Genomic DNA, 55,651 nt, shown 5'->3' on the forward strand with positions numbered 1-55,651 from the left:
CGCGATCTTGCCGAATTCCAGCACCACGATCCGGTCCGCCAGCGTCATGGCCTCGACCTGATCGTGCGTCACATAGATCATCGTCGATTTCAGCGACTGGTGCAGCTTGGCAATCTCGTAGCGCATCTCCACCCGCAAAGCGGCGTCCAGATTGGACAAAGGCTCGTCGAACAAAAACGCCGTCGGATCGCGCACGATGCAGCGCCCGATGGCGACGCGTTGTCTTTGCCCGCCGGAGAGGTCCTTCGGACGGCGGTCCATGTAGGGCCCGAGCTTGAGCACCTCCGCCGCCGCGTCGACCTTCCGCGCAATCTCCTCTTTCGGCACACCTGATGTTTTCAAGGAAAACCCGACGTTGTCGCGCACGGACATATGCGGGTAAAGCGCATAGCTCTGGAAGACCATCGCCAGCCCGCGCTTCGACGGCGGCTCCGCCGTGGCGTCCCGCCCGTCGATGCGCAGCACACCCCGGCTGATGTCTTCCAGACCGCCGATCATCCGCAGCAGCGTGGACTTGCCGCAGCCCGACGGCCCGACGAAGACGATGAACTCGCCGTCCCGGATCTCCAGATCGACACCCTTGATGACCTGCGCGTTGCCGTACCACTTCTCGACGGCTTCGAGCTTGATGGACCCCATCAGGACGCCTCCGCGCTCGGCGAGGCCCAGGCCAGCCAGACCGCAGCGGTCCATGTAAACGTGCCGCCCCCGGCGGGATCGCCGGTCATCGGGTCGAAATACTCCGCAAACCCGTGTTTCGCGATCAATTCGGCGGTGAGTTTGCGCAGCCTGTCGGCCTCGGCCTCATGCCCCATCTCGCGCAAACCCAGCGCAATCAGCGCATTGAGGATGGCCCAGGTCGGCCCGCGCCAGTAGCGTTTGGGGTTGAAGATTTCCGTCCCGGCCTTGTGGCTCGGCACCGGATAGGTGCAGTCGCGGAAGGCGGTCTCCAGTTCGCGCATCATCGTCTCGCTCTCGACCCCTGCATACCAGCACAGGAAGGAGGCGCAGGAGACATGGCCCGTGTGGTTGCCGGTGTTCAGGTTGATCGCGTCATACCCCCCGGCGTCCGGATTGTGCAGCCGCGCCGCGCCGTTCTCCAGCGTCTGCGTCCAGCCGTCGATTTCGCCGCGGTCCTCGCCCAGCACGTCGGCAATGGCCGCAAGGTCGCGGTTCGCGCGCAGCAAAATGAAGGTCATCGTCGGATCGGCGACCTTGAACGGGTTCTCCACCGCCATCGTCGCATCGTCCCAGTCGAGCCTGCGCCCGCGCTGCACCAGCCAGATGTAACGGTCGTAATCCGCCTTCGTCGGGCGCATCGCCGGGTCCACATGGGAGGTGTCGCGGCGGGTGTATTCACCCACGCCGACCGGGTCGATCGCCGCCATGGCCTCGTCCCAGTCCGGGGCATTGTCCCGCCCCGCTTCCCAAGGGTGGGTGATGAAGATCGCGCCGCCATCGGAGCGCCAGTCCATGAACCAGCGGTGCCAGTCGACCATCTTCGGGAACAGCGCCCGCAGCCTCTCCAGCCCGGCTTCGGGGTCTTTCTTGTAAACCTCCAGAGCGAAACTCGCCGCAACCGGCGGCTGGCTGATGCCGGAACTCGGCACCGGCCCCTTGTGCCCGGCTCCCCAGACATCCGGCCCGGGGAAATACCCCGGATCGGGCTTGTGGAACTGGATATGCGGGACCATGCCGCTCGGCCACTGGCCCGCGAACAAAGTCTCCAATTCGGCCCATGCTCTAGGAATATCGAACTGCGCAAAACCCCAGGCGGCAAAGGCGCTGTCCCAATTCCATTGGTAGGGATAGAGCCCGGCGGTCGGCACGGTATAGCCCCCCCGGTCATTGCCGCGCAGGATCGCCCGCGCCTGTTCGTCGATGCTGATGTTGTCCTTGCTCATCGGTTTCATCCTTTGACGGACCCGGCCGTGAGGCCCTTGGTCATGAAGCGTTCAAGTCCGAGGAAGAGCACCATGATGGGCACGGTCGCGACGACCGATCCCGCCATGAGATGCTGTCTCGGGATTTCTGAGGAATTGAGGCTGGCGATGCCGCGCGTCAGCGTGAACTTGCCCGGATCGTCGAGCAGCATGAAGGCGAGGAGGAACTCGTTCCAGGCGATCATGAAGACATAGAGGCTGACGGAGGCCAGCGCGGGCAGCGACAGCGGCAGGGTGATCTTCCAGATCACCGCGAGCCGGCTGAGACCATCCATCAGGCCCGCCTCCTCGATTTCCGCCGGCAGACCCCGGAAATAGCCTTGCAGCATGTAAAGCGCGACGGGGATTGTCGTGACCGGGTAGATCAGCAGGATGCCGAGGATGGTATTGCGCAGCCCCGTCATTGAGAAGGCGATGTAGATCGGCAGGGCCAGCACGATGATCGGCACCATGTAGATCAGCAGGATCGACCGCGACAGCAGAGCCCGCCCCCTGAAGCGCAGCCGCGCCACCGCATAGGCCCCCGGTACGCTGAACAGCAGCGTGATGAAGACGGTCAGGAGCGAGATCAGGATCGAGTTGAACAGATAGGTGCCGAAGTTGAAATCGGCGAAAAGCTCGACATAGGAGCGGAAGAGCCCCCAACCCTGCGAGAGGTCCAAAGAGAAATCCAGCGGGTTCTGGATCAGCTCCGACTGGTTCTTGAAGCTCGTCATCACCATCACGTAGAAGGGGATGAAGACGATGGCGGTGAAGAAGACATAGCCAAAGCCGGTCAGGAACCGGATCACCGCCTCCTCGAAGACATGCCGTGTCATCTCACCCTTGTGGGCGTCCGCGAGGAATGCGGTCAGCGGTGCCATCACCGCGCCCCCGAGCAGCAGACCCGCGATGACCCGGGCGACAACGCCGGCACCATCGGTCAGAACCGGCCCGATCCCGAGCATCATCAGCACCACGAACCCGGCGCACCCCGCCGCGATCATCAATTGCGGATACCGCCCGCCGATACAGGCCGCGCCCAGCGGCGCACCGACGATCAGCGCGTACAGGAAGGAAGGCCGGAAGGCTTCCCCGGTGGCAAAGCTCATTGCGACGGCCACGGTCACGGCCGCCACGAAGACCCAGAGCACCCCGATCACCGGCCCGGTCACATAGCCCTGACGTAGAAAACTCATGCGCAGGCTCCCGTCTTCTTTGGTCCAAAAATACCTCGGGGTGTGGGGCGGAGCCCCGCCCGCGGGCGCGCAGCGCCCGCGCCAGTCGGCTCGCGCAGTGAGACGAAATCCCTCATAGCCCTTCCTCCCGGCTGACGAACTTGAAGAAGAAGACGGAGAAGAGCAGCAGGCAGCAGAAGATCACCACGGCCACCGCCGCCCCCGCGCCGATGTTCGAGACGGCAAAGGCCTGCTCGTAGACATTCACGGTCAGCGTCCGCGTCCCGGCATTGCCCCCGGTCAGCAGGAAGATGTCGTCGAACTTGTTGAAGGTCCAGATGAAGCGCAGGAGGAACAGCACGCTCAGGATGCCGAGGAGCTGCGGCAGCGAGAGATACCAGAACTGCTGGAAGGGCGAGGCCCCGTCCATGTCCGCCGCCTCGTACATGTCCGTGTCGATGGACTGCATCCGGGCGAGGATGAACAGGAAGGACAGCGGGAAATAGCGCCAGATCTCGAAGACCGTGACCATGATGAGGGCGAGGGGTTTCTCGCCGAAGAAGTTGATCGCGCCCTCGGTCACGCCCATCTGCACGAGCAGCGCATTGGCGGAGCCGGAGAAGGGATCGAAGAGGATCAGCCAGCTGAAGGCCACGGCGATTACCGGCGCGACGTAGGGAAAGAGGTAGAGCCCGCGCAGGATGCCCTGACCTTTGAAGCTCTTGTCGAGCAGCAGGGCGGCAAACAGCCCGACGGTCAGCGCCCCCACCGTGCCGACGATGGTATAGAAGAGCGTGACCCCAAGCACGCCCCAGAATTCGTCCCCGTCGAAAATGCGGGCAAAATTCTCGAAGGAAAACTCGAAGTTGGTCAGAATGCTGTCGGAGCTGCCGGTGATGCCTGGCTCGCTGCCCTCTGCCACCGTCTCAATCGCATCCGCGTCCGCTGCCGTGGCAGGAATGTTCAGCCGCTCGTTGTAGCCCGGCTCCAAGGTGCCGATCTCACAGCGCAGGGCAGCGCCGTCCAGCGCACAGCCTTCCGGCAGGTCGCCAAGAACAAGCCCCTCCGGAATCACATCCGTCAGCACCACGCCGGTCACCTCCGTGTCCTGCGAGGAGTTGCGCACCCGGTACTCGATGCGCAGATCGTCCCCGGAACCGCGCAGGCTCTCGCGCACGACTGGTGCGGCGGGGCGCAGGTCCGAAAGGCCGATGGGCTTGAAGGAAATCCAGAAGATCGCGAGCAACGGCAGGATCACCACCAGCGCCACGCTGATCAGCGTCGGAGCGAGAAGGCCCCAGGCCAGCCGCGCCTCGCGTCTCGCAAGCGGAGTGGTTCCGGTCGGGGGGGTGATGTCGGTCATGGGCATGACTCCGGTGCCGCGCAAAAGCCCTCGAAGGCTTTTGCAAATTTCTCCGCGTTTCGCGGACTTTCGGGATCGAAAAAGCGCTGCCAAGCTGTTGCTTTCTCGCGCTTTTCCGATGCATCTTCCGTTTGATCCGCGAAGCGCGGGAGACGAAATTTGTCCAGGGTGAACAGAGCGGGCCGCGCGTCCTCACGCGGCCCGCAGCGCGATCACTCGATCTTGCTCAGTTCGTCGTTCATCGCTGCCACGGCAGCAGGCGCGTCGATCTCGCCGTCGATGTACTGGCGCACCACGCGGTTGATCGCCTGGCTGTTGATCATCTTGGAAGCCAGCGCCAGCTGCCCTTCCTCGACACCCCAGCGCTGCGCCACGTCGAGACCCCCGACGATCTCGTCGATCATCGCCTTGTCATAGAGCTCGCCCAGCGGCTTCTTGCGGTCGACGCCGACCGGCAGCGTGGCCCAGAGATCCTTGAACTTGTTCGGCTCCTCCGCCGTGCCCGCGCGCACCGGGAACTTGCCTTCCGGCGCGATGGAGAGCGTGTCGCCATAGCCGTCGCCGACCGAGAACTTGACGAACTCCATCGCTGCGTCGGTGTCCGCATCCGTGGTGATGCCAAAGTAGCGGATGTCCCCCCAGGCCGCGCCGTCCGGGTTCGAGGGCCCGGAGAAGTTGGTCACGATGCCGGTCCTGGACGCCAGTTCCGGGCTGGTCGGATCATCGTTGATCGTGGGCGGGGCACTGTCACGCAGCCCGGCCAGTTCGTCGAGGATGAAGGGCGACCAGATGATCATCGCCGCGTTGCCGCTGAAATAGAGGCTGCGCGACTGGTCCCAGTAGAGGTCCCCCGGCGGGGAGGCTTCGGCGATGGCCTTGTAGAACTCCAGCACCTCGGTGGTCTTCTTCTCGTCGAGCGGCTGGAAGCCGTCCGGGCCGACCGGCGAGACGCCGTTGGCGAGGAAGACGTGCTCCAGCACCTGGCTCATGAAGTTCTCGTCCACTTTCGTCGCCGCGACGAAGCCGTACATCTCTGGCGGGTTGTGCAGCTTGGCCAGCGCCGCCTCGACGTTGGCATAGCTGGTCGGCGGCTCCAGGCCTGCCTCGTCGAACAGGTCCTTGCGGTAGACGATCATCTGCGTCCAGCCGTCCACCGGAACGGAGGCCGTCTCGCCCTCGTAAGCCGCCATCGCCAGCGCGCCCGGCGCGAAGGTATCCGTGCCAAGCGCGTCGATCACCTCGGTTGCCGCCTCGGTGTCGAGGATGCCCGCCTCGGCCCAGGGCAGGGCATATTGCAGGGTGTGGTAAATCACGTCCGGAAGGTCACCGGCGGCAAAGGCGGCGGTGGCGCGGGTGCCGAGATCGCTCTCCGTCACCGGGATCACCTCGACGGCGGTGCCGGTCATCTTCTCGAAGGCCGCCGCCATCTCCTCCTGCTTGGCCAGCCGCTCGGGCTGCTCCTCGGTGGTCCAGAAGCGGATGGTGTCCGCCTGCACGGCCCCGGCGAGGAAGGCCAGCGCCATGGCGGTGCCGGTCAGCAATGTCTTGTGCTTGGTCATTTGGTCTTGTTCTCCCAGTTGGTCGGTTTCTTATCGTTTCAAGTGGTTTTTTACGGTTTCTCATGGCCCGGGGCTGGGCCATGCGAGCCGCGGGCGAGGAAACGCGCCGGGACAAGCTCCCGGCACGCCTCGGGCGGCGCACCGCGGATCAGGTCGATCAGCAATTCCGCCAGCCGCTCCCCGGCCTTGCGGATGTCCACCGCCCAGGTGGTCAGGTCCGGGGTGATCAGCGCACTTTCCGGAATGCCGTCGTAGGAAATCAGCGAGAGGTCCCGCCCGATGGTCAGCCCGCGCGTCCTTGCGGCCTCGTAGGCCCCGAGCGCGGCGCGGTCGACCGAATAGACGATCGCCGTCGCCGGATCGGCCAGCGAGACCAGCATATGCGCCGCCGCCTCGCCCGCCGCCGCATTGACCGCCGGTTCCGAGACCAGCGCCGGATCGAAGCCAAGGCCGGCGGCGTTCAGCCCGGCTTCGTAGCCATCCCGGCGCAATTGCGCATAGGTGTAGCCTGTGCCGCCCGGCACGAAGCCGATTCGGCGGTGCCCGAGCCCGGCGAGGGTCTTCACCGCCTCGCACATGGCGTCTTCGCTGGTGATGTCGTAGCAGGCGCAGCCGGTCATGTCGGCGGTGCGGCCGTAGAGCACGAAGGGAATGCCCTGCTCCCGCAGATAGTCGATTCGGGTGTCCGACAGGCGCGTGCGCGGCAGCACGAAGCCATCCGCCTTGCGCTCGTCCGCAAGCTTGCCCATCAGCCGCAGCGTATCCTGATCGTTCGCCGCCGTGGCGACGGTCAGGGTCCAGTCCTGCCGCGAGGCGGCCTCGGACAGCCCGGCAAGGAACTTGTCCACGAAGGGGCGATGTGCGTCATGCTCCGTCACCTCCAGCACCAGCCCGATGGAGCGCGTGCGCCCGGTGCGGATCGCCTGCGCGTGGCTGAGCGGGCGGTATCCGAGGGTTTCCGCAGCCTTGCGGACGCGGGTGCGCGTGCTTTCGGAAATGTCCGGATAATTGTTCAGGGCTCGGCTGACGGTACCCTTGGTCAGGTCGAGATGACTGGCCAGATCGGCAATCGTCACCCGCTTTGCGCGGCTTGCTGTCCGTGAACTGGTCCCGTCCCGATGCATCGTCGATTCGTCCTCCCACGACTAGGGGAGCGTCCGAAACCGGTTTCGGCAAGCTTCGAAATCGGTTTCGGAACAGGTTTCGGTGCTGCGCATGCGAAAGGAAGCCTGTCACGGGCATACAATTGCGCCGGGTTTGCCAAGCTTTGTTCCGGGTTGGACGGGCTGTGCAGATGCAGAAAAAACGCGTGCCCGAATTTTGGGCACTCCCGCGTTTCGGGACAATCTTGAGACAGAGGATCGCCAGTGCCATGCGCGCGGCAGGCGCGGCCTGGCACTGGCGAGTCAAACCTGTCCGGAACCGTTCAGGCCGCGAGCAGCGCCCGCGCGGTCTCTTCGTCGGTGATCAGCCCGTCGAGCAACGCCCCGGCCAGGGCGGCTCGGATGGCCGCATGCTTGGCGGTGCCATGCGCCGCGCCGATCACCGGGCCGTTCGGCGTGGGGCGCAGGGCGGCGGAGGACACCCGCTCGTTGATCTCGTCCGCGATCAGTTTGCCGGCCGCGTCGAAGACGAAACCGATGATCTCACCCACGGCCCCCTTGGCGAGCAGCCGCGCCTGATCCTGCGCCGTGATGAAGCCGTCCACCACCAGCGGCGGATTGGCCAGCATCGGCCCGATGCCGACGAACCGCACATCAGTCCGGTCCGCCAACATCCGCGTGTTGGCCAGCGTGGCCTGGCCCAGCAGCGCGGTGCGTTCTTCGGCGGTGGCGGCGATGACGGGCAGGGGCATGGGATAGGTCTGGGCAGTCACCTTGTCGGTGATGGTGAACAGCACGTTGTAGTAGGCGGTGGAGCCGTCCGGGGCGATGTTGCCGGTCAGCGAGACGATCTTGTGCTGCTTGCAGTCCAGATGCGGCATGTGCTCGATCGCGCCCCGCAGCGTCCGCCCGGTGCCGAGGCCGATGACCTGCGGCGCCGCGCGCCCGAGCCAGCTTTCGATCATGTCGCCGGTGGCATGCGAGACCGCCACGCCGGTGGCCTTGTCCGAGCCGAGCGCGGGGACGACCTCGCAGATCTGCAGGCCGAACCTGTCCTGCAGCCGCCGGGCCAGCTCCATGCATTCGGCAACGGGATGGTCGATGCGTGTCTTGATCAGCCCGGCCTGCATCGCCTGCGCCACGAGCCGCTGCGCCGATTGCCGCGAGATGCCCATCGCCACCGCGATCTCGTCCTGTTTCATGCCGGCCACGTAGGCTAGCCAAGCCGCCCGCGCGGCGTCGTCGAGTTTTCTGTCTGCTGATTTCATTGGAGTTTCTGGTCCGGACTGCTGCGCCATCGTGAGAGACTCCGCGGAAATAGGCAAGCAAAACGGGATGCGGTCTGTGCCTCCCGGATGATCAAATGAGGTAAAAACAGGCTTAACACCGCGCGCGCAGCGGTTACCATACGGTATTGGCGGGTTTGTTAGGAGTTTTCGGAGTAGGCTGACGCCATCGAACGCGATGGGAGGACGCCCCGGCCTTGACCGGCCAGTTGCAAAGGAGCCGAACCCATGTGCATTTCCGCCGAAGCGCTTGCCGTCTTCCTGAACCTGCTCTCCGCCGAGATCATCACCACCGAACCGGGCCGCATCATCGTCGATGCCACCGAAGGCGCGGTGCATTGGGTCGCGCATGAGGACAAATGGTGCACCATGGGGCCGGAATTCGAGAAGCGCCGCCGGCTCGACCTGTGACCTGTCTCAGCTGATCGGGTCGTACATGAACTCCCGCAGCTCCTGCGCGCAGCGGCAGGCGACGGCGATCTTCCGCGCCCAGTCCACCGCCTCCCTGCGGGTCGGCACCTCCAGCACGGTGAAGCCGCCGTCAAGGTGACTGCCCGGGTAGGTTTCCTCCGAAACGGTGCCATCGCCGGAGATCAGCACCGGGGCGACGCCCTCGTGAATGCCGCCGCCAAAGACATAGACCCCCGCCGCCTTCGCCTCCAGGATCACGGCCCGGGAGTCGATGCCCGCCTGCTCGAACTCCGCCGGGGTGAGTTGCATGGCGCGGGAGGGGAAGGAGATCAGGTATTTGGTCATGGCTACGACGGTGGTGCAGCCCGGCGAGTCTGGCAAGGAAAAAGGGGGCCGCACGGGCCCCCTTCGTCGTCTTATGCCGCGGCCTTCTCGCCGCCGAAGCGGCCATAGAAGCTCTGGTTCTTGTCGGCCATCTCGCGCAGCAGCTCTGGGCATTGGAAGCGGGGCCCATGCGCCGCCTCCAGCGCGTCACAGCGCTCCGCCGCATAAGGCGCGCCGATCATGTCGAGCCAGGACAGCGGCCCGCCCGACCAGGGCGCGAAGCCCCAGCCGAGGATCGCCCCCACGTCGCCCTCGCGGATGTCCATGAGCACGCCTTCCTCCAGCGCCCGCACCGCCTCCAGCGATTGCACGAACAGCAGCCGGTGCTGGACGAGGGTCAGGTCCGGCTGCTCCGCCGCCTCCGGGTACTGCTTTGCCACGGCCTCCGACAGCCCTGTACGCTTGCCCTTGTCGTCGTAGTCGTAGAAACCCGCGTTGGCCTTCCGGCCCAGCCGCCCTTGCTCTTCCATCCAGAAGATCACCTCGTCGACCTCGCCATCCGGGTAGGCATCGCCCATGGCGGCCTTCGTCGCGCGGGCGATCTTGGCCCCGAGGTCGATGGATGTCTCATCCACCAGCTGCAGCGGCCCGAGCGGCATGCCGACCAGTTTCGCGGCATTCTCGATCAGGGCAGGGGAGACGCCCTCCTTCACCATGCGCAGCCCCTCGTTGATATAGGGAATGATGCAGCGGTTGGCGTAGAAGAACCGCGCATCGTTCACCACGATCGGCGTCTTGCGGATCTGCCGCACGTAGTCGAGCGCCTTGGCCACGGCCACATCGCCGGTTTCCTTGCCCTTGATGATCTCCACCAGAAGCATCTTCTCGACCGGCGAGAAGAAGTGGATGCCGATGAACCGCTCCGGGTCCTTCGACGCCTTCGCCAGCTCGGAGATCGGCAGGGTGGAGGTGTTGGTGGCAAAGATGCAGTCCTCGCCGGTCACCGCGTCCACCGCCTTTGTCACCTCCGCCTTGATCTTCGGGTCCTCGAAGACCGCCTCGATGATCAGGTCACAGCCCTTGAGCGCATCGTAATCGGTGGTCGCCGTGATGCGGTCCACCATGGCCTGCGCCTGCTCTTCGCTGACCTTCTTGCGCTGCACGCCTTTCTGGGCATGGGCTTCGGTATAGGCCTTGCCCTTGTCGGCGGCCTCCTGCTTCTGGTCGATCAGCACCACCTCGATCCCGGCCTGCGCAGAAACCAGCGCGATGCCCGCGCCCATCATGCCCGCGCCGAGCACGCCGACCTTCTTCACCTTCTGGTCGGCCACGTCCTTCGGCCGCACCGCGCCTTTCTCCAGCGCCTCCTTGTTGATGAACAGCGAGCGGATCATTGCGGCGGAGGAGGGGTTCATCAGCACGTTGGTGAACCAGCGGGCCTCGATCTTCAACGCCGTCTCGAACGGGACCAGCGCCCCTTCATAAACCGCCGACAGCAGCGCCTTGGCCGCCGGATAGACGCCCTTGGTCTTGCCGTTGACCATGGCGGAAGCGCCGACGAAGGTCATGAAGCCCGCCGGGTGATAGGGCGCACCGCCGGGCATCTTGTAGCCCTTGGCGTCCCAGGGCTTCACGAGGTCCGCATCCGTCGCGGACAGCACCCAGGCCTTCGCCGCCGCCAGCGGGTCCTCGACCACCTCGTCGACGACACCGGCCCGCATCGCGCCCTTGGGATCGTTCAGCTTGCCTTCGAGCAGCAGCGGCGAGGCCGCCATCGCGCCCATCTTGCGCACGAGGCGCGTGGTGCCGCCCATGCCCGGGAAGATGCCGACCATGATCTCCGGCAGGCCGATCTTCGCCTTCGGATTGTCGGCGGCAAAGATCCGGTGGCAGGCCAGCGGGATTTCCAGCCCGATGCCCAGGGCCGTCCCCGGCAGCGCCGCCGCCACCGGCTTGCCGCCCTTGTTGGTCTTCGGGTCCATGCCCGCCCGCTCCAGCTTCCGCAGGATGCCATGGGCGTTCATGATGCCTTCGAACAGGCCCCGCGCCGGATCGTCGCCCGCGCTTTCCTTCATCTTCGCGATGACGTTGAGGTCCATGCCGCCGGCAAAGCTGTCCTTGCCGGAGGTGATGACGATGCCCTTGACCGCCTCGTCCGCCAAGGCGTCGTCGATCAGGCCGTCGAGCAGGGGCCAGGCCTCCATGCTCATGACATTCATGGACTTGCCGGGCACGTCCCAGGTGATCACCGCGACGCCGTCGTCGCCCTTGGTCATGGTAAAGTCGCTCATCATTCTCTCCGTCTGTCGTCTTGGGTCCGGCCGGTGGCGATGCCGCAGGCCCTTGTGGTTCGGTTTCCCGGGCTGGCCTTGCCGTCAGCGTCCGAGGGTCCAGTCGATGTGTTCGCTGGACGACTGGATGGCCGATATCCGCCAGTCGTCCCCGTCCTTTTGCAGTTCGAACCGCATGTGCACCGGGTCCATGATCAGCGTGGTCCGGCTCAGCAGGCGCACCCGCGTGTGCACCACCCGGGACTTGCCGTCCGGGCTGATGTCCTTGGCCAAGATTTCCCGGAAGATGTCGGTCACGTTCTGTTTGCGGATGCCGTCCCGGTAGAGCTCGAAATCCTTCTCCAGCTCGTCCAGCGAGTTGATTGCATAACCCAGACCGTCCCGCACCTCGATCCGCAGGGGCAGGGCGAACAGCGATTGGTAGAGCGCGAAGTTGTTCTCGATCAGTGCTTTGGTCAGAAGCTCGCTGACCTGCGGAAACGCGGGATCGGGCGGCGCGAAGGCTCTGCCGTCCTTGTGGGTGAAGGTGAAGACGCCGTCCTGCGCCGTCACTTTCATGTCGACATCGGAGTACCAGGCGGTCTCCGTCTTCGTATGCGTGCCGATCACCACGAAAGCCCCCGGCGCGTCGCTCAGGTTCTGCATGTGATGGCCGTTCCGGTCTCCCGCCGGGAAGGCCGCGCAGTCGCCAACGCGCATCTCCACCGGGCCGTCGTCGTCGACCAGCGTCAGCACGCCTTCCGTCACGACGAGGAATTCGTCCTGCTCCTCGTGCCAGTGCCGCAGCGAGGACATCGCTCCGGGGGCCAGACGCACGAGGTTCGCCCCGAACTGGGTGATCCCCGAGGCCGCGCCGAGCTTCTGGCTCGTGCGCCCGCGAACCGCGCGGTCATGCGGTTCGGGATAGGCCGATCCGGATTTCGACGGGATCGAGGACAGGTCGATCTTCGGCATGGTCCGTCAACTCCCCTTGCGTGCGGGTCTCATTGCGCCGCCGTCCTGTGCCAGTTCAAATGCCCGAGGCCATGCCGGATGGCCTGCATGCGCCAGCTGCCATCCGCGTGTTTCACCAGGGTCATTTCGCTCTCGTAAGGGTCCACGATCATCCGGTCCCGGTTCAGAACGAAGGTCTTGTATCGCCCCTTGATCGTTGTCGGGGTAATGTAGCGGGCGGCCTTCACGTTGCGCACCACATCGGTCACGCCGTGGATCTTGAACTCGTTCATGTAGAGCTCGAAATCCGCCTTCATCTCCTCGAAGCTGGAAAACTGGCTCTCGCCCTTCCGGGAATGCATGGTGATCGGATAGTCGATCACCGCGTGCAGCCCGAGGACATCCCCGGTCAGGTAGTGCTGCGTCACCGTGTTCACCAGCCCCTGGAAGATCCCGAAGGCTTCGAAATCCTGCGCGTCGATGCCCATCGGCGGGGTGCTGCGCGCCTCCTCCGGCAGGACCGGCCAGGCCTGTGTGGTCATGCTGGTCTCCGACAGGAAGTTGAGCCAGCGCCCGTCCGCCTGTTGCTCGAAGCGCATCTGGGTGGTGTAGGGCTCCCGGGCCAGCATGTCTCCCCGGAACAGCCGGGTGATGTGATGGCCGTCGAGCACGCCGAGGATGTCGATCCGCGCGGCGATGCAGCGTCGCTCGATCCGGTCCACGCCGCGGGACGCCAGCTCGCGCATGTAGCGCAGGAAACTCTCGGTCAGCGCCTCCGCCGTGGAAAAGGTCATGCTGCCGTCCACCGTCGTCATGGTCTGGGGCAGGCGGATGTACCGCAGGAAGGCGGGGCTATCACGGTCGTGCATCGCCTGCGTCATGCCGTCGAGCGCAGCCTGATAGATATCCCTCGCCTTCAGCATGCCCCTTACACCCGCTCGATGATCGTGGCGGCGCCCATGCCCGAGGCGATGCAGAGCGTGGCAAGGCCGGTGCCCTTGCCGGTGCGCTCCAGCTCGTCCAGCAGCGTGCCGATGATGATCGCGCCCGTCGCGCCCAAGGGGTGCCCCATGGCAATGGAGCCGCCGTTGACGTTGACCTTGTCATGATCCACGTCAAAGGCCTGCATGAAGCGCAGCACGACGGAGGCGAAGGCCTCGTTGACCTCGAACAGGTCGATGTCGGAAATGCTCATGCCGCTGTCCTTGAGGATCTTCTCCGTCACCGGCACCGGCCCGGTCAGCATGATGGTCGGATCGGTGCCGATCTTGGCCGTGGCGCGGATGCGGGCGCGCGGTTTCAGCCCGTATTTCTCGCCGAACGCCTTGTTGCCGATCAGCACCGCGGCGGCCCCGTCCACGATCCCGGACGAGTTGCCGGCATGGTGGATGTGGTTGATCCGCTCCAGATGCGGGTACTTCATCAAGGCGACCTTGTCGAAACCCGGCATGACCTCGCCCATGTCCTTGAAACTCGCCTTCAACGCGCCAAGGCTCTGCATGTCGGTGCCGGGGCGCATGTACTCGTCCCGGTCGAGGATGGTCAGACCGTTCACGTCCGTGACCGGCACGATGGACTTCGCAAAGCGATTGTCGGCCCAGGCCGCCGCCGCGCGGTTCTGGCTCTCCACCGCCAGCGCGTCCGCGTCATCGCGGGAGAAGCCGTATTCCGTGGCGATGATGTCGGCGCTGATGCCCTGCGGTACGAAATAGGTTTCCATGGCAAGGCTCGGGTCCACGGCAATCGCCGCCCCGTCGCTGCCCATGGCCACGCGGCCCATCATCTCGACGCCGCCGGCGATATAGGCCTCACCGGCCCCGCCGCGCACCTGGTTGGCGGCGAGGTTCACCGCCTCCATGCCGGAGGCGCAGAAACGGTTGATCGCAAGGCCCGGAATGCGCTCGTCGAGGTCCGAGGCCAGCACCGCAGACCGCGCCAGGCAGCCGCCCTGTTCGCCGACCTGCGTGACGTTGCCCCAGATCACGTCCTCGACCGCGTGTCCTTCGAGGTTGTTGCGCGCCTTCACGGCGTTCAGCACCCCCGCCGAGAGACGCAGCGAGGTCACCTCATGCAGGCTGCCATCGGCACGGCCCTTGCCGCGCGGGGTGCGGAGCGCGTCGTAGATATAGGCTTCGGTCATCGGAGAGTCTCCCGTCGGAATGTTCGTCTTGCCCCTCAGGTGGGGGCAATGGGGGGCGCGTTGCAAGAGTGACGTGGCGGAGGATTGCGTAAACCATCCGTCACGTCAATTTGGCCGGAGGGCGCCCGGGCCTCAGGCCCGGTCCGCCGGGCTGCCCGGCATCAGGTCATAGGGATGCTTCCAGCCGTCGAGCCCTTCGATGTTCGACAGCCAGCGGTCGATCTCCGGCCACTCCGCCCGGTCGAAGCCGAAAGGTTCGGGGTAGAACAGGTAGCCGCAGCAGCTCAGATCGGCATTGGTGACGCCCTGGCCGACCATCCAGTCCCGCCCGGCGAGATGGTTGTTCAGCACCTTGTAGGCCGCCTTGAGACGGCCCTGCATGAAGTCGATCACCGGGGCAGGGCGCTTGTCCTCCGGCAGGAAGTTCATCAGGAACCGCGTCATGCCGGCTTGGCTGGACATCTTGTGATTGTCCCAGAACATCCAGCGCATGACCTCGCGTTCCTCATGCGGCGTCGCTCCTCCAAAGCGGCCGCTCTTCTCGGTGACGTACATCTGGATCACGCCGGATTGCGTCAGCTTGGTGCCGCCGTCCTCCAGGACCGGCACCTCGCCCATGGCGTTCACGTCCCGCAGGTACTCGGGCGTGCGCGTCGCGCCGTTGAAGAAATCGACGTAGACCGGCTCCCAGTCCAGCCCCGACAACTCCAGCGCCAGCGCCGCCTTGTAGGCGTTGCCGCTTTCCCCGAAGCAATGAAGTTTGATCGTCATGCGCCCTGTCCTCCTGTCGCGCCTGTCCCAAGGTCGGACGTGGGGGTTTCACACCCCCACACCCCCGTGGGGGTATTTAGACCAAGAAGAAACACAAAAAGAGTCTTCCGGTAACTGCGTTTTAACCGTGATGGGGCCAGACTTTCCCTGCGGTACAGGCTGGGGAGCCGATGACCGCCCAAGGAGAAGCCCCGAGGCCGTTGAACGCCGAAGGCATGTCAGGAAGGTCGACTGCTGCCCGAACGCCGGGCCCGACGCGCGACCTTCCTGTTTCTTCTTGGTGCAAATACCCCCCTCTGCGCCAACCGCCCGCGCACCGCTCAGAAACCGCGCGCAATCAGCTCCTTCATGATCTCGTTGGTGCCGCCGTAGATCCGCTGCACCCGTGCGTCCGTCCACATCTCCGCCACCGCGTATTCCTGCATGAAGCCGTATCCGCCGTGCAGCTGCACGCATTCGTCCAGCACCTCGCCCTGCGTGTCGGTCAGCCAGTATTTCGCCATGGCCGCCTTCTCGACGCTGAGTTCCCCGCGCAGGTGCTCGGCGATGCAGGCGTCGAGGAAGGCCCGCGCCACGGTGGTCTTCGTCTGGCATTCGGCCAGCTTGAACCGGGTGTTCTGGAACTGCGTCAGCGGCCCGCCAAACGCTTCGCGCTCCTTACAATAGGCAATCGTCCGCGACACCGCGCCTTCCATCGCGCCCACCGCACCGCAGCCGATGATCAGCCGCTCCTGCGGCAGTTGCTTCATCATCTGGTAGAAGCCCTGGCCTTCCTCCCCGCCGAGCAGGTTTTCGGGCGGCAGTTCCACGTTGTCGAAGAACAGCTCGGACGTATCCGCCGCATGACAGCCGATCTTTTCGAGGTTGCGCCCGCGCGCAAACCCCTCGGCGCTCCCGGTCTCCACCACCATCAGCGACGTGCCCTTGGACCCCAGTGCCGGATCGGTCTTCGCCGCCACCACGATCAGGTTGGCGTGCTGGCCGTTGGTGATGAAGGTCTTCTGCCCCGTCAGCCGGTACGCATTGCCCTCCTTGACCGCTCGAGTCTTCAGGTTCTGCACGTCCGAGCCGCCGGACGGCTCGGTCATCGCCAGGGCACCGACCAGCTCACCGGTCACCATCTTCGGCAGCCAGCGTTGCTTCTGCTCCTCGGTGCCATAGGCCAGGATGTAATGCGCCACGATGCCGGAATGGATGCCCTGACCCCAGCTCGCGAGGTTCGCCCGCGACGCCTCCATCAGGATCACAGCCTCATGGCCGAAATCCCCGCCCGCGCCGCCGTATTCCTCCGGGATCGACGGGCAGAGCAAGCCAAGCGCCCCTGCCTGCTGCCAGGTCTCCGGGTCCATCTGGCCCTGCCTGCGCCACTTGTCATAAAGCGGCATCCATTCCGTCTCCAGGAACTTCGCGGTCATCTCCGCCAGCATGGCGTGCTCTTCGGTCATCCACGTCATTGCGGGGTCTCCATCCCTGTCAGAACCTTTCCGAGATCCGGGTAGACCTGCGCCAGCACTTGCAAATGCATCGGGCTTTCCACCCGCACCAGATACCACGCCTCGTCCTCGACCAGAGCCACCAGCGGGGCGCTGACCTCCGGGATGCCGAGGCTGGGGAAGGCGCTGTAGGAGGCCAGCACCGCATAGGCGCGGCCGCTGTCCGTCTCGCCGATGGTCAGATCGTCCAGCGGCACCTCGAACTTCGCGCCCCAGAGCGGTTTGCCGTCGATGCTCGCCTGCACCTGCTCACGCATCATCTTTCGCATGCCTTCCGGGTCGGTGCCCGCCTGCTCCGCCACCGTCGCCAGCAGCGACGGTGGCATGTAGTCGAGCGAGGCCGCGACCTGGCCGTCCAGCATCAGCGCCTCATAGGCGCCGACACGGTCCACGAGGTCCGCCTGCGTCGGCTCCGCCAGCGCCTTGGTTGCCAGCAAGGCCAGCAGGGCAGGGGCGATGCGCCATGGTGTCGTAGTCATTGTCATCCTCCCGGCGGGCCGTCCTCCGCCCGCATCCGGACCGGGCAAGGGGCCGGTCCTCTTCAGGTCGAACGATACAGATGTCGTCACGATCTGAAAGCAAGACGTTGGGTGACACCGCGCCGGGGCGATCCGCCGCCTACTGCTTGCGGCTCTCAAGCTCGGCATTGAACAGCCGCAGACGATGCGCGAGGGCCTCCGCGTCCGTCACGCTGTCGAAATGCTCGAAGAGGAAGGAGAGCGCCTCGCCCTCGTCCAGCCCCGCCTCCTGCGCAAAGCGTTTCAGCCTGCGATAGCCGTCCTCGGTCATCGCAACGGGAAAACGCCGGGTCAGGCGGAAACGTTTGGGCATGGCGGGGCCTTCTGGAAAGCGGGGCGGAAGCTCGTGGCAAGGGGCAGTCAAACACAAGCCGCCGGGGTACGAAAGGGGAGCAGGGGACTCCGCCGGCCATCCGTGCCCGCCTCGGAAATGCAGGCGTTGACCTCGATGCAATCCGAGGACGTCCACGCGGGACGAAGCGGCCATTGATGTGTTCCCATCCAATGGCCGCGCTGGTGCACGTCAGGCTGCTGCTGTCGCTTCGATCTCGAACAGCAATCCGGGGATCGCGAGGCGGGTTACACCCAGCAAGGTCATGGGCGGGGCGACCCGATGAGGTCCAAAACGCATGCCCATCAGATCGAAGTTCTGCAGCGCCTCATCGACATCGGTCGCATAGACACCCAGCTTGACGACGTTGCTCAGGGTCATGCCGGCGCCTTTCAGCACCGCTTCCAGATTGTCGAGCGCCAGGCTGATCTGCGCGCGCATGTCTCCGGGATGCTGCGGGTTTCCTTCACCATCCACGGCGGTCTGCCCGGCGCAGAACACCTGCCTCGTTGCGCCGTCGATGACCTCCGCCTGATTGTAGCCCAGCTTGATCGACCAGTCCCAGGGATTCACTGCGGTCCGTTCCATGTACCATTCTCCTCGTTTTCAGTTGCTGGAATCGGTTTAATCCAAAATAGTGCCAAATAATGTCACCATTTGTGCTAGGGTCGTTTCATGAACCTAAGATCGAGACATGACGCCATCGTGCGGAGCCTCCGCCGCAATGGCACATCCACCGTTGATGCTCTGGCCGAAGAGGTCGGTGCGTCCCGCCGCACCGTGCTGCGCGATATTTCTGCCCTGCGTGACGAGGGCTACGTCATCCATTCCGATGTGGGCCGGGGCGGCGGGCTGCAACTCGACCCACAGTCGGTTCAAACGAATGCCAGACTGACGGTGCCCGAGGTCTTTGCCCTTTTGATCAGTGTCGCGGCAATGCGGGCCGCCGGGAACCTGCCGTTCTCCGAACTCGCCGATGCGGGGCTAGCCAAAATCGAACGATCCCTGCCATCCGACAAGGTGAAGGATCTCCGCAACTTTCTGGACTGCCTGCACATCGGCAAGCTGTCGCCGCTGCAGGATTTGTCTGACATGGGCAGGATGGATCCGGAATTGCTCCCGGCGTTTGAAAGGGCGTTTCTGGGGCGGCACCTCATTCAGTTCGACTATCGCGATTCGAAAGGGCGCAAGACCCGGCGCGCAGTCGAGCCGCAAGCCATGTTGATCCTCCCGCCCCTGTGGTATCTGGTAGGATGGGACCCGATGCGCACCGACTTCCGACACTTCCGGATGGACAGGATCAGCCAGCCGGAAGCGATAACCGACACCCAGTTTCGCCGCCGGCATGTCCCCTTCGAAGACGATGTCTGCCCTTACAGCGACTTGCAGAACCGACCGTCGAGCCGGCACTTCGCATGATGCGCGGCATGTGGCGGGTTCGGGCTCGAACTGCGCCTGCGTCACAGCCCGAAGCGGCGATCTGGCGGCGGTGAGCCTGCCAAGTCTCCCGGTGCCGAGAGTCTCCAGCCTCTCTGCCCCTCAAACCCACCTTCCCCAAACAAGAACGCGGGACAGAACCCTGCCCCGCGCCTACCCCGTAGGGCGGGGCTATGCCCCGCACTCCAGACAAGAATGCGCGGGGCTAGGCCCCGCACGCCCTTCCCAAATCAGAACGCCTCCGCGTCCAGCGCCATCACCGTCTCCGCACCGCTTTCGATCCGCGCGAGGTGCGTGCCTGTCAGCGGCAGCTGCCGTGCCATGTAATAGCGGCCCGTGGCGATCTTGGTCTCGTAGAAGGCGGTGTCCGACGCCCCGGCGGCCAGCGCGTCTTCCGCCGCCACCGCCATTTTCGCCCACATCAGGCCAAGGCAGACATGGCCGAAGAGGTGCATGAAGTCATACGAACCCGACAGCGCCGCGTTCGGGTTCTTCATGCCGTTCTGCATGAAGAACATCCCCGCCGACTGAAGATCCTTCGAGGCCTTCTTCAACGGCTCGCGGAAGTCCTTCTCGAACCCCTCCGAACGCCCCTTCGTCTCCTTGATGAAGTCGGTCACCATGGCAAAGAAGGCCATCACATGCTTGCCGCCGTCCTGCGCCAGCTTGCGGCCCACGAGGTCCAGCGCCTGAACGCCGTTCGCGCCTTCGTAGATCATCGCGATCCGGGCATCGCGGGCGAATTGGGACATGCCCCATTCCTCGATGTAGCCGTGCCCGCCATAGACCTGTTGCGCCTGCACCGCCATGTCGAAGCCGCGGTCGGTCAGGAAGCCCTTGATGACCGGCGTCAGCAGCGAAATCAGCCCGTCCGCCGCCTTGTCCTCGCACTTGTGCGCCCGGTCGATCATCGCCGCGCCCCAGTAGGTGAAGGCCCGCGCCCCTTCGACAAAGGACTTCTGATCCATCAGGTTGCGCCGGATGTCCGGATGCACGATCAGCGGATCGGCCGGGCCGTCCGGGTTCTTCGCCCCGGTCACGTCACGCCCCTGCAGCCGGTCCTTCGCGTAGATCACCGCGTTCTGATACGCCGCTTCCGCCTGGGCAAAGCCTTGCAGGCCGACGCCGATGCGCGCCTCGTTCATCATCGTGAACATCGCCCGCATCCCCTTGTGCGCCTCGCCAAGCAGATACCCCGTCGCCTCGTCGTAATTCATCACGCAGGTGGAGTTGCCGTGGATGCCCATCTTCTCCTCGATCTTGCCGACCGACACGCCATTGCGTGCGCCCGGCTGACCATTCTCGACGATGAACTTCGGCACGATGAAGAGGGAGACACCCTTGATGCCCTCCGGCCCGCCCGGGATCTTCGCCAGCACGAGATGAATCACGTTCTCGCTCATGTCGTGGTCGCCAGCGGAGATGAAGATCTTCTGCCCCGAGACCTTGTACGTCCCGTCCTCCTGCGGCACCGCCTTGGTGCGCATCAGGCCGAGGTCCGTGCCGCAATGCGGCTCGGTCAGGTTCATCGTGCCGGTCCACTCGCAGGTCACCATCTTCGGCAGATAGGTCGCCTTCTGCTCGTCCGAGCCATGCGCATGGATCGCCGAATAGGCGCCATGGGTCAGGCCCTGGTACATGTTGAAGGCCATGTTGGCGGCAGAGAACTGCTCGCCCACGGCGGTGCTCACCAGGTAGGGCAATCCTTGCCCGCCGTACTCCGGATCGCAATCCAGAGCCGTCCAGCCGCCCTCGCGCACCTGGTCGAACGCGGCCTTGAACCCCTCCGGCGTGCGCACCACGCCGTTTTCCAGCACGCAGCCCTGCGTGTCGCCCACCGCGTTCAGCGGCGCGAGCACATCGCCCGCCAGCTTGGCGGCCTCGCCGAGAATGGCGTCGAGCGTGTCACGGTCGAGCTCGTCATATCCGGGCACGTCCTGCTCGGAAATCTTCAGCAACTCGTTCAGGACGAACATCTGGTCCTTGACCGGTGCGGTGTAGCTGGGCATTGGGGTCCTCCTCGGGATCTGCGGCCGAGGGCTATTCGGCCGCGCTTTTCTTCTGCGTCATCGTGGCCAGCATGCGCTCGGCCCATTTCATCTGGTCCTGAAGCTCGGAGATCGCGGTGTCGAGATCCTCGCGCTGCTTCTCCAGATCGCCAAGCCGCGCCTGTGCCACCTCGTAGGAGCGCTGCAGCTGGGTCTGCTGCTGGTCGCCCACATGGTACAGGTCCAGCAATTGCCGGATCTCCTCGAGGCTGAAGCCAAAGCGCTTGCCGCGCAGGATCAGCTTGAGGCGGGCGCGGTCGCGCCGGGTAAACAGCCGCTTCTGGCCTTCACGGATGGGAAACAGCAACTCCTTCTGCTCGTAGAAGCGCAAGGTTCGGGGGGTCACCTCGAATGCGTCGCACATCTCCCGGATTGTCATTATCCTGTCGTCGGTCATTTCGTCTCGCGGTCCTCATGTCTGTTGCGATGCGACGTGAGGTGCGCTCTGCCTCACATCCATACAATGGGAAAAAACGTTGACGTAAGTCATACGCTGCGTCACTTCTTGCTTGACGTAACATCAATGCACGTCAGCGCGTAGCCGCTATTAGATTGTTTCATTAACGAAGGTTAACACGGTCGGGTATTCCATACCCGGCAAGCCTCCGCCAGCAGGCCTATACGGATTATCCCACAGCGTTCCGCCTTCAACCTGACTCAATCCGCGACGCGATCATCTCCGGAGCGCCGCAGGCGCGGCAGCGTATGCGTGTCACACGGTCAAGGCGGGGCGCTTTCGCGGAGACCGGCGGGTCAGGTGGCGTCCGGCAGGCTGTCCGCGGTGCGGTCGCGCAGCGCCCGGAGCTCGTCCATGGCCTCTTCGAGCTGCGCCTTCTGCTCGGCCAGTTCCCCGAGCTGCCGGTCCGCCATCTCCACCCAGGCCCGCATCTGCGCTTCGGTGCCCTGCTCCTCGTAGATCATCAGCCACTGGCGGATGTCCTCGAGCTGGAAACCGAACTTGCGGCCACGCAGGATCAGCGTCATGCGGGCAATCTCGCGCGGGCCGTAGAACCGCGCCCGTCCGTCCCGCTCCGGGGCCAGCAGCTCGATATACTCGTAATACCGCAGCGTGCGCGGCGTCACGTCGAACTTCGCGCACATTTCCTTGAAGCTGAGACGGGGTTCGCTGGTCATCGGTATCCTCTTCCGGGCGCGACGATAGGACGGCGTCCTGCCGGTGGCAACTGCAATCAGCCCGCGCTTGCAGCCCCGCGCCCGCCGACCCATAAAGGCACAAGGACCTGCAACCCGGAGCCACCAATGGCCGTCGACAAGGCAACCCTCGCCAAGCAATTCATCGAATACCTGCCGCATTGCAAGGCGCTGGGCATGAAGATCACCGAGATCGGCGACGGCGTGGCGGAGATCCAGCTGCCCTATGACGCGCGCTTCATCGGCGACCCGGAGACCGGCGTGATCCACGGTGGCGCGGTCTCGGCGCTGATGGACACCTCCGGCGGCGCGGCGGTCATCGCGCACCCGAAATCGCCCGGCGGTACGGCGACGATAAACCTGCGCATCGACTACATGCGCCCCGCAACCCCCGGCCAGACCATCACCTGCCGCGCCGAGTGCTACCACATCACCCGCTCCGTCGCCTTCGTCCGCGCTACCGCCTTCGACGAGGACCGTACGCGCCCGGTGGCCAGCGCCACGGGAGCCTTCACCGTCGAGGAGCAAAAGCAATGAGTGATCGCCGCAAGCCCGAGCCGGTCCAGGTCATCAAGCAGCGCCGCGACGCCGCGCTCTCCGCCCTCGTCTCCGGCGTGCCCTACATCCAGTATCTCGGCATTCATTTCGACCGGCGCGGCGACGAGCTGACCGCGATCCTGCCCTATGATGACAAGATCATCGGCAACCCGGTGTTGCCGGCCATCCACGGCGGCGTCACGGCGGCCTTTCTCGAAGTCACCGCGATGATGACGCTCAACTGGACCTGGCTCTGGGCCGACATCGAAAGCGGCAAGCTCGACGCCGAGGAGATGGCGCGGGGGGCCCTGCCGCGCCTGCCGAAGACCATCGACTTCACCGTCGATTACCTGCGCACCGGCCTGCCGCGCGACGCCTATGCCCGCGCCCGCGTCACCCGCTCCGGGCGGCGCTACGCCTCGGTGCAGGCGGAGGCCTGGCAGGACAACCACGACCGGCCCATCGCGCAGGCCACCGCGCATTTCCTGATGCCGCGCCCGGAAGGCTGAGGCGCCGCGTCCCCCGCGTCTTCTTTCTCCTGATCCGTAGTCCGTCCCGCGCCCCGCAGGCGCACCAGAAAGCCCGACATGACCGACGACAAGCCCATCACCCACCGGCGGGTGCTCAGCATCGCCCTGCCGATCCTGCTCGCCAATGTCACCGTGCCGATCCTCGGGGCGGTGGATACCGGCGTCGTCGGCCAGATCCCGGAGGCCGAGCCCATCGCCGCCGTCGGCGTCGGTGCCGTGATCCTTTCGGCGGTCTACTGGATCTTCGGCTTCCTGCGCATGGGCACCACCGGCCTCACGGCGCAGGCGGCGGGGCAGGGGAACCGCGCCGAGGTCGCCGCCCTCTTGACCCGCGTGCTGATGATCGGCCTCGCCGGGGGGCTGGCGCTGATCCTGTTGCAGGACCTCGTGTACTGGGCCGCCTTCCGCCTGTCGCCCGCCGGGCAGAAGGTCGAGGACCTCGCCCGTGCCTACATGCAGATCCGCATCTGGTCCGCCCCCGCCGCCATCGCCATCTACGGCATCACCGGCTGGCTGATCGCACAGGAGCGCACCCGCGACGTGCTGCTGCTCCAGCTCTGGATGAACGGCGTCAACATCACCCTCGACCTCCTCTTCGTGCTGCAGCTGAACATGGGTGTCGACGGCGTCGCCCTCGCCACCTTCCTCGCCGAATGGTCCGGCCTCGCGCTCGGCCTCTGGCTCTGCCGCGCCGCCTTCGGTGTGCCCGACTGGCGCGACTGGGCGCGCGTCTTCGACCGCGTGAAACTGCGCCACATGGCGCTCGTGAACACCGACATCCTGATCCGCTCCATGCTGCTGCAGGGGATCTTCGTCTCCTTCCTGCTGCTCGGCGGGCATTTCGGGGCGGTGACCCTCGCCGCCAACCAGGTGCTGCTGCAATTCCTCTACATCGCCGGGTTCGCCCTCGACGGCTTCGCCTTCGCCGCCGAGGCGCTGGTCGGCCAGGCCTTCGGGGCCGGGGCAGTGGCCCGCATCCGCACCGCGGCAAAGATGACCTCGCTCTGGGCGCTGATCTTCAGCCTCGCCATGGCCGCCGCCTTCGCCCTCGGCGGTCCGCTGCTCATCGACATCATGGCCAAGGACCCGGAGGTGCAGCAAACCGCCCGCATCTACCTGCCCTGGATGGTCGCCACGCCCGTGCTGATGCTCGGCCTCGTCATGCTCGACGGCATCTTCATCGGCGCCACCCGCTCGGCGGACATGCGCAACATGATGGTGGTCTCCGCCGCGATCTACCTCGTCGCGGTCTGGGCCCTGATCGGGCCGATGGGCAACCACGGCCTCTGGGCCGCCTTCCTGATCTCCATGCTGGCGCGCGGCGTGACCCTCGGCCTGCGCTACCCCGCCCTCGAACGTGCCGCTGCGTCAACCAGCGCTTGAGAGACCTGACTCTTTAGGATAGGTTAACCCTACATGGGGGTTCCGCGTTTCGTTTTCCAAGGGTCAAGTCAATGTACCATGTCTATGTCGCCGGCGTCGAACCCGCCGGTTTCTTCAAGTCCCTGTCGCTGTCCTCCGCCCTGCGCGGCCTCAGACCTGCGGCAAAGATCCTGCCCGGTTTCCGCAAATCCGCCGTCTTCCGCTCCGGGTCCTATCAGTTCGCAACCCTGATCTGGACCGATGCCGCTGCGCTGCGCAGTTTTGCGGGCGGTCCGGCGGCGCGGGATCTGGAAGCGCTGGCGCTCCGCAACGCCCGATACCACGCCGCTCACGCCTTCGTCTGCGAGACCGAGCCCACGCGCGAGGAGATCGTCACCCTCTGGCGCACCGCCCGCCACGCCGCCGCCGCCGCCTGAGCCATTTTCCGCATTTTCATTGCCCGTCCGCTCCCCTAAGAAGGCGGGAACAAAACGCGGAGAAACACCATGGCGGACGACCTGTTCAACTCGTTCATGAACGGCCCCGATGAAAAGGGCCGCTTCGGCATCTTCGGCGGGCGCTTCGTGTCCGAAACGCTCATGCCGCTCATCCTCTCGCTCGAAGAGGAATACGAAAAGGCCAAGACCGACCCGACCTTCTGGGCCGAAATGGACTTCCTCTGGAAGCATTACGTCGGCCGCCCCTCGCCGCTCTACTTCGCCGAACGCCTGACGGACCGCCTCGGCGGCGCCAAGGTCTACATGAAGCGCGACGAGCTGAACCACACCGGCGCGCACAAGATCAACAACGTGCTCGGCCAGATCATCCTCGCGCGCCGCATGGGCAAGACCCGGATCATCGCCGAAACCGGCGCCGGTCAGCACGGCGTCGCCACGGCCACCGTCTGCGCGAAGTTCGGCCTCAAATGCGTGGTCTACATGGGCGCCCATGACGTCGAGCGGCAGCAGCCCAACGTCTTCCGCATGAAGCTGCTCGGCGCGGAGGTCATCCCCGTGACCTCCGGGCGCGGCACGCTCAAGGACGCCATGAACGACGCGCTGCGCGACTGGGTCACAAACGTGCGCGACACCTTCTACTGCATCGGCACCGTCGCCGGCCCGCACCCGTACCCGGCGATGGTCCGCGACTTCCAGTCGATCATCGGCAAGGAAGCGAAAGAGCAGATGATGGAGGCCGAGGGCCGTCTGCCCGATATGCTGGTCGCGGCCATCGGCGGCGGCTCCAACGCCATGGGCCTGTTCTACCCCTTCCTCGACGACAAATCGGTTCAGATCATCGGCGTCGAGGCGGGGGGCAAGGGCGTCAACGAGAAGATGGAGCATTGCGCCTCCCTGACAGGGGGCCGCCCCGGCGTGCTGCATGGCAACCGCACTTACCTGCTTCAGGACGAAGACGGCCAGATCCTCGAAGGCTTCTCGATCTCCGCCGGTCTCGACTACCCCGGCATCGGGCCGGAGCACTCCTGGCTGCATGACGTAGGCCGCGCTGAATACGTCTCGATCACCGACAAGGAGGCGCTCGAAGCCTTCCAGCTCTGCTGCGAGACCGAGGGCATCATCCCGGCGCTGGAACCCTCGCACGCACTTGGCCACGTGATGAAGATCGCCCCCAAGCTGCCGAAGGATCACATCATCTGCATGAATCTCTGCGGTCGCGGCGACAAGGACATCTTCACCGTCGCCAAGCATCTCGGCGTCGACATGAGCGGGACCGAAGGGCGCAAGATGGACTGACACCCTGTCCGGTGTTCGCGTCAGGATTGCTTGCACGGATTGAATAGGGGCTGCTCAGCAGCCCCTTTTTCTACGTGCACCATGTAAGGATTGACGTGTAAGGGTTTGTCGGGGCGAGGTTTCTTCCGCGTCTCCGGACTGACTCGGCGACACCAAACAAGCCGCCCGGAGCGTGTTGATGCAGGGGCGGGCTGGACATGGGCTTGGCCAAAGGGCACACCCTGTGGATAAAACATTGGATAAATCGGGTATATAATCAAACTCGCCAAAATTGCCGCCTGCCTTGCGACCATTTGTTCGGAATATACAGGCAAGTCCCTTAGCCGCCGGAGCGATGTTCGGCATGCGGCGCGGACACGGAGAGCGAGGTCTCTCCGACTCTGACCTTGTCTTAATCCAGTTTAAATTGGCGCTGAGAGCGCTTCAGGCGGCATTCTCTTTCAGTATTGCGATATTCACGATATCCAGCGCCCTTTGGTGCGTGGCCTCCAGATGTACCTTCGGTGCGCAGCCTTCGTCATGAGCCTGCAGGAACCGCGCCGCGCACAGGCACCAGCAATCGCCGGGTTCCAGCCCTTTGAACCCGAACTCGGGGCGTGGCGTGCTCAGATCGTTGCCGACATACTTGGAAAAGGCCAGGAACTCCGCCGTCATCACCGCGCAGACCGTATGGCTGCCCCGGTCTTCGGCGCAGGTATTGCAGTGTCCGTCGCGGAAATAGCCGGTTACCGGGCTCATGCCGCACACTTCAAGTGTGCCGCCCAAGACATTGATCGCAGGGTCTTTCTCTACCATGGTCTCTCCTCAGCGGAACTTGTCCGCCAGCTTCTGCAGCGGGCTTCGGGTATCCTCGGGCTGCGGCGTATCCGCAGGCGCGGCAGGGGTCTCCGGGGCCTTTGCGGTCTTCGACGACCGGGGCGGCGCGGTGCGTTGCGCCACGGCGTTCGAGAACCGCGCGGCATCCCCATCCGCCAGGGCCGGCGCTCCGTCCGAAATCCCGCGCATCAGGTCGTCCAGCCAGCCTTCATCCGCCTTGTGAAAATCGTGCAGGACATAGGCCGACACCAGCTCCTTGCGCCCCGGATGGCCGATCCCCAGGCGAACCCTTTGGTAAGCCTCGCCGATATGCGCGTGAATGGAGCGCAGGCCATTATGCCCCGCATGCCCGCCCCCCATCTTCACCCGGCATTTCCCGGGGGCAAGATCAAGCTCATCATGGAAGACGGTCACATCGCCCGGTGTCAGCTTGTAGAACCGCATGGCCTCGCCGACGGACTGCCCGGACAGGTTCATGAAGGTCTCGGGCTTGAGCAGCAGCACCTTGTCCGCGCCCAGCCGGCCTTCGGCGATCTGGCCCTGGAACTTGGCCTTCCACGGCCCGAACCCGTGATCGGACGCGATCCGGTCGAGCGCCATGAAACCGATGTTGTGCCGGTTTCCCGCGTACTTCGCCCCGGGATTTCCGAGGCCGACAAAGATCTGCAAGAGCGCCTCCATGCCTGTGTCTGCGGCCCTACCTAGGGCTTTCCGGCAGCCAAGACAACGGTTCCGGCGGGGATGGCCGGGTCGTGCCTGGCCTGGTCTTGGATAAAGCTTTCCTGAACAGGGTGTTGTCGGGCCAACTTCGCGCAAGACATGAAGAAAGGCCCCCGCCGTTGGGCAGGGGCCTTGAACGTGTCTGCGAAAGGCCGGAGGATTACTCCTCGCCGCCCTCTTCCGCCTCGTCCTCGTCATCGCCCGCAGCCTTGAGGCCCGACGGAGCGGAGATGTTGGCGATGACGAAGTTGCGGTCGATCGTCGGCTTGGTGCCTTCCGGCAGGGTCACGTCCTCGATGTGGACGATGTCGCCGATGTTCATGCCGGTCAGGTCGACGGTGATCTTCTCGGGGATGTCACCGGCGGTGACTTCGAGCTCGACTTCGTTGCGAACCACGGTCAGAACGCCACCCTTGCGGATACCCGGGGCGGCCTCTTCGTTGATGAATTCAACGGGGATGAAGAGGTTCACGCGGGTGGTGCGGCGCAGGCGCATGAAGTCGACGTGGGTCGGCAGGTCCTTGACCACATCGCGCTGCACGTCGCGGCAGATAACGCGGACGTCGTCGTGGCCTTCGACCTGCAGGTTGAACAGGGTCGACTTGAAACGGCCCTGCTTGAGGCGCTTCAGAAGGACGTTGAAGGGGATGTTGATGGGCAGCGGGTCATGCTCGCCACCGAAAACGATCCCCGGAACGAGGCCGTCGCGACGGGCCTGACGAGCGGCGCCCTTGCCTGTCCCCGTGCGTTCAGAGGCGACGAGATCCGGAATCTCTCCAGCCATGGTATTCTCCAATATGTCTAGGGCAGGGTGCCTCCAAGGCTGTCACCCTGCGATGAGGGCCTGCGCGTACACCGGATCGGGGGGGAAGACAAGGCGATTCGGGTGGGGCCCCTCGGTCAGGTGACCGTCAAAATGTTTCGCGCGCGAAACATTGTTTGTTAACAATGGGTTAATTTTAGGATTTCCCCGCCCGTTGCTTAGGGAAGCAATTACCAACTAACGTTGATGTGATGGCCCTTCGCTCGCCGATGAGTTAAGATTGTCCCACCATGGCAACCTCCCGGAAATGAGCTTGTCGTAGGGCATGCGCTCCTCTCTTGGCTTCCGGACTGCGCCAATTTCTTCCAGAATTCCGTAAAGAAAGTACCCATGTAGTTTCTCTTCAGTAGAGCGATTTATGGCCTCCTTTAAGTCTGATATTGAGAACAGAGCGAGACACCTTTCCAAATCTGTGTAGTCCACAGATATGACGGGAATGCGGAACTCTTGGGAGACTGCAAACTTGTCTGCCAGTTTGTGCGCCTCTCTGAAAATTTCTCTAATGTAAGTGTTTCCTAAGGCGGTCCATGGATCATAGGTGATAATCAACCCATATGATTTACGTGGTGATGTGCTGGAAAACTCTTGCTTCGTGCGCCAAACTTGTACTACGCCCTTGATGATATCTTGGAAGTACTCGGGGCTAGACATCCAAGGGTTCGGCGATGTTAGAACCGCTTGAGGAAGCCTGCGCGATTTGCATTCTGCAATTATTTCAAAGTTTTCGGCTTCTGAATGCAGGAAAAGGTCGGCACTCATGCCGTAACTTGTATGTCGTTCACTCTCAATTTTGCATGCTGGGCTGCAATAGTGCTCAAGCATCACCTTGCATAAACCTTCAAACGCGGCTGCTGCGGCGTTTCTGGAGGCGCTGTCCTGCACGCAGTCAAAATAAAGCCCTTCGGTAATTCTACGGAGTAAGAGGTCGCGTGACGGGACTACAATTATCGCGGAGTTTCGGTCCCAAGCTAAGAAAAGTGGCCGTTCCTTCACGACGCTGCGCCGAAAATCTCGCGGAAGACTTATGTTGCGAATTTCTTGCGCGAACCTACTTTGTTGTTCGAATGTGCCTCCAATAGCATTCAGGACTTGGACAACTGTATTGGCGTCAATGCCGTTTTTGAGGAGGTGTGGGACGCGAATGGCGGGGAATTCTTCAGTCGCACAGTATATCGAGAATGCAACCTGCGTCAATGTGTCCAGTTCGACACCGTGTTTCGAGTGAAATGCCTTCTTTGCTTCGGCAGTAGCATAAAGCATCCAGGCTTTGGTTATTCTGGGAAGATTGTCGTAGCCGATTTGCCAGTCGTATTGCGGCCAGAATAGCCTCGGCATTGCTTCCATAATCTCACTGCCATGGAAGTCGAGAACGCTCTCAGAGTTCGCTAGCCCGTTGTAGGTGTTGAAAAGTTTGGCTGCCGCGCCCCAAGTTCTTAGATCTAAAATGCGGCGCGAATACGCGTCGTCCGGTCCATAAGTCAAGCGCTCGTTAACAACTGAATCTACGTTGTGCGGAGGGATGAAAAACTTTCCCAGAAGGCGATAGTCTTCCGCAGTTCCCAAGACCTCAATATGTTTGGCAGCCGCTTTCAATCGCCCCTGCCTTGCCGATTCGAGAGCCCAGCTCACTATCAGTACGTTATAAAGCGGAAGTGGTGACAGGATTTTGCGAAGTCTGCTTTCCCAGTAAACTTGCTTCTCTTGCTGCCCACTCCTCGCCACCAATTCACGTCCTCCATCCCCAAGCCGCATTCAGAGTTGGAACTTTTTCAAACGCCATCAAGATTTCTTGTTATATAAATTTCCCCCCTCACCCCCACTCCCCCGAAAACCCCTTCGGGACCATCAGAATATCGCGGTCCACGCCCTGAATGTTGCGATGCCCACACAACGCCATGGACATATCCAGCTCTTTGTGGATGACCTGCAGGGCCTTGGTGACGCCGGCCTCGCCCATGGCGCCAAGCCCGTAGACGTAGGCGCGGCCGATCCAGCAGCCCTTGGCGCCCATGGCGGTGGCCTTGAGGACGTCCTGGCCGGAGCGGATGCCGGAATCGATGTGGACCTCGATCTTGTCGCCGACCGCGTCGATGATCGGTTCGAGCGCGCGAATGGAGGAGAGGGCGCCGTCGAGCTGGCGGCCGCCGTGGTTGGAGACGACGATGGCGTCCGCGCCGACGTTCAGGGCCTCCAGCGCGTCGCGCGGGTCCATGATGCCCTTGATGATCAGCGGGCCGTCCCACATCTTGCGGAACTGGCGGATGCGGTCCCAGTCGAGGGACTGGTCGAAGCTTTCGGCGGTCCATGTGGTCAGGGAGGAGGCGTCCGAGACGCCCTTCGCGTGACCGACGATGTTGCCGAAGAAGCGGCGCTTGGTTTGCAGCATGCCGAGGCCCCACTGCACCTTCGTCATCATGTTGGCGATGGATTTGGGGGTGAGTTTGGGCGGGGCGGAGAGGCCGTTCTTGAGGTCCTTGTGGCGCTGGCCGAGGAGCTGGAGGTCGACGGTGATGACGGCGGCGGAGCAGTTCGCGGCCTTCGCCCGGTCGAAGAGGTTCTGCATGAAGGTGTCGTCCTTCAGCGTGTAGACCTGCATCCAGAAGGGTTTGGAGGTGTTCGAGGCGACATCCTCGATGGAGCAGATGGACATGGTGGAGAGGCAGAAGGGGACGCCGAATTTCTCGGCGGCCTTCGCGGCTTTGATCTCGCCATCGAAGTGCTGCATGCCGGTGAGGCCGACGGGGGCGAGGGCGACGGGCATGGAGACGTCCTGGCCGATGAGTTTGGTTTTGGTGGAGCGGTTCGCCATGTCGAGGGCGACGCGCTGGCGCAGGTAGATCTTGTCGAAGTCGGAGGAGTTCTCGCGGAAGGTCTGTTCCGACCAGGAGCCGGATTCGCAGTAGTCGTAGAACATTTTCGGCACGCGGCGGCGGTAGATGCGCTTGAGGTCTTCGATTTCGGTGATGACGGGCATGCGAGTCGGCCTTTGTGCTGAAATTGGTAAGGTTGGATTACCAATTTCGGGGCGGCGTGGCAATGGTGGAGCTCGGGGTTTAAGCCGTTGTTCATGGGCGCGGGGTAGGGTGCGCGCGGGTTCGTGAGCGTTGGAGGCGGCTCGTGAAGGGATTCGTGTTTACGGAGCTGCTGGCGATGGCGGAGGAGGCGATCGGCGAGGCGCGGGTGGATGCGGTGCTCGACCGGCTCGCGCTGGAGAGTGACGGGGCGTACACGGCGGTGGGGAATTACCCCTGCGGCGAGTTGATGCAGATCGTGGAGGCGCTGAGCGTGGAGACCGGACTGGCCGGGGCGGAGTTGCAACGGCGGTTCGGGCATTGGGTGATGCAGGTGTTCCGCGAGCGGTACGGCGGGTTCTTCGAGGGCAAGCGGTCGGCGCTGGAGATGCTGGAGGCGGTCGAGGGCGAGGTGCATGTGGAGGTGCGCAAGCTGTACCCGGACGCGGAGCTGCCCCGGTTCGTCACGACGCGGGACGGGCAGGGCGGGGTGACGATGGACTACCGTTCGCCGCGGCCGCTGGTGCCGTTCTGTCTCGGCCTGATCGAGGCCTGCGGCGCGGCCTTCGGCACGCCGCTGGACATCGTGCAAGTGCCGCTGCCGGGGGCGGAGGTGTCCGGCGCGCGCTTTCATGTCCGCGTAGCCGGATAGGGCGTTGTCGCAGGCCGTGCCCCCCCAGCCGCCCGAGACGGTGTCCCGCCGTCGGTACGAGCGCGAGCGGCGTGCCCGGGCCGAGGTGGAGGCCATGCTGGAGGCGAAATCGCGCGCGCTCTACGAGGCGAACAAGGCGCTGCGCCAGCAGGCGCGCTTGCTGGAGGTCGAGGTGGCGCAGCGGACCGCGGACCTGGAGGCGGCGAAGCAGCAGGCGGAGAAGGCGAACGAGGCCAAGAGCGCCTTCCTCGCGATGATCAGCCACGAGATCCGCACGCCGCTGAACGGCCTGCTGGGCATGGCCACCGCGCTGGCGGAGACGCCGCTGCGCCCGGAGCAGCTCGACATGCTGCATCTGTTGCAATCGTCCGGCGATACGCTGCTCGCGCTGCTCAACGATGTGCTCGACCTGTCGAAGATCGAGGCGCGGCAACTGGAGATCGAGACCATCGCGACGGACCTCGTGGCGCTGGTCGAGGGGCAGGCGCGGGTCTACGCGGTGCAGGCGGCGGAGAAGGGGCTGGGGTTCGCGCTGTCGATCGCGGAGGAGGCGCGGGTCTGGCTGGAGGCCGATCCCACCCGGCTGCGCCAGGTGCTCGGCAACCTGATGTCGAACGCCATCAAGTTCACGGACACCGGCGGCATTTCCCTGACCGTGACGCGGCGCGGGGAGATGATGGAAGCGCGGGTCCGCGACACCGGGCCGGGCGTGGCCCCGGACCTGCAGGGGCGGCTGTTCCAGCCGTTCAGCCAGGCGGACGCCTCGATCACCCGCAAGTTCGGCGGCACCGGCCTCGGGCTGGCGGTGTCCCGCGAGCTGTGCCGGATGATGGGCGGCGATCTCGTGTACAGCGCCGTGCCGGATGGCGGGGCGGAGTTCGTGGCACGCTGGCGGGCGGTGGAGGCAGAGGTCTCGGAGGTCGGGCAGGAGCATGGGCCGGACGAGTTCGAGCTGGTGCTGCTGTCGCGCCCGTGGCGCGTCCTCGTGGCGGAGGACAACCTGACGAACCAGCAGGTGCTCGGTCTGCTGCTGCGCCGGTACGAGCTGCGCCTCGACATGGTCGAAACCGGGGTGGGCGCGGTCGCGGCCCATACCGCGGACCCCTATGACCTGATCCTGATGGACGTGAACATGCCGGAGATGGACGGGCTGGAGGCCGCTGCCTTCATCCGCCAGTTCGAAGCCGCGCGCGATCTGCCGCGCGTGCCGATCATCGCGCTGACCGCCAATGCCATGACCCACCAGGTCCAGGACTATCTGCGACAGGGCGTCGATGCGCATGTCTCGAAGCCGGTCAGCCGTCCGGCCCTCGGGCGGGTCATGGCGCGGCTCTTGTGCGAGGCGCAGGTGCGGCAGGGCGGCCGCGCAAGCTGTCAGGGCTGCGCGGCGCAGGGGGTTTGCGGCATGGATTCGGTCGCCTGTCAGGCGGAATGCGCACCCGCGGCCAGCCCGGAGACGAAGGCCAGCACCTGATCGACGCTCTTGCCCGCGGCGATCTCGGCCACGATGGCGGAGCCGACGACGCAGCCGTCCGCCACGCTGGCGATTTCGCGGGAGGTCTCCGGCGTGCGGATGCCGAAGCCGACGATCACGGGAATGTCGGTCTGGGCCTTGATCCGCGCGACCTCGGGGCCGACGTCGGTCGCCTGCGCGGCGGCGGCGCCGGTGATGCCGGTGATGGAGACGTAGTAGACGAAGCCGGAGGTGTTCTGCAGCACCTTCGGCAGGCGCTTGTCATCGGTGGTGGGCGTCGCGAGGCGGATGAAGTTCAGGCCGGCCTTCTGCGCCGGGATGCACAGCTCGTCGTCCTCCTCGGGCGGCAGGTCGACGACGATCAGACCGTCGATGCCGGCCTCCCTGGCCTGCGCCAGGAAGGTGTCGACGCCGCGCGAGTAGATCGGGTTGTAGTAGCCCATGAGCACGATGGGGGTGTCGGTGTCCCCGGCGCGGAAGTCGCGGACCAGCTGGAGGGTCTTGTCCAGGGTCATGCCGCCTTCGAGCGCGCGCTGCCCGGCGAGCTGGATGGTGGCGCCATCGGCCATGGGATCGGTGAAGGGCAGGCCCAGCTCGATGATGTCGACCCCGGCGCCCGGCAGGCCCTTCATGACGGCGAGCGAGGTTTCGACGTCCGGATCGCCTGCCATGATATAGGAAACGAAGGCTTTCTTTCCGTCGGCCTTCAGGCGGGCGAAGGTGGCGTCGATGCGTGTCATGGGAGTCCCTCTTGCGTGCTTGGGCCGATGTGCCGGATGTGGCCGGGAAAATCAATGGGGTGAGAGCCGGACCGCGCAGCGGCAAACTCTCCAGTATGAGATGCGCCCGCAAAAGCAAGGCTTTTGCAGCATCGAACGTGCGCAGCACGGTTTGAGGCTCGAACGGGCGGAGCCCCTGCCGGACCGCGCAGACGCCGCGAGCCCGACCGGGGTGCCTATCCGTGCAAACCGGAGACCGACGCCCCGATTTCTTGGAAAGAAATCGGACCGGACTCTTTGCAAGAGTCCGGCGCCCTCGCCGCACGGGGCGTGTTTCCCTTTCCTGCGCATCCAGCCTTTGCCCCGAGGACAAATGCCGCTACCTCTGGCCCTGACCCAAAGGAGGAGACATCATGCGCATTGCATTCACGGGCGGCAGCGGCAAGGCAGGGCGGCATATCCTGCCGATGCTGGCGGCGGCGGGCCATACGGTCCTGAACCTCGATTTGCAGCCTTTGCAGGCGGAGGGCGTGGATAACCTGATCTGTGACCTGACCGATCCGGGGCAGGTGTTCTCGGCGCTGTCGGGATACGCGAACTTCGGCGAACTGGAGCCGGGCACCGGGGTGCCGAAATTCGACGCGGTGGTGCATTTCGCCGCGCTCGCCCGTATCCTGATCCAGCCCGACTGCGAGACTTACCGCGTCAATACGCTCTCGACCTACAATGTCATGGAAGCGGCGGTGAAGCTGGGCATTCCCAAGGTGATCTTCGCCAGTTCCGAGACGACGTATGGCGTGTGTTTCGCCGATGGCACGCGCAAGCCGGAGTACATCCCGGTGGACGAGGATCACCCGACGGTGCCGGAGGACGCCTATGCGATGTCGAAGGTCTGCAACGAGGTTGCGGGGCGGTCGTTCCAGCAGCGCTCGGGCATCGACATCTACGGCCTTCGGATCAACAACGTGATCGAGCCGGAAGAATACGAGACGAAATTCCCGGCCTATGTGCGGGACGCTGCGCTGCGCGAGCGCAACATCTTTGCCTATATCGACGTGCGCGATCTGGGGCAGATGGTGATGCGGTGCCTGGAGACGGATGGGCTGGGCTATGAGGTGTTCAACGTCTCGAATGACGATCTGTCGGTGGGGGCGAGCAATGCGGAGGTGCGCGAGCGGTTCTATCCCGGCGTGCCGGTGAAGCGGCAGATGGAGGGCAACGAGACCTTCTATTGCAATCGCAAGGCCAAGGCGATGCTCGGTTTCGCGCCGGAGCATTCGTGGCGGGATGTGCTGGGTGGGTGATATCCCCCACTCCCAGTTGACGAAGACGTGAGACACGGGCGTCAAACTGCTGATACAACTACACCGGAAGATTTGCGCATGTTTACAGCGAGAGGAGCGAACATGAAGAAGGCGATTGTTGCAGGGTTGGTTGTCGCGGCGGGTATAGCCGGGGCGCTCTGGGCCGAGGAAGAGGCGTCGAACCCGGTGGTGAAGGCGCGCATGGAGGCCATGGAAGAGATCGGCGGCTCCATGAAGGTGCTGGGTGACATGGCCAAGGGCGCGGTGGCTTTCGACGCGGCGGCGGCGCAGGCGGCGGTCGACAAGATCGTGGCGGAAGCGAGTGAGGTTCCGGCGCTGTTCGAGGCCAACGAGAGCGATCCGGCCTCGGAAGCGTTGCCGGTGATCTGGGAAGACTATGCCGATTTCACCGCCAAGGCGGGCGATCTGAAGACCGCGGCGGAAGGCATCACCATCAGCGCCCAGGCGGACATCGGTCCGGCGATGGGCACGCTGGGCGGCGCTTGCAAGGCCTGCCACTCCAAGTACCGCGTCGCCAAGTAAGACCGGCTTTGGCCGAAACGAGGGGTCGTCTTGACGCGTGTCAAGGCGGCCCTTTGCCGTTCCGGGTAGAGTCGCGGCCATGCCATGACACTGGAGACCGCATGACCGAATCCGCCGTGACCCCCGACCTGCCCACACCCCCCGAAGCGCCCGCGATCCCGAAGGCGGCGAACGACGCCGCCAGGGAGGCGGGTCAGGTTCCGCCGAAACCCCCGGTGAAGCCTCAGCCGACGGCGGACGAGATCCGCCGGGCTTTCGAAACCGGGGCCTATCCCTATCACACGCGCCTGTCGACGCGGGCCTACGAGAAGGAGAAGGCCAAGCTGCAGGCGGAGCTGCTGAAGGTGCAGCTCTGGGCGCAGGAGACCGGGCAGAAATTCGTCTTGCTGTTCGAAGGGCGCGACGCGGCGGGCAAGGGCGGCACGATCAAACGCTTCACCGAACACCTCAATCCGCGCGCCGCGCGGGTGGTGGCGCTGAACAAGCCCACGGACGAGGAGCGCGGCCAGTGGTACTACCAGCGCTATATCCAGCACCTGCCGACGGCGGGGGAGATCGTGCTCTATGATCGCTCGTGGTACAACCGTGCCGGGGTCGAGCGGGTCATGGGCTTCTGCCAGCCCAACGAATACCTGGAGTTCATGCGCCAGACGCCGGAGCTGGAGCGGATGCTGGTGCGCTCGGGCATCCAGCTTTACAAATACTGGTTCTCTGTGACGCGGGCCGAGCAGCGCACCCGGTTCGAGAGCCGCGAGACCGATCCGCTCAAGCAGTGGAAGCTCTCGCCGATCGACAAGGCCAGCCTCGACAAGTGGGACGATTACACCGAGGCGAAAGAGGCGATGTTTTTCTATACCGATACGGCGGATGCGCCCTGGACCGTGATCAAGTCCGACGACAAGAAGCGGGCGCGGCTGAATTGCATGAAGCATTTCCTCGCCACGCTGGATTATCCGGGCAAGGACCCGGCCATCGCCACGCCGCCCGATCCGCTGATCGTGGGCGGGGCGGGGCATGTGATCCATCGCGCCGAACATATCCTCGGCACCGCGCTGCATCCCGATACGCGGCACGTCTGAAATCGGGCGTGAGCAAATTCTGGGTCCAGGAATTTGCTCACGGGCCCGCCGCGGCACACCGGACCAGAGAAGACGCGGACGGCGGGAGGTTGCCGGCGCGCACCCCGGTCATTGCATTTTCGTGATGGGCGGGTTTTCCACTCTTGCCGCTTTTTTGTGCGGGCGGTAGGGCAGATACATGACAAAGACATCCATCAGCCCGCGCGCCCACGCCCGCGCCATCCTCCTGCTTGCCCTGCCGATCACCGGCGGGCACCTGGCGCAGTTCGCCATCGGCCTGACCGACACCATCATGATGGGCTGGTACGGCGTGCCGGAGCTGGCGGCGCTGACGCTTGCGGCGTCGTATTTCTTCACGCTGTTCCTGCTGGGTTCGGGGTTTGCCTGGGCGATCATGCCGATGGTGGCCAGCTTTGCCGCGCAGGGGGACGAGGTGCAGATCCGCCGGGCCACGCGCATGGCGCTGTGGTGGTCAATCCTGTTTTCGCTGGCAGCGCTGCCGGTGTTCTGGTTCTCCGGCCCGATCCTGCGGGGCCTCGGGCAGACGGAGGCGACGGCGGCGCTGGCGCAGACCTACCTGCGGATCGCGGGGTTCGGCATGTTGCCGGCGCTCGGCATCATGTGTTTCAAGAACTACCTGCTGGGCCTCGAATTCACCCGCGTGGTGCTGGCCGTCACCGTCGCCGCGGCGGTGGTCAACGCGCTGGCCAACTATGCGTTCGTGTTCGGCCATTGGGGCGCGCCGGAACTGGGCATCGCCGGGGCGGCGGTGGCTTCGGTGGCGGCGAACACGGCGGGCTGTGCTCTCGTCGTGCTCTACGCGGTGCGGCTGTTGCCGCAGCATGAGATTTTCGTGCGGTTCTGGCGGGTGGATGGCGAGATGTTTGCCCGCATCTTCGCGCTGGGCGTGCCGATCGGGCTGACGACGCTGGCGGAGGTCTCGCTGTTTGCCGGATCGGCGGTGCTGATGGGCTGGATCGGGACGATTCCCCTTGCCGCGCACGGGGTTGCGATCCAGATCGCCACGGCGGCCTTCATGGTGCAGATGGGCCTGTCGAACGCCGCGACGGTGCGTGTCGGCAACGCGATGGGGCGGCGGGACGCGCCGCACCTGGTGCGGGGCGCGAAGGTGACGCTGGTGCTCTCGGCGCTGGCGGGGCTGGCGGCCATCGCGCTGTTCGTGCTGGCGCCGGAGCCGCTGCTCGGCGTGTTCGTCGATGCCGATGACCCAGCACGTGACGAGATCATCGCGGCGGGAACGGGGCTTCTGATGATGGCGGCGCTGTTCCAGATCGTCGACGCGGCGCAGGTGCTGCACATCGGCTTTCTGCGCGGGCTGCAGGACACGCGGGTGCCGATGCTGATGGCGGCTTTCGCCTATTGGGGTGTGGGCATGCCGGCGGCCTGGGGGTTTGGCATCGCGCTGGGTCTCGGCGGCATCGGGGTCTGGCTCGGGCTGGTGCTGGGGCTGGCGGTGGCGGCGCTGGCGCTGGGCTGGCGGTTCTGGACCTTCGGCGTGCGCCAGGTGGCCTGAGCCGGGACGCGGCTCTTGCATCGGGGCGAGGCCCAGAGTAGACCCCGCCCGGGTTTCAGGCCCTTTGGTTCAGACACGGCAGGAGCGCGGGACATGGGTTTCAAGATGGGTATCGTGGGTCTTCCCAACGTGGGAAAATCGACGCTTTTCAACGCCCTGACCAAGACGGCCAGCGCCCAGGCGGCGAACTTCCCGTTCTGCACCATCGAGCCGAACGTGGGCGAGGTGGCGGTGCCGGATGCGCGGCTCGACACGCTGGCGGGGATTGCCGGATCGAAGCAGATCATCCCGACGCGGATGACCTTCGTCGACATCGCGGGGCTGGTGAAGGGTGCGTCGAAGGGGGAGGGGCTCGGCAACCAGTTCCTCGCCAACATTCGCGAGACCGACGCGATTGCCCATGTGCTGCGCTGTTTCGAGGACGATGACGTGACCCACGTCGATGGCCGCGTCGATCCGGTGGCGGATGCGGAAACCATTGAAACGGAACTGATTATTGCCGACATGGAGTCGCTTGAGAAGCGGCTTCAGAACATCGTGCGCAAGGTGCGGGGCGGCGACAAGGATGCCATCCAGCAGGAGCGGCTGATGAAGATGGCGCTGGCGGCGCTGGAAGAGGGCAAGCCGGCGCGGGTCGTGGAGGTGGACGAGGAGGATGCGAAGCAGTGGAAGATGCTGCAGCTGCTGTCGTCCAAGCCGGTGCTCTACGTCTGCAACGTGGATGAAAGCGAGGCGGCCGAAGGCAATGCGCTGAGCGCGAAGGTCGCCGGGATGGCGGCGGCGCAGGGCAATGCGCATGTGGTGATCTCCGCCAAGATCGAGGAGGAGATCAGCCAGCTGGATGCGGAGGAAGCGGCTGAATTCCTTGAGGAATTGGGGTTGAAGGAGGCGGGTCTGGATCGTTTGATCAAGGCGGGATACGCGCTTTTGAACCTGCAGACCTACTTCACCGTGGGCCCGAAGGAGGCCCGCGCCTGGACCATCCGCAAGGGTACGCTGGCGCCGCAGGCGGCGGGGGTGATCCATGGCGATTTCGAGAAGGGCTTCATTCGGGCGGAGACCATCGCCTATGACGATTACGTCGCGGCGAAGGGCGAGCAGGGGGCCAAGGACGCCGGGAAAATGCGGGCGGAGGGCAAGACCTACACCGTCAAGGACGGCGACGTGCTGCATTTCCTGTTCAACACGTGACGGATAAGTTGCCCCTGCGTTGACGGGGCGCACGGTGGGATTAACGGGGCGTGCGGGGAACCGCGCGCCCTTTGTCTTGTGGTCTTTCCGATTTTGGACACAAGGCTGGAAGGGCGGTGTCCTGCGCTGTGCGACGGGACGGGTGCAGTTTGGTACGATTCGGGCCGAGTTTCGTACAGATTTGATTTTACGGTACCGATACCATCGGCTTTGACCCGCAAAGTGCCGGGGAAATTGGTTAACGGCGCAATTTTTTGGGTATTTGACCCAAGAAGAAGCGAGGGGGGGGACGCGCCACGAGAGGCTGGCGCCGGGTTGATCCATGTCAACGCGGGGCGGGCAAAGATATTCGAGAATTGCGATGTATCTTTGTTGGAGGCCTGCGCGATGTCCGGGACTGTTCATATGGGGGATGTGGCCGAAACGCGGCTGGAGCATTTTCCCGTCACCTTCTTTGCCACCGTCATGGGGCTGGCCGGGCTGACTCTGGCGCTGCATCTGGCGGCGGGGCGGTTCGGGTTCGGCGTGGCGCTGGCGGAAGGGGCGCTGTGGCTGACCATCGCGGATTTCGGTCTGGTCGCGGCGCTCTACGCGGCAAAGGCTCTTCGGCACCGGGCGGCGGTGGTGGCGGAGTGGAACCATCCGGTGAAGCTGGCCTTCTTCCCGGCGATGTCGATTTCGCTCATGCTGATCGGCACGGCGCTGCGCAGCGATTACGTGGAGGCGGCGCGGGTGGTCTGGCTGATCGGGGCGGGGTTGCAGGCGGTGTTGTTCCTGAGCGTCATGTCCGGGTGGATCGGGCGGCGGCCCTTCCAGCCGATGCACATCTCGCCCGCGTGGTTCATCCCGGCGGTGGGCAATATCGTGGCGCCTCTGGCGGGGGTGCCGCTCGGGTATGTGGAACTGAGCTGGCTGTTCTTCGCGACGGGGCTGGTGTTCTGGGTGGTGCTGCTGACGCTGGTGATGAACCGGCTGATCTTTCATGACCCGCTGCCGGGGCGGCTCTATCCGACCCTGGTGATCCTGATCGCGCCGCCGGCGGTGGGGTTCCTGGCGTGGCTGGCGCTGAACGGCGGGTCGCTGGATGCCTTCGCGCGCGTGCTCTATTACGCGGCGGTGAGTTTCGCGGGCATCGTGGTGCTGCAGGTGCCCAGCCTGATGCGGCTGCCGTTTGCGCTGTCGTGGTGGGCGCTGAGTTTTCCGGTGGCGGCGCTGACCGTGGCGACGCTGCGGTTTGCCGCCCTGGCCGGGTCGAACGCGCATGACATGGCGGGCGGGGCGCTTCTGGCGCTGCTGGTTGCGCTGGTCGCGGGGCTGATCTGGCGGACGGGGCAGGCTGTGGCCCGAGGGGACATCTGCCGGCCCGAATGAAACCGTCCCGGCTTCTTCGGCTGGTGGCGTTGGGCCGGACGGCGGAGGCCGGACAAGACCCGTCGACGGGTCTTGTCCGTCAGACCCTGACGTCGATCTCCGGGGTCCAGGTTCCGGCGAGGTGGCGGGCGAGGTGGAAGGCGGCGAGGGCGTCGTCCGGGGTGTCGCCGACCAGCGAGACCAGCAGGGCGCGGGCGGCGGGATCGTCCGTGTGCAGGGCGTCCAGCGCTTCGGCGTAGGTGCTCAGGGCGCTGTCCGTCAGGCCGTCCGGGGCCACGGGTTCGTAACAGCGCAGGGGCTCCGCGCGGCCGCGCAGGCGCAGATCGCCGATGCAGCGGCCGTGGAAGTCCGGCATGGCGTCGGCGGTGGTCCGGGACACGCAGATGCGGGTGCCGAGGACCTTGTTCGCGCCTTCGAGTCGCGAGGCGATGTTCACGGCGTCGCCATAGGCGGCGTAGTCGAAGAACATGTCGCCGCCGAAATTGCCGAGGATCGCCTCGCCGGTGTGCACGCCGATGCGGGTCTTGCCGAGCGGCAGGCCGAGAGCGGTCTGCCGGGCGCGGAAGTCCTGGCAGAAGGCATCGAGGGCCAGGGCGCAGCGGACGGCGGCCCCGGCGTGATCGGGCAGGTCCAGCGGCGCGCCGAAGACCGCGTGCACGCTGTCGCCGATGATCTTCAGCATGGTGCCGCCGTGCTCGAAGATGGTGCGGGTGATGCCGTCGAGGTAGCCGTTGAGCAGGTCGATGACGGGCTGCGGCTCGGAGGTTTCGACGAGGTGCAGGAAGTCCTGCAGGTCGGTGAAGAGGAAGGTGCCGGTGCGGCGCTCGCTTTGCGGGCTGTAGGTCGCGCCGCGCGGTGTCAGGCTCTCGATGACGGCGGGGGAGAAGTAGCGGGCGAGGGTGGCTTCGGCGGCGCGGGCGCGGGCGGCCTCGGCCTGCAGGCCGCGCAGGCGGCGCAGGTGCGCGAGGCATTTGTCCAGCGTGGCGGAGAGGTCGTCGAACTCGATCGGCTTGGTGACGAAGTCGAAGGCCCCGCCGTTCATCGCGGCGCGGATGTTGGGCATGTCGCCATAGGCGCTGACCATGACCACGGCGGGCGGGTCGGGCCGGGCGACCATGTGCGACAGGAAGGTGAGCCCGTCCATGCGCGGCATGTTGATGTCGGAGAAGACCACGTCGATGGGCAGGCGGGCGATGGCCTCCAGCGCCTCGACCCCGTCGCGGGCGAAGTGGAAGCGGTGGCTGCCGGCCTTGATCTGGTGGCGGAACTTCTGCCGGATCAGGCTTTCGATGTCCGGTTCGTCGTCGACGACGAGGATGTCGGGTATGCGGTTCGGCATGGGGTCAGGTGGCGATCACTTGATCGAGGTAGGTTTTGAGGGCCGCGAAGTCGATGGGTTTGGAGAAGATCCGGTCGACACCGTTGGCCTCGGCGCGGGCGCGGGTTTCGTCGTCGTCATAGGCGGTGATCATCGAGATGGTCAGGCGCGGGTGCCGGGGGCGCAGTTCGGCGACGAGATCGAGCCCGGACATGCCGGGCATGTTGATGTCCGACAGCACCAGCACCACCCGGGGCGGCACGTCGCGGGTCATGTGGTCCAGCGCCTCCCGCGCCGAGATGGCGAAATCGAGTTCGAAGCGCCCGGCCCGGAGGTCGCGGCGAAGCTGCTGGCGGAACAGCGGTTCCATGTCGGGCTCGTCGTCGACGACGAGGATCTTGACGGGGGTGGCGGTCACGATGCGGGGTCCTGCGCGATCGGGGTGTCTTCGCGTTGCATGGAGGGAAGGGTGATGACAAAACGGGCCCCCTGGCCCGGATGACTGGTCACGGTGAGGTCGCCGCCGTGCTGGGTGACGACGATGTCGTAGGAGATCGAGAGGCCGAGGCCGGTGCCTTCGCCCGCCGGTTTCGTGGTGTAGAAGGGCGTGAAGATCTGCTCGGCCACGCCGGGCGCCATGCCGGGGCCGTTGTCCGCGATGGTGATTTCGAAGCTGCCGGTCCCGGTGTCGCGGGTGGCGACACGGATCAGCGGGTTGTACGCCGCCTCGCCGGTCAGGCGGCGGGTGTGCGTGGCGTACATGGCGTTGGACATGATGTTGATGAAGACGCGGCTGAGGTCCTGCGGAAAGCACTGCACCGTCGGCAGGTCCTCGGCGTAGTCGGTTGAAATCTCGATGTTGAAGCCGTCGATCTCGGCGCGGGAGGCGTGGAACGACAGTTTCAGCGCCTCGTCGACGATGGCGTTCAGGTTCGCGGTCTGCAGCGTCGAGGGGCCGGAGCGCGAGTGCAGCAGCATGTTGCGCACGATGGTGTCGGCGCGGCGGCCATGGTCCTGGATCTTGCGCAGGTTGCCGGTCACGGTCTCGACGAGGTCGATGGCGTCACGGGCGGTCTCGGCGTCGATCTTCGTGGCGCAGGCGCGCACGAGGTCTTCGAGTTCGGCCAGCAGTTCCTCGGAGAGCGAGGAGAAGTTGTTGACGAAGTTCAGCGGGTTCTTGATCTCATGCGCGATCCCGGCGGTGAGCTGGCCGAGGCTGGCCATCTTTTCCGACTGCACGAGGCGGTCCTGCGTGCGCTGCAGCCGGGTCAGGGTGTTGCGGGCATCGTCGCGGGCGCGGAGGATCTCGCCCTCGCGGGTCTTCAGGGCCTCCACCGCGTGCTTGAGTTCGCGGGTGCGGGCCTCGACCAGGCTTTCGAGGTTGTCGCGAATGCTGCGCAGCTCGGTTTCGTCGGATTTCTGCTTTTGTTGCAGGGTGTTGTAGGCGACGGCGAGATTGCCGATCTCGTCGCGGGTGGTTACGTCCACCGGGATGTAGAGGCTGGTTTCCTGTGCCGCGCCGATGGCCCGGCCGAAGCGCACGAGCGGCTGGCGCACCGCGTATTGCAGCGCCACGAGGGCGGAGACGATCAGCGCCAGCGCCATCAGCGCGGTCACCACCACGGCGCTCTTGACCTGCTGCTGCGTCTCCTGCGCGAGCCGCTCGCGGGTGTAGTGCAGCACGATGTCGCCGATCAGCAGCGGCTGCGGCTGGTCCTGGACGCGGTAGATGCGGGCGCCCTGGCTGAGCAGCTCCGCGCCGCTGGTCTCGCCGATCTGCCCGAGCAGCGCGCCGCGCTCGTCGTGCACGGTGATGCCGACGAGGTCGGGATCGTTGACGATGGCTTCGAGGATCAGGTCGATCTGGCTCTGGTTGAAGTTCCACACCGGCCCGGAGAGCGCCGCGCCCTGGATCTCGGCGAGTTTCGAGATCCGGTCGTCGAGGGCGATCTTGGCGGTCTGCGTGCGCTCGCGTTCCAGCAGAAGGAAGGTCGTCATGGTCACGGCCAGGGTCAGCGGCACCGCGATGGCGAGGAATTTCAGCGTGAGCGAGGCATTGGACCAAAGCCCGATCACGCCTGTTCGCCTGCCTGTCATGCGTGCCGCCGTCCCCGTTGCGGCGCTCTGCGGCGCCTGCGCGTCCCGGCCTGTCTGTCCCGGAACAGACACAGCCCGGATTAAAAAATCCCTGCATTTTGAATACCTAGAAGTTGACCACTCGTAAATGAATCTTCACAAACAGGCGAAAAATAAAACTTAAACGGGAGTGTGAGGGACCATGACCAGCCCAGAATTGCCGATGTCGTTCCGAGTGCCAATGTATGGCGGGCCGTATCAGGACAATGGGGCCTCGCCCTGGTACGCACCGATTTCCGTGGGCACCTCGACGGTGCCGCAGGTGCAGTTCTTCGCGCTCGACACCGGGACGAACATGGATTGGGTCACGTCGACCCAATGCACGACCCATGCCTGCATGATCCACAAGCGCTTCGATCCGTCGCTCTCAAGCACCTTCCAGCCGATCCAGTCGCAGACGGTGACGCTGAGCTATGGCCCATGGGGCAACCTGGAGGCGAACATCGGGACCGATGTGCTGAATCTGCCGGGCGGCCATGCGCAGCGGGCGACCTTTGGTCTGGCGGTGAATTACGGCGGGCCGCAGTTCGAGGAGATCGACTGGAGCGCCTGCCTCGCCTTCCCGTCGCAGGGCACGATGCAATACGGCTTTTCCAACGTGATGCAGGACATGCTGCGGCAGGGGGTGATTTCGCCCTATGCCGGATATGTCTGTTTCGACTGGAACCGGGAGACGCGGACCGGCTCCTGCCTGATCGGCGACGTGGACCTGAGCGGGGTGGACCCGGCGCAGTATATCGTGCTGCCCTTCGACAGCTACACGCCGGTGCCCTCGGTGAATTACATCTGGACCTGCGCCGGGGCCACCGTGACGATCGGTTCGCTGGTGATGGACGACATCTGGCTCTGCCTCGACAGCGGCTCCTCGCGGTTCAAGGGCGGGGTGGAGGTGATCGACCAGATCAAGGCCAACCTCGGCGGCAACACCAACACGCTGACCATCGACGTGGGGCAGGCGCGGGGCGGGGCGCGCGGGCGGATCGTGGTGCCGCCGGAGCTTTACATGCGCACCATCGAGGAGGGCGAGAACAAGGGCCAGACCCTGCCACAGTTCAACGTGCTGGGGGAATTGCCGGGGCTGCTGCTGGTCGGCTCGGTGCTGATGGACTACCTTTATACGATATACGTGTACGATACGGTGAGTGTGGGCGGCGTGGAGACCTTCCAGGCGGCGGGGATGATCATCTTCAACAAGGCGGATGGTCCACCGGTGATCCGGAACGACGGGGCGGAGGCGATCCGCGATGCGGCGCATCTGCGTGCGGTCTTTGACGAAACAGTGCGGGAGAGGGGCTGACATGGCCGGGGAAAGCGCGATCGACGGGACGTGGTACAACGTCTATGGCTCCAAGATGGAGCTTTGGGCGAATCCGGACAACGGGTTCATCATCGGGTCGTATTCCTCGACCACGGGCAGCAGCGGCACCTACCTTGTGCTCGGGGCGTCGCAGGCGAGCGTGGCGCAGCCCGTCGCGGGTGGGAACGGCTTCGCGGTGTCGCTGACCATCGGCTGGTCCTCGACCTCCGGCGGCACGCGCGATCCGAGCTGGAGTTGCGTGTCCGGGCTGGCGGGGCAGATGGTGGTGGACGAGACCGGCGCGGTGGTGCTGTCGCTGATCCACCAGTTCGTTGCGCCGAACGACGTGCCGCTGGGCACCGGCGAGGCCTTCGAGATTGGCATCAGCAGTGACAAGCTGATCTACACCCGTACCCCGCCGGAGGGCGGTGTGGGGACGGAGGATGCGGTCTCGCCCGACCTGCCGGCGGCGTCCGGGGAGATGACGACGTGGACCTGCGTGGAGGACCCGTCGATGTCCTTCGAGGCCAGCGCCGTGTCGACGACCGGCTTCAAGGGCGCGTTCGGCGGGGCCTATACGGCGGCGGGCGGGTCGAACGACCTGCTCGGGCAGGCGGATTGGGACTACCCGCAGGACAAGGCGTATTACCAGGCCTACTGCCTGTCGAGCCTGGTGGAGGACCCCACCTCGGGCAAGCCGATGGCGGTGGCGCTGGCGGGCTGGATCGACCCGGCGACGGGCCTGCTGACGGTGCTGGAGATGCGCTCCGTCGGGACCACCTGGGACACGCGGTATGCCGGGGTGCGGACCCGGGGCCTGACGTTCCGGGCCGGGTGAGGCGGGGCGGCGTCGGACCCGAACTCTTGCAAAGAGTTCGGACCGATTTCTTTGCAAGAAATCGGCGCCCGGTGCAGGCGGCCGGAGTCAGTCCCTGCCGTTTTTGTCCGGCGTCAGCACCCGGTCCAGCGCGTCCTCGAGCGGCTGGTCGTCCGCAATCTCCAGCCGCACCGGCAGGGTCAGCACCTTCATCCGGAACGCGGGCGGCAGGCGGACGGCGTCCTTTTCCGTCGTGACAAGCTGTGCGCCGTGGCGGGCGGCGTCGGTTTCGAGGCGGGTCATCAGCGCCGGGGTCAGCGGCTGGTGATCGTCGAGCGCCTCGCAGGCGCGCAGGTCGGCGCCGAGGTGTCGCAGGGTGGCGAAGAACTTCTCCGGATGGCCGATTCCCGCGAAGGCCAGCGCGGGTAGCCCCTGCCAGTCCATGCCGGTCTGCAGGGGCACCAGTGCGCCGGTGAGGTGCGGCAGCGCGATCCGGTCGCCCCAGGTCCCGGCAAAGCGCAGTTGCGCGGTCTCGCCGCCGATGGAGAGCAGCAGGTCCGCGCGGGCGAGGCCGGTGGCCACGGGCTCACGCAGGGGACCGGCGGGCAGGCAGCGGCCGTTGCCGAAGCCCATGACGGCGTCGACGACGACGAGAGAGAGCGCCTTGGGCAGGGCCGGGTTCTGGAAGCCGTCGTCCATGACAAGCACGTCCGCCCCGGCGGCCTCGGCGGCGCGGGCGGCGGCGGCGCGGTCCTTGCCGATCCAGGCGGGGCAGAAGGCGGCGATCAGCAGCGGCTCGTCGCCGACATCCGTCGCGGTGTGGCTCAGGGGATCGACCCGCACCGGGCCGGTCAGCCTGCCGCCATAGCCGCGCGAGATCACATGCGGTGACAGGCCCCGGGTGATCAGGCGTTGCACGAGGGAGATGACGGTCGGCGTCTTGCCGGTGCCGCCGGCATTGATGTTGCCGACGCAGATCACCGGAATATTCGGGCTGCAGGCCGGGGGCTGCGCCACCCGCCGCGCGGTTGCGCGGGCGGTCAGCGCGGCCAGCGGCGCAAGCAGCCGGGCGCGGAGGTCCGGCGCATCCGGCGGGGTGAACCAGAAGCGGGGCGGGCGCATCAGGAGGCCTCCGCGCGGTCGAGGCGGGCAAAGACGGAGGCGATCACCGTGTCGATCAGTTCCGCCCCGGAGGAGACCACGTCCCAGCCCGCATGCGCCATGGTTGCCGCCTGATCGGGCGCGACGAGGTTGGAGACGGCGGAGGCGAGCGAATCCGCGTCGCGCACGATCCGCGCCGCACCCGCCTCCACCAGCCGCGAGTAGCTGGCGAGATGGCGCGAGACGTTGGGGCCGTAGAGGATGGCGCAGCCGAGGGCCGCCGCCTCGAACGGGTCGGTGCCGCCGTGGCCGGAGGTCAGCGAGCCGCCGAGGAAGGCCAGCGGCGCGGCGCGATACCACAGGCCAAGCTCCTCCGGCCCTTCGGCGAGCAGCACCATGGTGTTGTCGTCCGGCGCCTCGCCCGCGTCCCAGTTGCAGCAGCGCAGCTGTTCGGCGGCGACGGCGCGCGTCAGGGACTCGAAGTCCGTTTCGGCGGCGGGCACCAGGATCAGCAGCAGGCGGTGGGCGAGGCGGACAGCGCGGCGGTGGGCGCGCAGGATGTCGGTGACCTCGTCCGGGCGCACCCGCGCGGCAAGCCAGACCGGACGCCCGGCGAGCACGGCGGCGAGTTCCTCGTGCTGGCCGTCGTCGCAGTCGAGCGGCGTGCCGGTGTCCACCAGCGGCCCGGCGATGTCGATGATGTCGCCGCGCACGCCGATGCGGCGCAGGTGCCGCGCCGCGCCCGAGCCGGGGGCGTGGATGCGGTCGAAGAGCGCCATGACGGCGCCGGTGGGGTCCGGCAGCCAGCGCGGCACGGGCGTGGTCCAGTCACCTTCCTGCGGAGGCAGGGCGATCATGTGGGCCCCGCGGCCCTGCACCGCCTCGATCAGCGCCGGGCGCAACTGGCCCGCCGCCCAGAGGCAGACATCCGGGCGCAGCGCCTCGGCAAAGCGGTCGCAGTCGGAGCCGCGTTCGGCGGGCAGGGGCACGAGGGTCATGCCCGGCGGAGCGCTGCCGGTGCCGGAGAGCAGGATCTGCAGTTCCGGGCGGTGCTGGTGCATGCGGGCGCAGAGGTTGGTCAGCGCACGGCCCTGCGCGTCCCCATCCGCATGTGCCCAGAGCACCGGACCGCCTTCGGGGCGGGTCCAGCTGCGTGCGCTGCCCGGCCCGCCAAAGGCGATCCCCCCGCGCGCATAGGCCAGGTAGGCCTGCAGGCTGAGCGTGCGCGGGGCCAAGGGTCAGCCCAGTTCCTCGGTCGGGGAGACTTCCTTTTCCTCGTCGCGCAGGCGGTGCAGGTGGGCGATGTAATAGCGCATGTGGGCATTGTCGACGGTGCGTTGCGCCGCGGCCTTCCAGGCGTTGAAGGCGGTTTCGTAGTTCGGGAAGATGCCGACGATGTCGAGCGCGTCGACGTCGCGGAAGACCGATTTCGACGGGTCGACCAGTTCGCCGCCGAAGACGAGGTGAAGGCGTTGCATCCGGGCTCCTTTTGGGTGTGGCGTAGGCGTTGCGGCAGGTTAGCGGGTTTCCGCCGAGGCTTGAACCGCTTTTCGCGGGTGCGGCGATTGGGGGCGGTTCAGGGGTTGGCGGGGGCGCAGGGTCGCCCGGCCTGCGGCCGCGCGATTGGGGCTCCGCCCCAAACCCGGAGGTATTTGAGGACCAAAGAAGGGCAGGGCGCGCCGGGGCTTCGTGTCCGATTTCTTCGGCGGGCCGCCGCGGCGCGATCAGATCAGCCGGTCGAGCAGCAAAGCGTGCAGGGCAGGGTTGGCGGCGAGGACTCCGTTGGTCTGGGGGACGGGGTTGTTGAAGCGCAGCGGCGCCCCGTGGCGGTCGGTGACGCGGGCGCCGGATTCGGTGAGGATCAGCGTGCCGGAGGCGATGTCCCATTCCCACGTCGGGCGGAAGGTGACCATGGCGTCGTAGCGCCCCTCGGCGACGAGGCTGAGGCGGTAGGCGAGGCTGGGGCGGTGGCTGCGCTTGATCTCGGGGACGCCGCGCGGCCAGTGCGCGGGATCGAGGCTGGGACGGGTGGCGAGGATTGTGGCCGCGCCGAGGGTGGCGGTGCGGCCGGTGGCGATGGGCGCACCGTTGAGGCGGGCACCGTTGCCGAGGCTGGCGCTGTAGAGCCGGTCCTTCGCGGGCAGGTAGACCACGGCGGCCGTGGCGATGCCGTTCTCGACCACCGCAATCGCGTGGGCCCAATGGTCCGAGCCTTCGATGAAGCTGCGCGTGCCGTCGATGGGATCGACGATGAAGAGGGTGCCGGCGTCGAGGCGGGCAGGGTCATCGGCGCTTTCCTCCGAGAGCCAGCCGTAGTCCGAGCGGGCGCTCCGCAGCCTGTCCTCCAGCAGCGCGTTGACGGCGAGGTCGGCCTTGGTGACCGGACCTGCACCGTCGTCCTTTTCACGGACCTTGAGGTCCGTGCCGACGTGGGACAGGGCCTCCTTGCCCGCCGCGCGGGCAGCGTCGATCAGCAGCGTGAGGTCACTCGCCCGCAAGGGTCAGCCCTTCGACCAGCAGCGAGGGGACGACCCGGCTGAGGTAGGGGCGGGCGTCGTTGGCGGGGATGAGCGTGCGCAGCATCTCGCGCAGGTTGCCCGCCACCGTGACGCCGGAAACCGGGCCGGTGATCTCGCCGTTCTGCACCCAGAGCCCCGCCGCCCCGCGCGAGTAGTCGCCGGTGTTGGCGTTGATCGTGGAGCCGATCATGGAGGTGACGATGAGGCCCGTGCCCATCTGCGCGATGAGATCCTCGCGAGATGCGTCGCCCTGCGTGAGCGCGAGGTTCCAGGCGGTCGGCGAGGGGCCGGAGCCGGCGCTGCGGGCGGCGTTGCCGGTGGGCGAAAGGCCGAGTTTGCGTGCGTTGGCCAGGTCGAGGGTCCAGCTGCGCAGGATGCCGTCTTCGACGATGGCACGTTTGCGGGTGGGCAGGCCCTCGGCGTCGAAGGGGCGGGAGCCGGATGCGCGGGGGCGGTGCGGGTCCTCGATCAGCGACAGACCCTTGGGCAGGACCTGCTCGCCCATGGCCTTCATCAGCCAGCTGGCCCCCCGGGCCACGGCGGCGCCATTGGCGGCGGCCATGAGGTGACCGATCAGGGAGGCCGAGATGCGCTCGTCGAAGAGCACCGGGTAGGCGCCGGTCTTCGGCTTGCCTGGCTTGAGGCGGGCGAGGGTGCGCATCGCGGCGGACTGGCCGATGTCCTCGGGCGAGCGCAGGTCGGCCTGAAAGGTGCGGCTGTCGCCGTCGTAGTCGCGCTCCATGCCGAGGCCGGTCCCGGCGATGGCGACGCAGGAGGTGCTGCGCGAGGTGCGGGCGTAGCCGCCCTCGAAGCCGTTGGAGGCGGCGATCCAGACGGAGCGTGCGGAGTAGCTGGCGGAGGCGGATTGCACCTGCGTGATGCCGTCATGGGAGAGCGCGGCGGCCTCGGCGCGGCGGGCGTCCTCTTCGAGGGTCTTTGGCGCGGGCTCGGGCGTATCGTCGGCGAGTTCGAGCGCGGCAATGTCCCATTGGGTGGCCAACTGCGCGGGGTCGGCGAGACCGGCGTAGGGGTCCTCTGGCGCTTCCTTCGCCATGGCGACGGCGCGGGTGGCCATGGCCTCGATGGTGCGCTCCGAGGTGTCGGAGGCGGAGACGATGGCGCTGCGCTGCCCGACGAAGACGCGCAGGCCGATGTCGCTGCCCTCGGCCCGCTCCGCCTGCTCCAGGGTGCCCGCCCGCACGTCGATGGAGACGGCGGTGCCGGTGAGGGCGATGGCGTCGGCGCTGTCGGCCCCGGCGGCCTTCGCGGCCTTGAGAAGCGATGCGGTCAGGTCCTGTGGCGAAAGCGGCATGGGGGCTCCGGTCGGTCACTTGGGTTTCGACCGAGGTAGGCTGGAAGCCGCCCATGTGCAAGGGTGAAGCGGTTCGGGCGGGGTGGGGCAAAACTCTTGCCAAGAGTTTTGCAAATTGCTTGCAAGCAATTTGGCCCGCGTTACTCGGAGGTCACCGCCACGATGGGACCCATGGCGCGGCCAAGGTCGGCGCGGTTCAGGGAGGGGGCGTAGAGGCGCGAGACATTGCCGTCGAGGAACAGCGCGTTGGGCAGCTTCAGCCCGTCGCGGAACAGCCGGGCGAACTCGTAGAAGCTGACGGCGGTTTCCGAGATGGCGAAGACCGCGCGTTTGCCGTCCGCCGAGGTACCGACGCCGTTGCGGATGTAGCGCGAGGTGCTGTCCGGCAGGAACCGCGGGTGCAATTCGCCGTCGATCACCAGCATCGGCCCGGATTGCGTGGCGTAGCGGCAGGTCGGGCGGCGTTGCAGGTAGTCGCGGGTCTCGATCACGAAGGCGCGGCGGGGCTGGATGCACAGCAGCCCGTTGGGCAGCAGGCCGAAGTTGCCGGGGCCGGGAGTCGGGATGACGCGCATCCGCTCGGTGCCGTCCTCGATGTAATGGCCCACGGGCGCGCGGTCCTCGTGGTACATGCCGCCGTTCATCGCGAAGAGCAGCGTCTTGCCCTGCGATTCCAGTGCCGATTCGAGCGTCGAGAAGTCGCCGTAGGGGGTGCCGTTCGCATCGTCGAGGAACAGCCGCAGGTGGTCCTGCGCCGGGATCACCTCGCAGATCGCATAGCGGTGGTCTTCGTAGCGGACGGTCTTGCACGACAGCGCCCTGGCCTGCCCGGCCACCGTGCCGGCCAGCAGCGCGAGGGCCGTCGCCAGCAGCCGCCTCACTTCTCCAGATCGCGGCGGACCGCGTCCTGCGACATCAGCCGCCGATGCTCGTCCAGCTGATCGAAGGTGTCGTCGAGGCGGAAGTGCAGCTGCGGCGTGTGCTTGATCGTCATGCCCTTGGACATGAGATGCCGCAGCTCGCCGCGGTGCCTGTGCAGGAGTTCGAACATCTCGTCCTGACCCTTGCCGCCGAGCGGCACGACATAGGCCGTCGCGATGCGCAGGTCGGGCGAGACGCGGACCTCGCCGACGGTGATCGACATCCGGTTCAGGTCCGGGTCGTGGATCTCGCCCCGGGCGAGGATTTCCGACAGGCGCCGGCGCAGGAGTTCGCCGACGCGCCGCTGACGCTGGGACTGACCGGGACCTTCGGGGATTCTGTTCTGTGCCATGCGTGACGATGTAAGCCGGTTGATCGGCTTTGCCAAGCGGGCGGCGGCGCGGTAAGGACGACGCAAACGCGTAGTGAACGGAGAATGACCATGACCGATCTGCCGGGTGTAGTGATCACGGGGGTATCTGGCCGGATGGGCCAGATGCTGGCGCGCGAGGTGCTGGCCAGTGACAAGCTCAGGCTGGCGGGCGGCGTCGAGCGGTCGGGCCATGCCTGGATCGGGCGCGACCTGGGCGAATGCATGGGCGGCGCGGCGAACGGCGTGATGGTGAGCGACGATCCGCTGGAGGCGTTTTCGCGGGCGCAGGCGGTGATCGACTTCACCGCGCCCGCCGCGACGGTGGGGTTCGCCGAACTGGCGGCGCAGGCGCGGGCGGTGCATGTGATCGGCACGACCGGCCTGTCGGAGGACGACCTGCACAAGATCAAGGCCGCCGCGCGTCATGCGGTGGTCGTGCGGGCCGGGAACATGAGCCTGGGCGTGAACCTGCTGACGCAGGTGACGCGGCAGGTGGCGGCGGCGCTGGATGCGGATTGGGACATCGAGATCGTCGAGTCGCATCATCACCACAAGGTCGACGCGCCCTCCGGCACGGCGCTGATGCTGGGCGAGGCGGCGGCGGAGGGGCGGGGCGTGTCCCTGTCCGATGTTTCCGACCGGGGCCGCGACGGCATCACCGGCGCGCGCAAGCGCGGCGACATCGGGTTCCACGCCATTCGTGGCGGCGACATCGTGGGCGAACACGAGGTGATCTTTGCCTCGCCCGGCGAGCGCATCGTGATCAAGCATATCGCCTCGGACCGGGCGCTGTTTGCGCGGGGCGCCCTGAAGGCGGCGCTCTGGGGGCAGGACAAGGCACCGGGCGAATATGACATGCTCGACGTGCTGGGTCTGAAATAGGCCGCCCCGGCCGTCACTCCACCGTCGGAATTTCCAGCCCGTAGTGGGTGTAGAGCTCGGCCAGCCGCCCGGATTTGGCCAGCTCCCGCGTGCCTGCCTCGTAAATCTCGCGCAGCTGGTTGCCGCGCGGGGTGTCGGGGAAGAGCATGTAGAGCCGGGTGGAGGCGATGGTGGAAATCTCCCAGTCGTCCGGGTCGATGTCGAACCGCGTGTCGGAGGCGTTCGCCACGTCGAGGTTGGCTTCTCCGGTGGCGCGGAACTTCTCCAGCGGCAGGCGCAGGTCGACATAGGCGTCGATGCGGCCCGAAACCAGAAGCTTGGCGGCCTGCGACCGGCTGTCGACCTCGTTCAGATCCTCGCCCAGCGTCGCGCTGACCTGTGGGGCAGTGGCAACGCGCAGGTCCTTGAGCTGCTCGGGGCTGTGAAGGGATAGGCCGCTGTCCTTGCGGTACATGGCGGCGAAGGTGGTCTCGTAGATCGGCACATCCGCGAAATTGCGGTCGTCGCGGCGGAAGCCACCGGTGAAATCCGCCTCGCCGCGCTCGACCAGCGCCACGGCGCGGTTCATCGGAACGGTCTGGCGGTGCACGGTGATGCCTTTCGCCCCGAATATCTCGTTCAGCAGGTCGTTGTAGATGCCGCTGCCATCCGCATCGGTGAAGCCGGTCCATTCCGGCGTCGCGTGCAGCACGTCGGTGATGTCCTCCGCCGGGGCGGCCGCCGCGGCAAAGCAGGCCGCCACCACCGCGCAAACCGCAAGTATCCGGCGCATGTCTCGTCCCTTCTGCAATGTCCCCGCGTGCCAGTTTAGAGCCGACGCGCGGGGTGTGCTACAGGGCTCAGCCTGTGGATGTCGGAAATCTTTTGCACTTGCCCTGTGGTACACGGAGGCCGGCACGCGGCGGGGCCGTCCGTCAGGTCAGGGTCAGGTCGGCTCCGGCAAAGTTCTGGGCGACACGCAGGGCGTTGGGCAGATCGTTCGACTCCGCCTTGGCGCGGGCGATGGTCATGTCATAGCCAAAGCCGATCCAGCGCGAGATCAGCCGCCGTTCCAGCTCGGTTTCCGGCACGTCGAGAAACACGGTCAGGTCCCAGAAGTCCCGAAGCCCGGTCCAGGGGGCCTCGTCGAGCAACAGGTAGTTGCCCTCAACCACCACGATAGGGGTGTCCGGTCCGATTTCGGCGGCCCCGGCGATGGCTTCCTCGCGGGAGCGGTCGAAGACCGGGAGGAAGACCGTCTCTCCGGCGCGAATCCGCTCCAGCGCCGAGCGCAGCCCGCCGAAATCGAAGGTTTC

The 55,651-nt window shown here is 65.7% G+C and carries 56 protein-coding genes (2 of these 56 cut by a window edge); 18 read left to right on the forward strand and 38 right to left on the reverse strand.

What is annotated here, in order from left to right:
• From ACP159_RS05915 to ACP159_RS05945, 7 genes are all read right to left on the reverse strand, one after another.
• Positions 1–639, reverse strand: the 5' portion of a protein-coding gene (locus ACP159_RS05915) for an ABC transporter ATP-binding protein (protein WP_425098731.1). It extends 408 nt beyond the left edge of the window; only the first 639 of its 1,047 coding nucleotides appear in the window; the start codon lies at positions 637–639; its stop codon lies beyond the left edge, outside the window.
• A complete protein-coding gene (locus ACP159_RS05920; RefSeq protein ID WP_425098732.1) occupies positions 639–1,913 on the reverse strand; it encodes an MGH1-like glycoside hydrolase domain-containing protein in 1,275 nt (424 codons plus the stop codon). Before ACP159_RS05920 ends, ACP159_RS05915 begins: the two co-directional genes overlap by 1 nt.
• Complete coding sequence (locus tag ACP159_RS05925; RefSeq protein ID WP_425098733.1) at positions 1,910–3,121, reverse strand: carbohydrate ABC transporter permease; 1,212 nt, start codon at positions 3,119–3,121, stop codon at positions 1,910–1,912. Before ACP159_RS05925 ends, ACP159_RS05920 begins: the two co-directional genes overlap by 4 nt.
• A gap of 112 nt (positions 3,122–3,233) precedes the next feature.
• The gene (locus tag ACP159_RS05930; protein ID WP_425098734.1) at positions 3,234–4,463 is read right to left on the reverse strand and encodes an ABC transporter permease subunit; all 1,230 of its coding nucleotides are present in this window, start codon (positions 4,461–4,463) and stop codon (positions 3,234–3,236) included.
• A 212-nt stretch (positions 4,464–4,675) separates the two neighbouring features.
• Entirely contained in the window at positions 4,676–6,022 is a 1,347-nt protein-coding gene (locus ACP159_RS05935; protein ID WP_425098735.1) for an ABC transporter substrate-binding protein, read from the reverse strand.
• A 50-nt stretch (positions 6,023–6,072) separates the two neighbouring features.
• Positions 6,073–7,098 (reverse strand): LacI family DNA-binding transcriptional regulator, encoded by a 1,026-nt coding sequence (locus ACP159_RS05940; RefSeq protein WP_425098736.1) that lies wholly within the window; start codon positions 7,096–7,098, stop codon positions 6,073–6,075.
• 350 nt (positions 7,099–7,448) lie between these two features.
• Positions 7,449–8,393: a sugar-binding transcriptional regulator gene (locus ACP159_RS05945; protein ID WP_425098737.1), complete on the reverse strand. Its 945-nt coding sequence runs from the start codon at positions 8,391–8,393 to the stop codon at positions 7,449–7,451.
• 246 nt (positions 8,394–8,639) lie between these two features.
• On the opposite strand from ACP159_RS05945, the gene ACP159_RS05950 reads away from it, so the two are divergent.
• Positions 8,640–8,822 (forward strand): hypothetical protein, encoded by a 183-nt coding sequence (locus ACP159_RS05950; RefSeq protein ID WP_425098738.1) that lies wholly within the window; start codon positions 8,640–8,642, stop codon positions 8,820–8,822.
• A 6-nt stretch (positions 8,823–8,828) separates the two neighbouring features.
• On the opposite strand, the gene ACP159_RS05955 is transcribed toward ACP159_RS05950, so the two are convergent.
• The 10 genes from ACP159_RS05955 to ACP159_RS06000 all read right to left on the reverse strand — a co-directional run bounded on the left by ACP159_RS05955 (position 8,829) and on the right by ACP159_RS06000 (position 18,211).
• Positions 8,829–9,167 carry a YciI family protein gene (locus ACP159_RS05955; protein ID WP_425098739.1) on the reverse strand — a complete coding sequence of 113 codons (339 nt, stop codon included), beginning with the start codon at positions 9,165–9,167 and terminating at the stop codon, positions 8,829–8,831.
• Between the two features lie 71 nt (positions 9,168–9,238).
• Complete coding sequence (locus ACP159_RS05960; protein WP_425098740.1) at positions 9,239–11,437, reverse strand: 3-hydroxyacyl-CoA dehydrogenase NAD-binding domain-containing protein; 2,199 nt, start codon at positions 11,435–11,437, stop codon at positions 9,239–9,241.
• A gap of 84 nt (positions 11,438–11,521) precedes the next feature.
• Positions 11,522–12,391 carry a cupin domain-containing protein gene (locus tag ACP159_RS05965; protein ID WP_425098741.1) on the reverse strand — a complete coding sequence of 290 codons (870 nt, stop codon included), beginning with the start codon at positions 12,389–12,391 and terminating at the stop codon, positions 11,522–11,524.
• 29 nt (positions 12,392–12,420) lie between these two features.
• Positions 12,421–13,293 carry a hypothetical protein gene (locus ACP159_RS05970; protein WP_425098742.1) on the reverse strand — a complete coding sequence of 291 codons (873 nt, stop codon included), beginning with the start codon at positions 13,291–13,293 and terminating at the stop codon, positions 12,421–12,423.
• Between the two features lie 5 nt (positions 13,294–13,298).
• Entirely contained in the window at positions 13,299–14,510 is a 1,212-nt protein-coding gene (locus ACP159_RS05975) for an acetyl-CoA C-acetyltransferase (RefSeq protein WP_425098743.1), read from the reverse strand.
• Positions 14,511–14,642: 132 nt separating this feature from the next.
• Positions 14,643–15,281: a glutathione S-transferase family protein gene (locus tag ACP159_RS05980; RefSeq protein ID WP_425098744.1), complete on the reverse strand. Its 639-nt coding sequence runs from the start codon at positions 15,279–15,281 to the stop codon at positions 14,643–14,645.
• Between the two features lie 320 nt (positions 15,282–15,601).
• Positions 15,602–16,735: an acyl-CoA dehydrogenase family protein gene (locus tag ACP159_RS05985; protein ID WP_425098745.1), complete on the reverse strand. Its 1,134-nt coding sequence runs from the start codon at positions 16,733–16,735 to the stop codon at positions 15,602–15,604.
• A complete protein-coding gene (locus tag ACP159_RS05990; RefSeq protein WP_425098746.1) occupies positions 16,732–17,253 on the reverse strand; it encodes a hypothetical protein in 522 nt (173 codons plus the stop codon). Before ACP159_RS05990 ends, ACP159_RS05985 begins: the two co-directional genes overlap by 4 nt.
• A gap of 139 nt (positions 17,254–17,392) precedes the next feature.
• Positions 17,393–17,605, reverse strand: coding sequence for a hypothetical protein (locus ACP159_RS05995; RefSeq protein ID WP_425098747.1), 213 nt, complete (start codon positions 17,603–17,605; stop codon positions 17,393–17,395).
• A 210-nt stretch (positions 17,606–17,815) separates the two neighbouring features.
• The gene (locus tag ACP159_RS06000) at positions 17,816–18,211 is read right to left on the reverse strand and encodes a RidA family protein (protein ID WP_425098748.1); all 396 of its coding nucleotides are present in this window, start codon (positions 18,209–18,211) and stop codon (positions 17,816–17,818) included.
• 87 nt (positions 18,212–18,298) lie between these two features.
• On the opposite strand from ACP159_RS06000, the gene ACP159_RS06005 reads away from it, so the two are divergent.
• On the forward strand, positions 18,299–19,042 hold the full coding sequence (locus tag ACP159_RS06005; RefSeq protein WP_425098749.1) for a helix-turn-helix transcriptional regulator: 744 nt from the start codon (positions 18,299–18,301) through the stop codon (positions 19,040–19,042).
• 248 nt (positions 19,043–19,290) lie between these two features.
• On the opposite strand, the gene ACP159_RS06010 is transcribed toward ACP159_RS06005, so the two are convergent.
• From ACP159_RS06010 to ACP159_RS06020, 3 genes are all read right to left on the reverse strand, one after another.
• A complete protein-coding gene (locus ACP159_RS06010; protein ID WP_425098750.1) occupies positions 19,291–21,069 on the reverse strand; it encodes an acyl-CoA dehydrogenase C-terminal domain-containing protein in 1,779 nt (592 codons plus the stop codon).
• 31 nt (positions 21,070–21,100) lie between these two features.
• On the reverse strand, positions 21,101–21,505 hold the full coding sequence (locus ACP159_RS06015) for a MerR family transcriptional regulator (RefSeq protein WP_425098751.1): 405 nt from the start codon (positions 21,503–21,505) through the stop codon (positions 21,101–21,103).
• Between the two features lie 356 nt (positions 21,506–21,861).
• Positions 21,862–22,242, reverse strand: coding sequence for a MerR family transcriptional regulator (locus tag ACP159_RS06020; RefSeq protein ID WP_425098752.1), 381 nt, complete (start codon positions 22,240–22,242; stop codon positions 21,862–21,864).
• Between the two features lie 126 nt (positions 22,243–22,368).
• Between ACP159_RS06020 and ACP159_RS06025 the strand changes: the two genes are divergently transcribed.
• From ACP159_RS06025 to trpB, 5 genes are all read left to right on the forward strand, one after another.
• On the forward strand, positions 22,369–22,797 hold the full coding sequence (locus tag ACP159_RS06025) for a PaaI family thioesterase (RefSeq protein WP_425098753.1): 429 nt from the start codon (positions 22,369–22,371) through the stop codon (positions 22,795–22,797).
• A complete protein-coding gene (locus ACP159_RS06030) occupies positions 22,794–23,306 on the forward strand; it encodes a PaaI family thioesterase (protein ID WP_425098754.1) in 513 nt (170 codons plus the stop codon). The genes ACP159_RS06025 and ACP159_RS06030 overlap by 4 nt, the downstream gene beginning before the upstream one ends.
• Before the next feature lie 78 nt (positions 23,307–23,384).
• On the forward strand, positions 23,385–24,710 hold the full coding sequence (locus ACP159_RS06035; RefSeq protein ID WP_425098755.1) for an MATE family efflux transporter: 1,326 nt from the start codon (positions 23,385–23,387) through the stop codon (positions 24,708–24,710).
• A gap of 71 nt (positions 24,711–24,781) precedes the next feature.
• Positions 24,782–25,126, forward strand: coding sequence for a hypothetical protein (locus ACP159_RS06040; RefSeq protein WP_425098756.1), 345 nt, complete (start codon positions 24,782–24,784; stop codon positions 25,124–25,126).
• A 69-nt stretch (positions 25,127–25,195) separates the two neighbouring features.
• Positions 25,196–26,443, forward strand: coding sequence for a tryptophan synthase subunit beta (gene trpB / locus ACP159_RS06045; RefSeq protein ID WP_425098757.1), 1,248 nt, complete (start codon positions 25,196–25,198; stop codon positions 26,441–26,443).
• A gap of 423 nt (positions 26,444–26,866) precedes the next feature.
• On the opposite strand, the gene ACP159_RS06050 is transcribed toward trpB, so the two are convergent.
• From ACP159_RS06050 to ACP159_RS06070, 5 genes are all read right to left on the reverse strand, one after another.
• The gene (locus tag ACP159_RS06050; protein WP_425098758.1) at positions 26,867–27,238 is read right to left on the reverse strand and encodes a DUF2237 family protein; all 372 of its coding nucleotides are present in this window, start codon (positions 27,236–27,238) and stop codon (positions 26,867–26,869) included.
• 9 nt (positions 27,239–27,247) lie between these two features.
• Positions 27,248–27,928: an aminoacyl-tRNA hydrolase gene (gene pth / locus ACP159_RS06055; RefSeq protein ID WP_425099042.1), complete on the reverse strand. Its 681-nt coding sequence runs from the start codon at positions 27,926–27,928 to the stop codon at positions 27,248–27,250.
• Positions 27,929–28,139: 211 nt separating this feature from the next.
• Positions 28,140–28,763 carry a 50S ribosomal protein L25/general stress protein Ctc gene (locus tag ACP159_RS06060; RefSeq protein ID WP_425098759.1) on the reverse strand — a complete coding sequence of 208 codons (624 nt, stop codon included), beginning with the start codon at positions 28,761–28,763 and terminating at the stop codon, positions 28,140–28,142.
• Positions 28,764–28,979: 216 nt separating this feature from the next.
• Positions 28,980–30,554, reverse strand: coding sequence for a hypothetical protein (locus tag ACP159_RS06065; protein WP_425098760.1), 1,575 nt, complete (start codon positions 30,552–30,554; stop codon positions 28,980–28,982).
• Positions 30,555–30,612: 58 nt separating this feature from the next.
• A complete protein-coding gene (locus ACP159_RS06070; protein ID WP_425098761.1) occupies positions 30,613–31,776 on the reverse strand; it encodes an alpha-hydroxy acid oxidase in 1,164 nt (387 codons plus the stop codon).
• A gap of 143 nt (positions 31,777–31,919) precedes the next feature.
• On the opposite strand from ACP159_RS06070, the gene ACP159_RS06075 reads away from it, so the two are divergent.
• Both ACP159_RS06075 and ACP159_RS06080 read left to right on the forward strand, forming a co-directional pair.
• Positions 31,920–32,465 (forward strand): heme NO-binding domain-containing protein, encoded by a 546-nt coding sequence (locus tag ACP159_RS06075; RefSeq protein ID WP_425098762.1) that lies wholly within the window; start codon positions 31,920–31,922, stop codon positions 32,463–32,465.
• Positions 32,466–32,481: 16 nt separating this feature from the next.
• Positions 32,482–33,939, forward strand: a complete 1,458-nt coding sequence (locus ACP159_RS06080; RefSeq protein ID WP_425098763.1) for an ATP-binding protein — start codon at positions 32,482–32,484, stop codon at positions 33,937–33,939.
• Here the strand turns inward: ACP159_RS06080 and trpA are convergent.
• On the reverse strand, positions 33,888–34,679 hold the full coding sequence (gene trpA, locus ACP159_RS06085; RefSeq protein ID WP_425098764.1) for a tryptophan synthase subunit alpha: 792 nt from the start codon (positions 34,677–34,679) through the stop codon (positions 33,888–33,890). The genes ACP159_RS06080 and trpA overlap by 52 nt on opposite strands.
• A 392-nt stretch (positions 34,680–35,071) precedes the next feature.
• Between trpA and ACP159_RS06090 the strand changes: the two genes are divergently transcribed.
• The 6 genes from ACP159_RS06090 (at position 35,072) to ACP159_RS06115 (ending at position 41,680) form a co-directional block, all read left to right on the forward strand.
• On the forward strand, positions 35,072–35,962 hold the full coding sequence (locus ACP159_RS06090) for an NAD-dependent epimerase/dehydratase family protein (RefSeq protein WP_425098765.1): 891 nt from the start codon (positions 35,072–35,074) through the stop codon (positions 35,960–35,962).
• Between the two features lie 102 nt (positions 35,963–36,064).
• The gene (locus ACP159_RS06095) at positions 36,065–36,505 is read left to right on the forward strand and encodes a c-type cytochrome (RefSeq protein ID WP_425098766.1); all 441 of its coding nucleotides are present in this window, start codon (positions 36,065–36,067) and stop codon (positions 36,503–36,505) included.
• Positions 36,506–36,606: 101 nt separating this feature from the next.
• Positions 36,607–37,584, forward strand: coding sequence for a polyphosphate kinase 2 (ppk2, locus tag ACP159_RS06100; protein ID WP_425098767.1), 978 nt, complete (start codon positions 36,607–36,609; stop codon positions 37,582–37,584).
• Between the two features lie 178 nt (positions 37,585–37,762).
• Entirely contained in the window at positions 37,763–39,118 is a 1,356-nt protein-coding gene (locus tag ACP159_RS06105; protein ID WP_425098768.1) for an MATE family efflux transporter, read from the forward strand.
• Positions 39,119–39,211: 93 nt separating this feature from the next.
• Complete coding sequence (ychF, locus tag ACP159_RS06110; RefSeq protein WP_425098769.1) at positions 39,212–40,309, forward strand: redox-regulated ATPase YchF; 1,098 nt, start codon at positions 39,212–39,214, stop codon at positions 40,307–40,309.
• 387 nt (positions 40,310–40,696) lie between these two features.
• Positions 40,697–41,680, forward strand: a complete 984-nt coding sequence (locus tag ACP159_RS06115) for an SLAC1 anion channel family protein (RefSeq protein WP_425098770.1) — start codon at positions 40,697–40,699, stop codon at positions 41,678–41,680.
• 79 nt (positions 41,681–41,759) lie between these two features.
• Here ACP159_RS06115 and ACP159_RS06120 read toward each other — a convergent pair whose 3' ends face one another.
• Genes ACP159_RS06120 through ACP159_RS06130 form a run of 3 tightly spaced genes read right to left on the reverse strand, consistent with a single transcriptional unit; the run spans position 41,760 to position 45,095 of the window.
• Positions 41,760–43,019: an adenylate/guanylate cyclase domain-containing protein gene (locus ACP159_RS06120; RefSeq protein WP_425098771.1), complete on the reverse strand. Its 1,260-nt coding sequence runs from the start codon at positions 43,017–43,019 to the stop codon at positions 41,760–41,762.
• 4 nt (positions 43,020–43,023) lie between these two features.
• Positions 43,024–43,416: a response regulator gene (locus ACP159_RS06125; RefSeq protein WP_425098772.1), complete on the reverse strand. Its 393-nt coding sequence runs from the start codon at positions 43,414–43,416 to the stop codon at positions 43,024–43,026.
• Positions 43,413–45,095: an ATP-binding protein gene (locus ACP159_RS06130; RefSeq protein WP_425098773.1), complete on the reverse strand. Its 1,683-nt coding sequence runs from the start codon at positions 45,093–45,095 to the stop codon at positions 43,413–43,415. The genes ACP159_RS06125 and ACP159_RS06130 overlap by 4 nt, the downstream gene beginning before the upstream one ends.
• A gap of 181 nt (positions 45,096–45,276) precedes the next feature.
• Between ACP159_RS06130 and ACP159_RS06135 the strand changes: the two genes are divergently transcribed.
• Both ACP159_RS06135 and ACP159_RS06140 read left to right on the forward strand, forming a co-directional pair.
• On the forward strand, positions 45,277–46,431 hold the full coding sequence (locus tag ACP159_RS06135) for a pepsin-like aspartyl protease (RefSeq protein ID WP_425098774.1): 1,155 nt from the start codon (positions 45,277–45,279) through the stop codon (positions 46,429–46,431).
• Position 46,432: 1 nt separating this feature from the next.
• Positions 46,433–47,269: an avidin/streptavidin family protein gene (locus ACP159_RS06140; protein ID WP_425098775.1), complete on the forward strand. Its 837-nt coding sequence runs from the start codon at positions 46,433–46,435 to the stop codon at positions 47,267–47,269.
• An 87-nt stretch (positions 47,270–47,356) separates the two neighbouring features.
• Here the strand turns inward: ACP159_RS06140 and lpxK are convergent, their stop codons facing one another.
• The 7 genes from lpxK to rbfA form a co-directional block, all read right to left on the reverse strand.
• On the reverse strand, positions 47,357–48,370 hold the full coding sequence (gene lpxK, locus ACP159_RS06145) for a tetraacyldisaccharide 4'-kinase (protein ID WP_425098776.1): 1,014 nt from the start codon (positions 48,368–48,370) through the stop codon (positions 47,357–47,359).
• Entirely contained in the window at positions 48,370–49,584 is a 1,215-nt protein-coding gene (locus tag ACP159_RS06150; protein WP_425098777.1) for a 3-deoxy-D-manno-octulosonic acid transferase, read from the reverse strand. The genes lpxK and ACP159_RS06150 overlap by 1 nt, the downstream gene beginning before the upstream one ends.
• Before the next feature lie 3 nt (positions 49,585–49,587).
• A complete protein-coding gene (locus tag ACP159_RS06155) occupies positions 49,588–49,827 on the reverse strand; it encodes a DUF4170 domain-containing protein (RefSeq protein ID WP_425098778.1) in 240 nt (79 codons plus the stop codon).
• 246 nt (positions 49,828–50,073) lie between these two features.
• Positions 50,074–50,847: a 3'(2'),5'-bisphosphate nucleotidase CysQ gene (locus ACP159_RS06160; protein WP_425098779.1), complete on the reverse strand. Its 774-nt coding sequence runs from the start codon at positions 50,845–50,847 to the stop codon at positions 50,074–50,076.
• Positions 50,834–52,180, reverse strand: coding sequence for a TldD/PmbA family protein (locus ACP159_RS06165; RefSeq protein ID WP_425098780.1), 1,347 nt, complete (start codon positions 52,178–52,180; stop codon positions 50,834–50,836). Before ACP159_RS06165 ends, ACP159_RS06160 begins: the two co-directional genes overlap by 14 nt.
• A gap of 140 nt (positions 52,181–52,320) precedes the next feature.
• A complete protein-coding gene (locus ACP159_RS06170) occupies positions 52,321–53,061 on the reverse strand; it encodes a phosphodiester glycosidase family protein (protein WP_425098781.1) in 741 nt (246 codons plus the stop codon).
• Entirely contained in the window at positions 53,058–53,453 is a 396-nt protein-coding gene (gene rbfA, locus ACP159_RS06175; RefSeq protein ID WP_425098782.1) for a 30S ribosome-binding factor RbfA, read from the reverse strand. Before rbfA ends, ACP159_RS06170 begins: the two co-directional genes overlap by 4 nt.
• A 90-nt stretch (positions 53,454–53,543) precedes the next feature.
• Between rbfA and dapB the strand changes: the two genes are divergently transcribed.
• Positions 53,544–54,356, forward strand: a complete 813-nt coding sequence (gene dapB / locus ACP159_RS06180; protein ID WP_425098783.1) for a 4-hydroxy-tetrahydrodipicolinate reductase — start codon at positions 53,544–53,546, stop codon at positions 54,354–54,356.
• Positions 54,357–54,369: 13 nt separating this feature from the next.
• On the opposite strand, the gene ACP159_RS06185 is transcribed toward dapB, so the two are convergent.
• Together ACP159_RS06185 and ACP159_RS06190 are read right to left on the reverse strand one after the other, a co-directional pair.
• Positions 54,370–55,128 carry a substrate-binding periplasmic protein gene (locus ACP159_RS06185; protein ID WP_425098784.1) on the reverse strand — a complete coding sequence of 253 codons (759 nt, stop codon included), beginning with the start codon at positions 55,126–55,128 and terminating at the stop codon, positions 54,370–54,372.
• 142 nt (positions 55,129–55,270) lie between these two features.
• On the reverse strand, positions 55,271–55,651 hold the 3' portion of the coding sequence (locus ACP159_RS06190; protein ID WP_425098785.1) for a nucleoside triphosphate hydrolase. Its footprint extends 243 nt past the window's final position; 381 of the gene's 624 nt are visible here — the last part of the coding sequence; its start codon lies off the right edge, out of view; the stop codon is at positions 55,271–55,273.

The organism is Tropicibacter sp. S64 (assembly GCF_049803835.1).
Classification (GTDB): Bacteria; Pseudomonadota; Alphaproteobacteria; order Rhodobacterales; family Rhodobacteraceae; genus Pacificoceanicola.

Excerpts from the sequence above, each read along its gene's own strand:
- ACP159_RS06155 (WP_425098778.1), bottom strand. The coding sequence starts at position 49,827 with ATGCAACGCCTTCACCTCGTCTTCGGCGGCGAACTGGTCGACCCGTCG.
- ACP159_RS05950 (WP_425098738.1), top strand. The coding sequence starts at position 8,640 with ATGTGCATTTCCGCCGAAGCGCTTGCCGTCTTCCTGAACCTGCTCTCC.
- ACP159_RS05975 (WP_425098743.1), bottom strand. The coding sequence starts at position 14,510 with ATGACCGAAGCCTATATCTACGACGCGCTCCGCACCCCGCGCGGCAAG.
- ACP159_RS05920 (WP_425098732.1), bottom strand. The coding sequence starts at position 1,913 with ATGAAACCGATGAGCAAGGACAACATCAGCATCGACGAACAGGCGCGG.
- ACP159_RS06135 (WP_425098774.1), top strand. The coding sequence starts at position 45,277 with ATGACCAGCCCAGAATTGCCGATGTCGTTCCGAGTGCCAATGTATGGC.
- trpB (WP_425098757.1), top strand. The coding sequence starts at position 25,196 with ATGGCGGACGACCTGTTCAACTCGTTCATGAACGGCCCCGATGAAAAG.
- ACP159_RS06185 (WP_425098784.1), bottom strand. The coding sequence starts at position 55,128 with ATGCGCCGGATACTTGCGGTTTGCGCGGTGGTGGCGGCCTGCTTTGCC.
- ACP159_RS06090 (WP_425098765.1), top strand. The coding sequence starts at position 35,072 with ATGCGCATTGCATTCACGGGCGGCAGCGGCAAGGCAGGGCGGCATATC.
- ACP159_RS06030 (WP_425098754.1), top strand. The coding sequence starts at position 22,794 with ATGAGTGATCGCCGCAAGCCCGAGCCGGTCCAGGTCATCAAGCAGCGC.
- ACP159_RS06035 (WP_425098755.1), top strand. The coding sequence starts at position 23,385 with ATGACCGACGACAAGCCCATCACCCACCGGCGGGTGCTCAGCATCGCC.
- ACP159_RS05945 (WP_425098737.1), bottom strand. The coding sequence starts at position 8,393 with ATGAAATCAGCAGACAGAAAACTCGACGACGCCGCGCGGGCGGCTTGG.
- ACP159_RS06025 (WP_425098753.1), top strand. The coding sequence starts at position 22,369 with ATGGCCGTCGACAAGGCAACCCTCGCCAAGCAATTCATCGAATACCTG.
- dapB (WP_425098783.1), top strand. The coding sequence starts at position 53,544 with ATGACCGATCTGCCGGGTGTAGTGATCACGGGGGTATCTGGCCGGATG.
- ACP159_RS06040 (WP_425098756.1), top strand. The coding sequence starts at position 24,782 with ATGTACCATGTCTATGTCGCCGGCGTCGAACCCGCCGGTTTCTTCAAG.
- ACP159_RS05925 (WP_425098733.1), bottom strand. The coding sequence starts at position 3,121 with ATGAGTTTTCTACGTCAGGGCTATGTGACCGGGCCGGTGATCGGGGTG.
- ACP159_RS06120 (WP_425098771.1), bottom strand. The coding sequence starts at position 43,019 with ATGCCGAACCGCATACCCGACATCCTCGTCGTCGACGACGAACCGGAC.
- ACP159_RS06095 (WP_425098766.1), top strand. The coding sequence starts at position 36,065 with ATGAAGAAGGCGATTGTTGCAGGGTTGGTTGTCGCGGCGGGTATAGCC.
- ACP159_RS05995 (WP_425098747.1), bottom strand. The coding sequence starts at position 17,605 with ATGCCCAAACGTTTCCGCCTGACCCGGCGTTTTCCCGTTGCGATGACC.
- ACP159_RS06105 (WP_425098768.1), top strand. The coding sequence starts at position 37,763 with ATGACAAAGACATCCATCAGCCCGCGCGCCCACGCCCGCGCCATCCTC.
- ACP159_RS05980 (WP_425098744.1), bottom strand. The coding sequence starts at position 15,281 with ATGACGATCAAACTTCATTGCTTCGGGGAAAGCGGCAACGCCTACAAG.
- ACP159_RS05965 (WP_425098741.1), bottom strand. The coding sequence starts at position 12,391 with ATGCCGAAGATCGACCTGTCCTCGATCCCGTCGAAATCCGGATCGGCC.
- ACP159_RS06015 (WP_425098751.1), bottom strand. The coding sequence starts at position 21,505 with ATGACCGACGACAGGATAATGACAATCCGGGAGATGTGCGACGCATTC.
- ACP159_RS06005 (WP_425098749.1), top strand. The coding sequence starts at position 18,299 with ATGAACCTAAGATCGAGACATGACGCCATCGTGCGGAGCCTCCGCCGC.
- ACP159_RS06050 (WP_425098758.1), bottom strand. The coding sequence starts at position 27,238 with ATGGTAGAGAAAGACCCTGCGATCAATGTCTTGGGCGGCACACTTGAA.
- ACP159_RS05960 (WP_425098740.1), bottom strand. The coding sequence starts at position 11,437 with ATGAGCGACTTTACCATGACCAAGGGCGACGACGGCGTCGCGGTGATC.
- ACP159_RS06115 (WP_425098770.1), top strand. The coding sequence starts at position 40,697 with ATGTCCGGGACTGTTCATATGGGGGATGTGGCCGAAACGCGGCTGGAG.
- ychF (WP_425098769.1), top strand. The coding sequence starts at position 39,212 with ATGGGTTTCAAGATGGGTATCGTGGGTCTTCCCAACGTGGGAAAATCG.
- trpA (WP_425098764.1), bottom strand. The coding sequence starts at position 34,679 with ATGACACGCATCGACGCCACCTTCGCCCGCCTGAAGGCCGACGGAAAG.
- ACP159_RS05985 (WP_425098745.1), bottom strand. The coding sequence starts at position 16,735 with ATGACGTGGATGACCGAAGAGCACGCCATGCTGGCGGAGATGACCGCG.
- ACP159_RS05955 (WP_425098739.1), bottom strand. The coding sequence starts at position 9,167 with ATGACCAAATACCTGATCTCCTTCCCCTCCCGCGCCATGCAACTCACC.
- ACP159_RS05990 (WP_425098746.1), bottom strand. The coding sequence starts at position 17,253 with ATGACTACGACACCATGGCGCATCGCCCCTGCCCTGCTGGCCTTGCTG.
- ACP159_RS06000 (WP_425098748.1), bottom strand. The coding sequence starts at position 18,211 with ATGGAACGGACCGCAGTGAATCCCTGGGACTGGTCGATCAAGCTGGGC.
- ACP159_RS06060 (WP_425098759.1), bottom strand. The coding sequence starts at position 28,763 with ATGGCTGGAGAGATTCCGGATCTCGTCGCCTCTGAACGCACGGGGACA.
- ACP159_RS06130 (WP_425098773.1), bottom strand. The coding sequence starts at position 45,095 with ATGACAGGCAGGCGAACAGGCGTGATCGGGCTTTGGTCCAATGCCTCG.
- ACP159_RS06010 (WP_425098750.1), bottom strand. The coding sequence starts at position 21,069 with ATGCCCAGCTACACCGCACCGGTCAAGGACCAGATGTTCGTCCTGAAC.
- ACP159_RS05930 (WP_425098734.1), bottom strand. The coding sequence starts at position 4,463 with ATGACCGACATCACCCCCCCGACCGGAACCACTCCGCTTGCGAGACGC.
- ACP159_RS06165 (WP_425098780.1), bottom strand. The coding sequence starts at position 52,180 with ATGCCGCTTTCGCCACAGGACCTGACCGCATCGCTTCTCAAGGCCGCG.
- ppk2 (WP_425098767.1), top strand. The coding sequence starts at position 36,607 with ATGACCGAATCCGCCGTGACCCCCGACCTGCCCACACCCCCCGAAGCG.
- ACP159_RS05935 (WP_425098735.1), bottom strand. The coding sequence starts at position 6,022 with ATGACCAAGCACAAGACATTGCTGACCGGCACCGCCATGGCGCTGGCC.
- ACP159_RS05970 (WP_425098742.1), bottom strand. The coding sequence starts at position 13,293 with ATGCTGAAGGCGAGGGATATCTATCAGGCTGCGCTCGACGGCATGACG.
- lpxK (WP_425098776.1), bottom strand. The coding sequence starts at position 48,370 with ATGCGCCCGCCCCGCTTCTGGTTCACCCCGCCGGATGCGCCGGACCTC.
- ACP159_RS06140 (WP_425098775.1), top strand. The coding sequence starts at position 46,433 with ATGGCCGGGGAAAGCGCGATCGACGGGACGTGGTACAACGTCTATGGC.
- ACP159_RS06070 (WP_425098761.1), bottom strand. The coding sequence starts at position 31,776 with ATGCCCGTCATCACCGAAATCGAAGACCTCAAGCGCATCTACCGCCGC.
- ACP159_RS06065 (WP_425098760.1), bottom strand. The coding sequence starts at position 30,554 with ATGCGGCTTGGGGATGGAGGACGTGAATTGGTGGCGAGGAGTGGGCAG.
- ACP159_RS06020 (WP_425098752.1), bottom strand. The coding sequence starts at position 22,242 with ATGACCAGCGAACCCCGTCTCAGCTTCAAGGAAATGTGCGCGAAGTTC.
- rbfA (WP_425098782.1), bottom strand. The coding sequence starts at position 53,453 with ATGGCACAGAACAGAATCCCCGAAGGTCCCGGTCAGTCCCAGCGTCAG.